At 67.1% G+C, this 57,671-nt stretch carries 42 protein-coding genes (2 of these 42 running past the window's edge); 24 read left to right on the top strand and 18 right to left on the bottom strand.

Annotation, left to right across the window (positions count from 1 at the left end; translation table 11 throughout):
• Window positions 1-576: the end of an acyl-CoA synthetase gene (locus tag FBZ88_RS09190; RefSeq protein WP_211102584.1), read on the top strand. The gene continues 1,332 nt to the left of window position 1, outside the view; only the last 576 of its 1,908 coding nucleotides appear in the window; the start codon falls outside the window, past its left edge; the stop codon is at window positions 574-576.
• Window positions 577-801: 225 nt separating this feature from the next.
• Here the strand turns inward: FBZ88_RS09190 and FBZ88_RS09195 are convergent, their stop codons facing one another.
• A complete protein-coding gene (locus FBZ88_RS09195) occupies window positions 802-2,451 on the bottom strand; it encodes a lactate permease LctP family transporter (protein ID WP_145616535.1) in 1,650 nt (549 codons plus the stop codon).
• 494 nt (window positions 2,452-2,945) lie between these two features.
• On the opposite strand from FBZ88_RS09195, the gene FBZ88_RS09200 reads away from it, so the two are divergent.
• The 5 genes from FBZ88_RS09200 to FBZ88_RS09220 all read left to right on the top strand — a co-directional run bounded on the left by FBZ88_RS09200 (window position 2,946) and on the right by FBZ88_RS09220 (window position 11,117).
• Window positions 2,946-3,737, top strand: a complete 792-nt coding sequence (locus FBZ88_RS09200; protein ID WP_281290120.1) for a (Fe-S)-binding protein — start codon at window positions 2,946-2,948, stop codon at window positions 3,735-3,737.
• On the top strand, window positions 3,727-5,202 hold the full coding sequence (locus tag FBZ88_RS09205) for a LutB/LldF family L-lactate oxidation iron-sulfur protein (RefSeq protein WP_246138583.1): 1,476 nt from the start codon (window positions 3,727-3,729) through the stop codon (window positions 5,200-5,202). The genes FBZ88_RS09200 and FBZ88_RS09205 overlap by 11 nt, the downstream gene beginning before the upstream one ends.
• Window positions 5,199-5,867 carry a LutC/YkgG family protein gene (locus tag FBZ88_RS09210; protein WP_145616536.1) on the top strand — a complete coding sequence of 223 codons (669 nt, stop codon included), beginning with the start codon at window positions 5,199-5,201 and terminating at the stop codon, window positions 5,865-5,867. The genes FBZ88_RS09205 and FBZ88_RS09210 overlap by 4 nt, the downstream gene beginning before the upstream one ends.
• 5 nt (window positions 5,868-5,872) lie before the next feature.
• The gene (locus FBZ88_RS09215) at window positions 5,873-8,740 is read left to right on the top strand and encodes an FAD-binding and (Fe-S)-binding domain-containing protein (RefSeq protein ID WP_145616537.1); all 2,868 of its coding nucleotides are present in this window, start codon (window positions 5,873-5,875) and stop codon (window positions 8,738-8,740) included.
• Between the two features lie 181 nt (window positions 8,741-8,921).
• Window positions 8,922-11,117: a malate synthase G gene (locus FBZ88_RS09220; protein ID WP_145616538.1), complete on the top strand. Its 2,196-nt coding sequence runs from the start codon at window positions 8,922-8,924 to the stop codon at window positions 11,115-11,117.
• Between the two features lie 96 nt (window positions 11,118-11,213).
• On the opposite strand, the gene FBZ88_RS09225 is transcribed toward FBZ88_RS09220, so the two are convergent.
• Complete coding sequence (locus FBZ88_RS09225) at window positions 11,214-12,698, bottom strand: ATP-dependent nuclease (protein WP_186464295.1); 1,485 nt, start codon at window positions 12,696-12,698, stop codon at window positions 11,214-11,216.
• Window positions 12,699-12,994: 296 nt separating this feature from the next.
• Here FBZ88_RS09225 and FBZ88_RS09230 point away from each other — a divergent pair, with 296 nt between their 5' ends.
• The 6 genes from FBZ88_RS09230 (at window position 12,995) to FBZ88_RS09255 (ending at window position 22,655) form a co-directional block, all read left to right on the top strand.
• A complete protein-coding gene (locus tag FBZ88_RS09230) occupies window positions 12,995-13,636 on the top strand; it encodes a GNAT family N-acetyltransferase (protein ID WP_246138584.1) in 642 nt (213 codons plus the stop codon).
• Between the two features lie 329 nt (window positions 13,637-13,965).
• Window positions 13,966-16,206: a TonB-dependent receptor gene (locus FBZ88_RS09235; RefSeq protein WP_246138585.1), complete on the top strand. Its 2,241-nt coding sequence runs from the start codon at window positions 13,966-13,968 to the stop codon at window positions 16,204-16,206.
• 29 nt (window positions 16,207-16,235) lie between these two features.
• Window positions 16,236-17,633: a tetratricopeptide repeat protein gene (locus FBZ88_RS09240; RefSeq protein WP_145616541.1), complete on the top strand. Its 1,398-nt coding sequence runs from the start codon at window positions 16,236-16,238 to the stop codon at window positions 17,631-17,633.
• A gap of 4 nt (window positions 17,634-17,637) precedes the next feature.
• Complete coding sequence (locus tag FBZ88_RS09245) at window positions 17,638-20,205, top strand: ABC transporter substrate-binding protein (RefSeq protein WP_145616542.1); 2,568 nt, start codon at window positions 17,638-17,640, stop codon at window positions 20,203-20,205.
• A complete protein-coding gene (locus FBZ88_RS09250; protein ID WP_246138586.1) occupies window positions 20,202-21,050 on the top strand; it encodes an ABC transporter permease in 849 nt (282 codons plus the stop codon). The genes FBZ88_RS09245 and FBZ88_RS09250 overlap by 4 nt, the downstream gene beginning before the upstream one ends.
• Window positions 21,051-21,053: 3 nt before the next feature.
• On the top strand, window positions 21,054-22,655 hold the full coding sequence (locus FBZ88_RS09255; protein ID WP_145616543.1) for an ABC transporter ATP-binding protein: 1,602 nt from the start codon (window positions 21,054-21,056) through the stop codon (window positions 22,653-22,655).
• Here the strand turns inward: FBZ88_RS09255 and FBZ88_RS09260 are convergent.
• Complete coding sequence (locus FBZ88_RS09260) at window positions 22,643-23,683, bottom strand: P1 family peptidase (RefSeq protein WP_145616544.1); 1,041 nt, start codon at window positions 23,681-23,683, stop codon at window positions 22,643-22,645. The genes FBZ88_RS09255 and FBZ88_RS09260 overlap by 13 nt on opposite strands.
• A gap of 112 nt (window positions 23,684-23,795) precedes the next feature.
• Here FBZ88_RS09260 and FBZ88_RS09265 point away from each other — a divergent pair, with 112 nt between their 5' ends.
• The gene (locus FBZ88_RS09265) at window positions 23,796-24,662 is read left to right on the top strand and encodes an alpha/beta fold hydrolase (RefSeq protein ID WP_145616545.1); all 867 of its coding nucleotides are present in this window, start codon (window positions 23,796-23,798) and stop codon (window positions 24,660-24,662) included.
• Here the strand turns inward: FBZ88_RS09265 and FBZ88_RS09270 are convergent.
• The 7 genes from FBZ88_RS09270 to FBZ88_RS09305 form a co-directional block, all read right to left on the bottom strand.
• Window positions 24,659-24,841 carry a winged helix-turn-helix domain-containing protein gene (locus FBZ88_RS09270; RefSeq protein WP_145616546.1) on the bottom strand — a complete coding sequence of 61 codons (183 nt, stop codon included), beginning with the start codon at window positions 24,839-24,841 and terminating at the stop codon, window positions 24,659-24,661. The two genes, FBZ88_RS09265 and FBZ88_RS09270, sit on opposite strands and share 4 nt — an antisense overlap.
• Window positions 24,838-25,248: a type II toxin-antitoxin system VapC family toxin gene (locus FBZ88_RS09275; protein ID WP_145616547.1), complete on the bottom strand. Its 411-nt coding sequence runs from the start codon at window positions 25,246-25,248 to the stop codon at window positions 24,838-24,840. Before FBZ88_RS09275 ends, FBZ88_RS09270 begins: the two co-directional genes overlap by 4 nt.
• Window positions 25,241-25,489: an AbrB/MazE/SpoVT family DNA-binding domain-containing protein gene (locus tag FBZ88_RS09280; RefSeq protein WP_145616548.1), complete on the bottom strand. Its 249-nt coding sequence runs from the start codon at window positions 25,487-25,489 to the stop codon at window positions 25,241-25,243. The genes FBZ88_RS09275 and FBZ88_RS09280 overlap by 8 nt, the downstream gene beginning before the upstream one ends.
• A 59-nt stretch (window positions 25,490-25,548) precedes the next feature.
• On the bottom strand, window positions 25,549-27,963 hold the full coding sequence (locus FBZ88_RS09285) for an ABC transporter permease (protein ID WP_145616549.1): 2,415 nt from the start codon (window positions 27,961-27,963) through the stop codon (window positions 25,549-25,551).
• 14 nt (window positions 27,964-27,977) lie between these two features.
• Window positions 27,978-30,377, bottom strand: coding sequence for an ABC transporter permease (locus FBZ88_RS09290; RefSeq protein WP_145616550.1), 2,400 nt, complete (start codon window positions 30,375-30,377; stop codon window positions 27,978-27,980).
• Window positions 30,378-30,850: 473 nt separating this feature from the next.
• Complete coding sequence (locus FBZ88_RS09300) at window positions 30,851-31,324, bottom strand: DUF1203 domain-containing protein (RefSeq protein ID WP_145616552.1); 474 nt, start codon at window positions 31,322-31,324, stop codon at window positions 30,851-30,853.
• 85 nt (window positions 31,325-31,409) lie between these two features.
• Window positions 31,410-31,646 (bottom strand): hypothetical protein, encoded by a 237-nt coding sequence (locus FBZ88_RS09305; RefSeq protein WP_145616553.1) that lies wholly within the window; start codon window positions 31,644-31,646, stop codon window positions 31,410-31,412.
• 181 nt (window positions 31,647-31,827) lie between these two features.
• Between FBZ88_RS09305 and FBZ88_RS09310 the strand changes: the two genes are divergently transcribed.
• From FBZ88_RS09310 to FBZ88_RS09325, 4 genes are all read left to right on the top strand, one after another.
• Window positions 31,828-32,766, top strand: coding sequence for a LysR family transcriptional regulator (locus FBZ88_RS09310; RefSeq protein ID WP_145616554.1), 939 nt, complete (start codon window positions 31,828-31,830; stop codon window positions 32,764-32,766).
• A gap of 83 nt (window positions 32,767-32,849) precedes the next feature.
• Window positions 32,850-33,695 carry a class I SAM-dependent methyltransferase gene (locus FBZ88_RS09315; RefSeq protein ID WP_145616555.1) on the top strand — a complete coding sequence of 282 codons (846 nt, stop codon included), beginning with the start codon at window positions 32,850-32,852 and terminating at the stop codon, window positions 33,693-33,695.
• 351 nt (window positions 33,696-34,046) lie between these two features.
• Window positions 34,047-37,079 carry a TonB-dependent receptor domain-containing protein gene (locus tag FBZ88_RS09320; protein WP_186464296.1) on the top strand — a complete coding sequence of 1,011 codons (3,033 nt, stop codon included), beginning with the start codon at window positions 34,047-34,049 and terminating at the stop codon, window positions 37,077-37,079.
• 122 nt (window positions 37,080-37,201) lie between these two features.
• Window positions 37,202-37,711, top strand: coding sequence for a hypothetical protein (locus FBZ88_RS09325; protein ID WP_145616557.1), 510 nt, complete (start codon window positions 37,202-37,204; stop codon window positions 37,709-37,711).
• Window positions 37,712-37,852: 141 nt separating this feature from the next.
• On the opposite strand, the gene FBZ88_RS09330 is transcribed toward FBZ88_RS09325, so the two are convergent.
• Complete coding sequence (locus tag FBZ88_RS09330; protein WP_145616558.1) at window positions 37,853-39,442, bottom strand: S10 family peptidase; 1,590 nt, start codon at window positions 39,440-39,442, stop codon at window positions 37,853-37,855.
• Window positions 39,443-39,792: 350 nt separating this feature from the next.
• Here FBZ88_RS09330 and FBZ88_RS09335 point away from each other — a divergent pair, with 350 nt between their 5' ends.
• Both FBZ88_RS09335 and FBZ88_RS09340 read left to right on the top strand, forming a co-directional pair.
• Window positions 39,793-40,668, top strand: coding sequence for a MipA/OmpV family protein (locus tag FBZ88_RS09335; protein WP_211102585.1), 876 nt, complete (start codon window positions 39,793-39,795; stop codon window positions 40,666-40,668).
• A gap of 133 nt (window positions 40,669-40,801) precedes the next feature.
• A complete protein-coding gene (locus tag FBZ88_RS09340; protein ID WP_145616559.1) occupies window positions 40,802-43,132 on the top strand; it encodes a S8 family serine peptidase in 2,331 nt (776 codons plus the stop codon).
• Between the two features lie 129 nt (window positions 43,133-43,261).
• On the opposite strand, the gene FBZ88_RS09345 is transcribed toward FBZ88_RS09340, so the two are convergent.
• Entirely contained in the window at window positions 43,262-43,600 is a 339-nt protein-coding gene (locus FBZ88_RS09345) for a P-II family nitrogen regulator (protein WP_004271938.1), read from the bottom strand.
• 152 nt (window positions 43,601-43,752) lie between these two features.
• On the bottom strand, window positions 43,753-45,168 hold the full coding sequence (locus FBZ88_RS09350) for an ammonium transporter (RefSeq protein ID WP_145616560.1): 1,416 nt from the start codon (window positions 45,166-45,168) through the stop codon (window positions 43,753-43,755).
• Window positions 45,169-45,841: 673 nt separating this feature from the next.
• Here FBZ88_RS09350 and FBZ88_RS09355 point away from each other — a divergent pair.
• Window positions 45,842-47,194 (top strand): porin, encoded by a 1,353-nt coding sequence (locus tag FBZ88_RS09355; protein ID WP_145616561.1) that lies wholly within the window; start codon window positions 45,842-45,844, stop codon window positions 47,192-47,194.
• Window positions 47,195-47,513: 319 nt separating this feature from the next.
• Window positions 47,514-48,725 (top strand): PAS domain-containing sensor histidine kinase, encoded by a 1,212-nt coding sequence (locus FBZ88_RS09360; protein WP_145616562.1) that lies wholly within the window; start codon window positions 47,514-47,516, stop codon window positions 48,723-48,725.
• Here the strand turns inward: FBZ88_RS09360 and FBZ88_RS09365 are convergent.
• The 3 genes from FBZ88_RS09365 to FBZ88_RS09375 all read right to left on the bottom strand — a co-directional run bounded on the left by FBZ88_RS09365 (window position 48,722) and on the right by FBZ88_RS09375 (window position 52,819).
• The gene (locus FBZ88_RS09365; protein WP_145616563.1) at window positions 48,722-51,568 is read right to left on the bottom strand and encodes an ATP-binding protein; all 2,847 of its coding nucleotides are present in this window, start codon (window positions 51,566-51,568) and stop codon (window positions 48,722-48,724) included. The two genes, FBZ88_RS09360 and FBZ88_RS09365, sit on opposite strands and share 4 nt — an antisense overlap.
• Window positions 51,552-51,944, bottom strand: a complete 393-nt coding sequence (locus tag FBZ88_RS09370) for a response regulator (protein WP_186464297.1) — start codon at window positions 51,942-51,944, stop codon at window positions 51,552-51,554. Before FBZ88_RS09370 ends, FBZ88_RS09365 begins: the two co-directional genes overlap by 17 nt.
• 215 nt (window positions 51,945-52,159) lie before the next feature.
• Window positions 52,160-52,819 (bottom strand): response regulator transcription factor, encoded by a 660-nt coding sequence (locus FBZ88_RS09375; RefSeq protein WP_145616565.1) that lies wholly within the window; start codon window positions 52,817-52,819, stop codon window positions 52,160-52,162.
• 402 nt (window positions 52,820-53,221) lie between these two features.
• Here FBZ88_RS09375 and FBZ88_RS09380 point away from each other — a divergent pair, with 402 nt between their 5' ends.
• Window positions 53,222-55,480, top strand: coding sequence for a S9 family peptidase (locus FBZ88_RS09380; protein WP_186464298.1), 2,259 nt, complete (start codon window positions 53,222-53,224; stop codon window positions 55,478-55,480).
• Window positions 55,481-55,587: 107 nt separating this feature from the next.
• Here the strand turns inward: FBZ88_RS09380 and FBZ88_RS09385 are convergent, their stop codons facing one another.
• Entirely contained in the window at window positions 55,588-55,788 is a 201-nt protein-coding gene (locus FBZ88_RS09385) for a (2Fe-2S)-binding protein (protein ID WP_145616567.1), read from the bottom strand.
• 269 nt (window positions 55,789-56,057) lie between these two features.
• Between FBZ88_RS09385 and FBZ88_RS09390 the strand changes: the two genes are divergently transcribed.
• Both FBZ88_RS09390 and FBZ88_RS09395 read left to right on the top strand, forming a co-directional pair.
• Window positions 56,058-56,828 (top strand): FRG domain-containing protein, encoded by a 771-nt coding sequence (locus FBZ88_RS09390; protein WP_145616568.1) that lies wholly within the window; start codon window positions 56,058-56,060, stop codon window positions 56,826-56,828.
• A 146-nt stretch (window positions 56,829-56,974) separates the two neighbouring features.
• Window positions 56,975-57,484, top strand: coding sequence for a hypothetical protein (locus FBZ88_RS09395; protein WP_145616569.1), 510 nt, complete (start codon window positions 56,975-56,977; stop codon window positions 57,482-57,484).
• Between the two features lie 61 nt (window positions 57,485-57,545).
• Here FBZ88_RS09395 and FBZ88_RS09400 read toward each other — a convergent pair whose 3' ends face one another.
• On the bottom strand, window positions 57,546-57,671 hold the final stretch of the coding sequence (locus FBZ88_RS09400; protein WP_145616570.1) for a DNA-3-methyladenine glycosylase I. 483 nt of this gene lie beyond the right edge of the window; the window shows 126 of its 609 coding nt (coding positions 484-609); its start codon lies beyond the right edge, outside the window; it ends in the stop codon at window positions 57,546-57,548.

Raw genomic sequence — 57,671 nt, forward strand, 5'->3', positions numbered from 1 at the left:
GGCGGCACCTGGCTGGCCATCGCCGGTGAGCGCTGGCTGAACACCGGGGATCTGGGCCGGCAGGATGCCGACGGCTATTTCTGGCTGACCGGCCGCCGCAAGGAACTGATCATCCGGGGCGGCCACAACATCGACCCCGGCGTGATCCAGGAGGCCCTGGCCGCGCATCCGGCGGTGGCGATGACGGCGGCGGTGGGCCGGCCCGACGCGCACGCCGGTGAGCTGCCCGTGGCCTATGTCCAGCTGCGCACCACCGCGACCGCCACCAGCGAGGAACTGCTGGCCCACGCCTGCGCCCTCATTCCGGAACGGGCCGCCTGGCCCAAGGCGGTGCGCGTCCTGGACGCCCTGCCACTGACCAGCGTCGGCAAGGTCTTCAAGCCGACCCTGGTGGGGTACGAGATCGCCGACGTCGTCCGGCAGGAGGGCAAGACCGCGGGCCTGGACCATATCGAGGTCGACGTCGTGCTGGATCCGGATCGCGGCCTGCTGGCCCGGATCCGGGCCCAGGGTGATAGGCAGGCGCTCGGCCGGCTTCTGGGTCGTTATACCTTTGCCCATGAAATCACGGACTGATTCAAAGAAAAACCCCGGCGGTCGCCCGCCGGGGCCAGGAGGGTACGGGGATAATACGGACTTATACGCGCGGCATTTGAACGTGACCGTTCAAATGCACCCTCACGCGCCGGGCGGCGGACATCCGTCCGCCTAGGCTTGTCCTCGCTGCGCCCTGCGGTGCTCGCTCCGGCGGCCCCGGTCGGGGCCTACAGCGGCGCGAGTCACCATCTCGTGCCGCTGGTATTACTGCGGAATCATGCCGGTGAAGACGTAGGCCTGCAGCAGGGTGATCACACCCACGATGCAGACGAAGAAGAGGCTGTGCTTCAGCGTGAAGCGCAGCAGGTTGGACTCGCTGCCCACCAGGCCCACAGCGGCGCAGGCCACCGCGATGCTTTGCGGGGAGATCATCTTGCCCGTGACGCCGCCGGAACTGTTCGCGGCCACCAGCAGCAGGTCGGACACGCCCAGCTGCTGCGCCGTCGTGGCCTGCAGTGCACCAAACAGGGCGTTGCTTGATGTGTCCGACCCGGTCAGGAACACGCCCAGCCAGCCCAGGATGGGGGAGAAGAAGGGGAAGCCCTTACCCGCCTCCGCCAAGGTCAGCGCGAGCGTGGAGGACAGGCCGGAATAGTTGGCGATGTAGGCGAAGGCCAGCACGGCGCCGATGGTGTACATGGGCCATTTCAGCTCCGCCAGCGTCTCCCCGAACGTGGCCAGCGCCTTGCCCGGGGCATAGCGCAGCACGATCATGCTGAGGATGGCGGAGATGAGGATGGCGGTGCCGGTGGCGGCCAGCAGGTCCAGCTTGTACTGCGCAGCGTAGGGGGTGGCGGCCTTGACGATGGGGGCCACCTTGGTCACGGCGTTGTGCAGGCTGGGCACGTCGAACAGGAACACGGTGTCCACCAGGGTGCCGCCCTTGGCGAACAGGGCCTTGAAGGGCTTCAGGCTCCAGATCGTCACGATGACGGTGAGGATGAGGAAGGGCGACCACGCCTTCAGGATCTGGCCGCCGGTATAGGCGTGCGCGCCGCGCTCCTCCGCCGTCTCCTGATCCTTGAAGCGGAAGATGGTCTTGGGCTTCCAGAACTTCAGGAACACCGTCAGGCACAGCAGGCTGATGAGGGCGGAGATGATGTCCGGCAGCTCGGCCCCGATGTAGTTGGAGGTGAAGTACTGGCTGATGGCGAAGCTGAGCCCCGTCACCAGGATGGCGGGCCAGGTTTCCTTCACGCCCTTGGCCCCGTCCATGATGAAGACCAGCCAGAAGGGCACGAACACCGACAGGGCCGGCAGCTGCCGCCCGGTCATGCCCGCCACCTTGTAGACGTCCAGGCCCGACACCTGGGCGCCGACGATGATGGGCGTGCCCATGGCGCCGAAGGCGACGGGTGCCGTGTTGGCGATGAGGCAGAGGCCGGCGGCGTAGAGCGGGTTGAAGCCCAGGCCGGCCAGGATGGCGGCGGTGATGGCCACCGGCGCGCCGAAGCCGGCCGCCCCCTCCAGGAAGGCGCCGAAGGCGAAGCCCACCATCAGCATCTGCAGCCGCTGGTCCTCGGTGATGGAGATGACGCTGGCGCGGATGATGTCGAACTGCCCCGTCTTCACCGTGATCTTGTACAGGAAAACGGCCGCCACGATGATCCAGGCGATGGGCCACAGGCCGTAGAAGAAGCCGTAGACCACGGCGGCGATGGCCGAGGACGCCGGCATGCCATAGGCCGCGATGGCGATGATCAGGGCCAGCAGCACGGTCAGCGTGCCGGCGACGTAGCCCTTCAGCCGCAGCACGGCCAGCGCCACGAAAAAGAAGACGATGGGCAGCACCGCGACCAGCGCGGACACCACCATGTTCCCAAACGGGTCATAGACCTGGACCCAAGGCTGCATGGCCTTCCCCCCTATTTGTTGTCGTGTCGAAACCAGGCGGAACGCGTAAGGCGGCGCGGGTTGGGGATGCCGCCGGTGCCCGCCGGCGTTCTGTCGTCCTCCCCACGCGGCTGGTATCGGTCAGGCGCGCTATTCAGGCGCCCCGGGTATCGCCCGGGTTGATGTCTCCTTGGTCAATTTACTGTACCATGGACATAATGATGGATAACCCGCGCGCAGGGCGGGCGCAAACGGAAAAGATGGCCCTAATCCAAGGTCTTGGTTAACCCGGCTACGTGTCGGCCAATCCGCCTAGGGGACAAGGCCGGCCAGGGCCGCCGGGATTAAGCCGCTGAATGATTTGGCCTTCCCTTGCACCGGAGGGGCGGCCACCGCCGGCCCCTTTGGTAAAATGATTTGACCAAAACAGGCCGCTGGTAAAATATGGCGCCGGCAATTTCCCCAGGGCGAAGGCAAGCCGCGTCCAGGGGCAGCATCCTGGGAGGAACGGGCTTTTGACCACCACAAACCTGGCCGCCACAAATACGGCCGCCGCCGCGACCCCGGCGGCCCGGCCAGACACGGTCTATTTCTTCGGCACCTGTCTGGTGGACATGCTGTACCCCGAGGCCGGGTTGGCCGGCATGGACCTGCTGCGCCACGCCGGCGTGACCGTGGTGTTTCCGGAGGGGCAGAGCTGCTGCGGCCAGCCGGCGCGCAACTCCGGCTATGTCGAGGAAGCGCGCGAGGTGGCGCGGGCGCAGTTGGACGCCTTCCCCGGCGACATCCCCATCGTCGTGCCCTCCGGCTCATGCGCCGGCATGATGAAGACCCACTACGCCCACCTGTTCGAGGGCGACCCCGACCAGCCGCGCGCCATCGCCTTCGCCGCCCGCATCCATGAGCTGACGGCCTTCCTGGTCAACGTGCTGGGCGTCAAACTGGCCGACAAGGGCGCACCCGTCACCGTCACCTGGCACCCGTCCTGCCATTCCCTGCGCGAGATGGGCGTGCGCGAGGAACCCAAGGCCCTGCTGCGCCAGCTGGCCAATGTCACCCTGGTGGAAAACAAGCGGGAGCGGGAGTGCTGCGGCTTCGGCGGCACCTTCGCCGTGCGCCAGACGGCCGTGTCCACCGCCATGGTGTCGGACAAGCTGGCCAGCGTCCGGGAGACCGGCGCCGGCACCCTGCTGTCAAGCGATTGCGGCTGCCTGATGAACATCGGCGGCCATGCCGAGAAGGTGGGCGACGGCACCCGCTGCCGCCACATCGCCGAATTCCTGATGGAGCGCTGTCATGGCGGCTGACGGCGGCATGCATGCCGAACACGTCCCCCGGTTCGCAGAAAGGGCGCCCGACGCGCTGAACAACCCGCAGCTGCGCCGCAACTTCCGCCGGGCCATGGACGGCCTGATGGCCAAGCGCGCCGCCCAGTTCCCCGACCCGGCCTATTGGGCGGAGCTGCGGGAACGGGGCGCCGCCGTGAAGGCCCGCGCCCTGGCCAAGCTGCCGGACCTGCTGGAGCGCCTTGAAGCCAACCTGACAGCCAACGGCGTCCAGGTGCATTGGGCCGAGACGACGGAGGAGGCCAACGCCATCGTCCTGAGCATCCTGCAACAGGCCGGCGCCCGCACCGTCATCAAGGGCAAGTCCATGGTGTCGGAGGAGATGCACCTGAACGCCCACCTGGAGCGGCACGGCATCGAGGCGGTGGAGTCCGACCTGGGCGAGTACATCATCCAGCTGGCGGGGGAGACGCCGTCCCACATCGTCATGCCCTGCATCCACAAGAACAAGGATGAGATTTCGGACCTGTTCGCGGAGAAAATACCGGGCCTGGAACGCACCGGCGACGTGGATGAGCTGACCGCCGCCGCCCGCCGGGTGCTGCGGGAGCGCTTCGCCAACGCCGACGCCGGCATTTCCGGCGTCAATTTCGCGGTGGCGGAGACGGGCACCCTGGTGCTGATCGAGAATGAGGGCAACGGCCGCCTGTCCACCACCCTGCCGCCGCTGCACATCGCCGTGACCGGCATCGAGAAGGTGGTGGAGTTCCTGGACGACGTCCCGCCGCTGCTGGCCCTGCTGACCCGGTCCGCCACCGGCCAGCCCATCACCACCTACGTCAACATGATCAGCGGCCCCCGGAAAGCCGGGGAGAAGGATGGCCCTACGGCCGTGCACCTGGTGCTGCTGGATGGCGGCCGCAGCCGCGTCTATCAGGATGTGGAACTGGCGGACACGCTGCGCTGCATCCGCTGCGCCGCCTGCATGAACCATTGTCCGGTCTACACCCGCGTGGGCGGCCACACCTACAACGCCATCTACCCCGGCCCCATCGGCAAGATCCTGACGCCGCAGTTGCAGGGCCTGGACGCCGCCGGCGACCAGCCCCACGCCTCCACCCTGTGCAACGCCTGCGCGGAGGTCTGCCCGGTCAAGATACCCATCCCCGACCTGCTGGTGCGCCTGCGCCGCGAGGCTGTGCGGCCAACGGAGACGCCGGCCACGCACCTACCCGTGGTGAAGGACGGCGGGGCGGAGCGGTCGTGGACGGAGAGCCTAGTCTGGGCCGGCTGGCGCCTGGTCTATACCCGGCCGCTGCTGTACCGCATGGTCACCCGCGCCCTGGCCTGGGGCGGCAACTGGGTGCCGGCCGGCGCCCCGCTGATGCGCGACTGGACCACGGCGCGGGCCAAGCCCCGCTTCAAGCCGCGCACCCTGCACGACCTGGCGCGCGAGCGCGGTTACCTGAACGAGGTGCCGAAATGAGCGCCGCCTCAAACACGGCAAGGGCCAATATCCTGGGCCGCCTGAAGGCCGCCCCCGGCCGGCTGGGTCCCGACCTGCCGCCCTGGACGCCGCCCACCTACGCCGACAAGCTGGCCCGCTTCCGCCAGATGGCGGAGGCCAACCACGCCGAGATCCACGACGTGACGTCCGCCAATTGGCCGGAGCGGCTGGCCACCATCCTGAACAACCGGGGCGTCGGCCGCCTGATGGTCGCCCCCGGCACGCCGCGCGGCGACACCCTGCTGCGGGCGGCGGCCCAGGGCGTGCCCCTGCCCACCCTGGTGCCCTATGACCAGTCCGTGGAGGCGCTGAAGGACACGCTGGTGCACCAGGTGGATGCCGGCCTGACCGGCACGCGCGGCGCCATCGCCGAGACAGGCACCCTGATCCTGTGGCCCACGGCGGAGGAGCCGCGCCTGCTGTCGCTGCTGCCACCCCTGCACATCGCCGTGCTGGAGGAGGACACGCTGCACGACACGCTGGCGGCGGTGGTGCGGGACCAGGGCTGGGCGGCGGGCATGCCCACCAATGCCCTGTTGATTTCCGGCCCGTCCAAGACATCCGATATCGAGCAGACCTTGGCCTATGGCGTCCATGGCCCCAAGGAGCTGATCATCCTGCTGGTGCGAAAAGAAGGGGAGTGAGGGTCATGCCGGACAGCATCGTGAACCCCGCCGCGGACCCTGTCCTCACCCGTGATTACGACGCCCTGCGCGCCGAGCTGGCGGGCGTGGTGCCGGCGGACCGGCTGATCACCGACCCGCTGCGCCGCCTGGCCTATGGCACGGACGCCAGCTTCTACCGCCTGGTGCCTAAGCTGGTGGTGCGGGTGGATAGCGAGGCGGAGGTGAGCGCCGTGCTCGCCGCCTGCCGCCGCCACAACACCCCCGTCACCTTCCGCGCCGCCGGCACCTCCCTCTCCGGCCAGGCCATCACCGACAGCCTGCTGATGGTGCTGGGCGACGGCTGGCACCGCTCCGTCATCAATGACGACGGCAGCGTCATCAAGGTGCAGCCCGGCATCATCGGGGCGGAGGTCAACCGCCGCCTGGCGCCCTATGGCCGCAAGATCGGGCCGGACCCGGCATCCATCGAGAGCTGCAAGATCGGCGGCATCGCGGCCAACAACTCCTCGGGCATGTGCTGCGGCACGCATGAGAACACCTACAAGACCATGCTGTCGCTGCGCTTCATGCTGGCGGACGGCACCCTGGTCGACACCGGCGACGCCGCCAGCGTGGCGTCCTTCCGCGTCAGCCATGCCGACCTGCTGGCCAGGCTGGATGCCATGGGCCGGCGGGTGCGGGAGGACGAGGCGCTGGCCAACCGCATCCGGCGCAAGTTCGCCATCAAGAACACCACCGGCTACAGCCTGAACGCCCTGGTGGACTATCAGGACCCGGTGGACATCCTGGCCCACCTGCTGATCGGGTCGGAGGGGACGCTGGGCTTCATCGCGGAGGTCACCTACCGCACCGTGCCGGAACTGGCGGACAAGGCCAGCGCCCTGCTGCTGTTCCCCGATATCGTCGAAGCCGGGCGCGCCGCCTGCCTGCTGAACGGCGGGCCGGTGGCGGCGGTGGAGCTGATGGACCGCGCCAGCCTGCGCAGCGCCAAGGGCCAGCCGGGATTGCCGCCCGAGATCGACAGCATGGGCGAGGACGTCGCCTCCCTGCTGGTGGAAACTCGCGCCGTCAGCCCGGAGGCCTTGCGCCAGAACATCGCCGCCATCGAGGGACTGCTGGCCGGGGTCACCCTGCTGCGGCCCCCGGCCTTCACCACCGACGCCGCCGAATACACCAAGCTGTGGAAGATCCGGAAGGGCCTGATCCCCACCATCGGCGCCATGCGCCAGACCGGCACCAGCGTCATCATCGAGGACGTGGCCTTCCGCATCGAGGATCTGGCCGACGCCTGCCACGACATGCGGGCGCTGTTCGACAAGCACGGCTACCCCGACGCCATCCTGATGGGCCATGCCCTGGCCGGCAATCTGCACTTCGTCTTCGCCCAGGACTTCAGCACCGAGGCGGAGATCGAGCGCCACGCCCGCTTCATGGACGAGATGGTCCACATCGTGGTGGAGAAATACGACGGATCGCTGAAGGCGGAGCACGGCACCGGCCGCAACATGGCGCCCTTCGTCGAGCTGGAATGGGGCAAGGCCGCGACATCCCTGATGTGGGAGATCAAGCGCCTGCTGGACCCGGCCAACCTGCTGAACCCCGGCGTGCTGCTGAACACCAACCCGCGCCTGCACCTGGAGAACCTGAAGCCCCTGCCGCCGGCCCACGCCATCGTCGACACCTGCATGGAGTGCGGCTTCTGCGAGAAGATGTGCCCCTCGCACGGCATGACCCTGAGCCCCCGCCAGCGCATCACCGGTCTGAGGGAGATCGCGCGCCTGACGGCCTTGGGAGACCCGGCGACGGAGCTGCGGGACCTCTACGACCACCACGCCATCGACACCTGTGCCGCCTGCGGCCTGTGCGCCACCGCTTGCCCCGTGGGCATCGAGACCGGGCAGTTGACCAAGGCCCTGCGCGGCAAGCGCCATGGGCCAAGGGCCCGCACCGTGGCCGGCCTGATGGCCCGCCACTATGGCGCCGTGCTGGCCGCCACGCGCGGCGCCCTGAACCTGGCCGCCTTCGCCGCCCAGGCCGTTGGGCCGAAGAAGGTGGCCAGCCTGGCGGCCTATGCCCGCACACTGTCCGGTGACCGCCTGCCCCACGCCGGCCCCAACCTGCCGGAGGGGGCCAGCATGGCCTGGCTGAAGGACCTGCCATCCCCCACCGCGGCGGGCGAGCCGGTGGTGTACCTGGCCGCCTGCGCCGGGCGCACCTTCGGCCCCGCGGTGGAGGATGGGGAGAGCGATCCCCTGCCCGCCGTCACCCTGCGCGTGCTGGAGCGCGCGGGCTTCCGCGCCATCGTGCCGGAGGGCCTGCCCAACCTGTGCTGCGGCCTGGCCTTCGAGTCCGAAGGCATGAAGGAGGCGGCGGACGCCAAGGCGGCGGAGATGGAGGCGGCGCTGAAGGCCGCCAGCGACAATGGCCGCATTCCCATCGTCATGGACGCCAGCGCCTGCACCCAGCGCATGAAGACCTACCTTTCCGGCCGGTTGCCCCACAAGGAACTGCTAGTGAAGGATCTGGTGGAGTTCTTGGCGCAGGACGCCCTGCCCCGCCTGACGCCCACCCCGCAGGCGGAACCCGTGCTGCTGCACCTGAACTGTGCGGCCCGCAAGATGGGCATCGATCCGCAGGCCGCCACCGTGGCCAAGGCCTGCGCCGCCACGGTGGTGGTGCCGGACCGCGTGGGCTGCTGCGGGTTCGCCGGCGACAAGGGCTTTGTCGAGCCGGAACTGAACGACCACGCCCTGCGCTTCCTGGCCCCCCAGGTGCCGGCCGGCTGCGAGGCGGGATACTCCAGCAACCGAACGTGCGAGATCGGCCTGGCCGACCATGCCGGCGTGCCCTATCGCCATCTGGTCTATCTGGTCGACCGGGCCACGCGCTGACGGATCGCCGATGGGCCGCCGGTGGGCCCCCGATGGACCTATGCCGGCCCCGGCACTTCCGCACCGTTGACGGCGACCCCGGCGACCCCTACCCATATCGGGCGTCGAAAAACAGTGCGTCATAAACCCGCGATGGCCGGCCAAGGCCACGCATGAGCGAGAGAAATCAGGGGAGAGGACCATGACGGCACGGGTTACGGCCGGGCATCTTCAGGTGGCGCAGGAACTGTTCGACTTTGTCGAGAACGAGGTCCTGCCCGGCACCGGATTGTCGGTGGAGGCCTTCTGGCAGGGCGTGGATGTGCTGGCGCACGAGCTGACGCCGCTGAACCGCGACCTGCTGGCCAAGCGCGACGCCCTGCAGCAGCAGATCGACGACTGGCACCGCGGCCAGAAGGGCCGGCCCTTCGACGGCGCCGCCTACCGCGCCTTCCTGTCGGCCATCGGCTACATCCAGCCCGAGGGGCCGGATTTCAGCGTCAGCACCGCCAATGTGGATGCGGAGATCGCCACCATCGCCGGCCCGCAGCTGGTGGTGCCGGTGATGAACGCCCGCTATGCCCTGAACGCCGCCAACGCCCGCTGGGGCAGCCTGTACGACGCCCTGTACGGCACCGACGCCCTGCCGGAGGATGACGGGGCGGAGCGCGGCCGGGGCTACAACCCCATCCGCGGCGCCAAGGTCATCGCCTTCGGCCGCACCTTCCTGGACCAGTCCTTCCCCCTGGCCGAGGGCTCGCACCGCGACGCCACCGGCTATGCCATCGTGGACGGCGCCCTGGCGGTGACGCTGCAGGGCGGGGCCACGACGGGCCTGGCCGACCCCAGCCGCCTGGGCGGCTGGCAGGGCGACGCCGCCGCCCCCACCGTCATCCTGCTGTGCCGCCACGGCCTGCACGCCGAGATCCATATCGACGCCGATCACCGCATCGGGCGCGAGGACAAGGCCCATGTGGCCGACATCGTGCTGGAATCCGCCATCACCGCCATCATGGATTGCGAGGATTCGGTGGCCGCCGTGGATGCCGCCGACAAGGTGCTGGCCTACCGCAACTGGCTGGGCCTGATGAACGGCACCCTGACCGCCCAGTTCGAGAAGGGCGGCCAGACGGTGGACCGCCACCTGAACCCGGACCGCGTCTACACCGCCCCGGCGGGCAAGACCCTGACGCTGCCGGGCCGCAGCCTGATGCTGGTGCGCAACGTCGGCCACCTGATGACCTCCGACGCCGTGCTGCTGGCCGATGGCAGCAACATCCCCGAGGGCATCCTGGATGCCATCATGACCAGCACCATCGCCCTGCACGACCTGCGGCGCGAGGGCGTGGGCGACACCCCGGCCGTGCGCAACAGCCGCGCCGGCAGCGTCTATATCGTGAAGCCCAAGATGCATGGACCGGAGGAGGTGGCGTTCGCCAACCGCCTGTTCGGGGCGGTGGAACAGCTGCTAGGCCTGCCCGCCAACACCCTGAAGATGGGCATCATGGATGAGGAGCGGCGCACCACCGTCAACCTCAAGGAATGCATCCGCGCCGCCCAGCACCGCGTGGTGTTCATCAACACCGGTTTCCTGGACCGCACCGGCGACGAGATCCACACCTCGATGGAAGCCGGCCCCATGGTGCGCAAGAACGACATCAAGGGCACGGCCTGGATCAAGGCCTATGAGGACTGGAACGTCGACACCGGCCTGGCCTGCGGCCTGAAGGGCCGGGCGCAGATCGGCAAGGGCATGTGGGCCATGCCTGACCGGATGGCGGACATGCTGGCCACCAAGATCGCCCACCCCCAGGCCGGCGCCAACACCGCGTGGGTGCCCTCCCCCACCGCCGCCACGCTGCACGCCCTGCACTATCACACCGTGGACGTGGCCGCCCGCCAGGCGGTGCTGGCCGGCCACCGCCGCGCCAAGCTGGAGGACATCCTCACCCCCCCGCTGGCCAATGGCGCCAACTGGTCGGAGGAGGAAATCCAGCAGGAACTGGACAACAACGCCCAGGGCATCCTGGGCTACGTCGTCCGCTGGGTGGACCAGGGGGTCGGCTGTTCCAAGGTACCGGACATCAACAACATCGGCCTGATGGAAGACCGCGCCACCCTGCGCATCAGCAGCCAGCACATCGCCAACTGGCTGCACCACGGCATCTGCACCAAGGAACAGGTGCGTGAGACCCTGGAGCGCATGGCCGCCGTGGTCGACAAGCAGAACGCCGGCGACCCCGCCTACACCCCCATGGCCCCTAACGTCAGCCACAGCATCGCTTTCCAGGCCGCCTGCGACCTGGTGTTCGACGGGGTGCGCCAGCCCAACGGCTACACCGAACCGGTGCTGCACCGCCGCCGGGCGGAGGCAAAGGCGCGGCAGGCGGGGGCGTAGGCGCGGGGGTTGAGTTTGGAGTGAGGGGTGAGAAGGGGCGGGACCGTGGGGGGGCGCCCCTTCTCCTATTTTATTCAGGGCGCGAGCAAACAGAAATTACGTAACAGAAGGCGCCTCAATTCCCAAACGCACCCGAATTGCGTTCACTTTTGGACGAAGTATGTCCGAGTTTTTTTCAACATAAATCGATATTAATCCCCTTCTCATAATAATCTCGGAAATGAATCCAAGTTTTTCGCCAAGCTTAGAAAAATATAAATGAGGATCAGTTGTGTCAATTTTGACAGATCTAATTGTTGAGATAATTATATCTTGCTTCACCGAGGGGCATTGGCATCGCTGCTGCACAAGCGCAGACATTTCTTCCGCATTGTCATGGACAAATCCAAATACAATCGAATCTGGTGTTCCATCGGGCAATTCAATTACGCCGTCATTTGGCTCCGCAAGAGGCGGATTGTCGCCGTCAATGACAGCAACCGCTGGCGCTTTAACGGTGGGATTTGCTTTATGATGCTTGAGTACTTCAATAACAAACGGATATCCACCCGCCTTATGCACCTGTACTTGGTCAAAAATGTCGCGTGCATACTGCCTTAACATTTCCTCTACGAGGTCTTTAGCGAAATCATCCTCTACAAAGATAACCGCATTTTTTGATACCGTGCCCGTAAGGGCACGAAGGCTTTCAATGGTCAACTTACCCTGATAAGCAGTCCCATCGATACATGCCCAGATAGCCTTTTGCGGCAGAACCTCTAACGCATATTCCGAGTGAGTCGTAAAAACAATTTGAGCCCTTTTACGCTTCGCAACATCTAATAAATATTCTACCATTTTGTGTGTTGCCAGGGGATGCAATCCATTTTCAATTTCCTCAACTAGTATGAGAGAATTATCGATTGCGTCTTCAATACGTGACACCATCTCTATAATAGACGCCTCACCTGCACCAAAATGAAATTGAGAGTAATCATTTTTCTGATGCATGCCTACGAGAATACTCTTAGATGGATCAGATTTAAGAGATACACGCTCATAATGCTTTGCGTCTTTCCCTAAAATTCGACTAACACATTGAATTATTGCCGCAGGAATGGGCGTCTTAACAATTTCTTTGTTTTGATTAATTCCGATGAACTGCTTGAATTTTGTCTGTTCGTTAGCTGGAACCGTGCGTTGAATCGGAATCACAACCACATTGCGCTCGGCAACCGTGTCCCGTCTCCACTTCGCCGCAACGAAACGCGCATTCCGCTGTATCGGCCCAGTTTTACTAACTTTTCGATCGACAATTTCATATTCGATGCGCCAGTTCGCCATACTGGTGTCACCGATATTCGACTTTGGGAAGAAGTCGCCAGGCCTTACGTCTTTGTAAGCGAGAGCAACCGCACCAAGTATAGTGGATTTTCCACCACCATTAGTACCTATTATTGCCGTTACTGGAAAATCAAAATTAATCTTTTGGTTCGTAAAGCTCCTAACGTTTACAAGCCTCAAGCTATGTAAATATTTATCATAAGAAAGCTTCTTTACTTTCTCTTCCAAGCTCTCAATATCACTATGCCGCACGTCCATTTTACGATTAACCTTCATCAGGAGGAAAATTGGCAAATTTTCAACAACTTGTTGCGCAATTCGGACATTTGATAGTTAAATTATTTCATGGTTATGATCCAAGAGAGTTTGATCACTGCAGTTTGAATTATCGACCGTCGATAAATGTGACCTAGATTCGCGCTTAATTCAACTCCTGATAAAATCTATCAAAAGCACACAACTTCCCCCAACCTTGTCCCCCAGACAATCCCACACTTGCCCCGACCGCCTGCCGCCCGTATCGAACCAGGAGCCCCCTTCTACGGAGAGCCCCCATGGCCGAGATCGACACCCGCCCCATGACCGTCAGCCCCGTCACCCTGACGGGGGCCGTGGTGCGGCTGGAGCCGTTGAGCCAGGACCATCTGCCGGGGCTGATCGACGTGGGGTTGGACCCGGTGCTGTGGCGCTGGGTGCCGACGCAGGTGACCACGCCCGATGAGATGCGGGCCTATGTCCACACGGCGCTGGAGGAGCGGGACCGGCATGTCAGCCTGCCCTTCGCCATCGTGCACAAGGCCTCGGCCCAAGTCATCGGCAGCACACGCTATGGCAACATCGACCGCGCCAACCGGCGGGTGGAGATCGGCTGGACGTGGGTGGCGCGGTCGCACCAGCGCACCGGCGCCAACACCGATGCCAAGCGCCTGCTGCTGACCCACGCCTTCGAGGTCTTGGGCGCCCACCGGGTGGAGTTAAAGACCGACGCGCTGAACCAGCAGTCCCGCGCCGCCATCGCCCGCATCGGCGCCACACAGGAAGGCATTTTCCGGTCCCATGTCGTGGTGCCGGCCCGCGTGGGGCCGGAGGGTGAGGCCATCCCCGCCCGGCTGCGCGACAGCGTCTATTTCTCCATCATCGCCGCCGAGTGGCCGCAGGTGAAGGAGCGGCTGGCCGCCCTGGCGCGGCCGGACTGAGCGGGACCAACCGTCCTATCGCAGCCGCGAACGCCCCCGCCCTGCAACCGATGCCATACTTGCGCGACCCGCCCGTCCACCTTAAGGCTGTGACGGCGCTCATTGCGTGAGCAGGCGCAGCATGACAGATATGCGCTGCCTATCCTGGTAATCACCACCCGCCGGCCATTTACGCGATTGACCGGAGCGTTATTCCCCGTGCTAACTGTCGTTAGTGTGCTATTAATATTTTGCACATCCATTGAACAGTACAATTCGGCGGCCGGCGTGATCCGGTGAACGAGCCCAACCAAGGGCCACGCCGGGGAACGATGGGGGAGTGGCTGAGGATGAAGGGACCACGCGTGTACGCGGCCGCAGGTCGGCTGTTACGGGGCCAAGCGGTATGGGGCCGGGCGCTTTCCGGTATCCTGCTGATGGGCGGCGGCGCCGTGGCGCAGGAGCAGGACGGCGGCGGCATTCCCGACATCATCGTCACCGCCCAGCGGCGCGCGCAGTCGGTGCAGGACGTGGGCCTGTCCGTCTCCGTCCTCTCCGCCGGGGACCTGGCCACGCACCATGTCACCTCGGTCAACGATCTGCAGAACATGACGCCGGGGCTGGAGGTCACCAACGCCTTCGGCGGCGGGCAGCCACAGTTCCGCATCCGGGGCGTGGGCTTCAACGACTATGCCTCCAACAACACGCCCACCGTGGGCGTGTATGTCGATGAGGTCGCCTACCCCCTGCCCATCATGACCCAGGACCTGGTCTATGACGTGGACCGGGTGGAGGTGCTGCGCGGGCCGCAGGGCGTGCTGTACGGCCGCAACACCACCGGCGGCGCCATCAACATCCTGACCGCCAACCCCACGGACAGCGCCAGCGCCGGCATCACCGCCGACTATGGCAGCTATGACGCCGCCAAGATCGAGGCCTATGTCTCCGGCCCCGTCAGCGACACGGTGAAGGTGCGGCTGTCGGCCATGACGCAGCAGGGCGGCGCCTGGCAGACCAACCGCCTGACCGGTCAGGATTTGGGCAACGCCAACCGCACCGCCGTGCGCGCCAAGATCGACTGGGCGGCCACGCCGGACACGGACGTGAGGCTGAACCTGCATTACGGCCGCGACCTGTCGGACGGCACCGGCGGCTATCTCTTCAACCCCGCCGTCCAGCCGGGCGTGGGCACCCTGCCGGCCGACACCGACCCGTCCAAGACGGGGTGGGGCCTGTCGCCCGCCTTCGCCAAGGTCATCGGCGCCGACCCCAATGCCAAGCCCTTCCGCAACAACACCAGCGGCGGCGCCGACCTGACGGTGCTGCACCGCTTCGAGGATGTGACGCTGACCAGCATCACGGCGTGGGAGGCGTTGAACCGCAAGGAGTTCAACGACTGGGACGCCACCGCCTACCGCGACGCGGACGAATATTTCAACAGCCGCGCCCAGGACGTGTCGCAGGAGGTGCGCCTGGCCTCCAGCGGGGTGGGCCGGCTGCAATGGGTGGGTGGCCTCTATTACTCGCACGAGACGTTGCGTGAGGCCTTCCTGTCCGACTTCACCGACATCTACGGCTTCATCGCCAACACCCGCTATGCCCAGACGGCGGAATCCATCAGCGGCTTCGGCCAGGCCGACTACGCTGTCACCGACCGGCTGAAGCTGGTCCTGGGCCTGCGGGAGGAGCATGAGGACCGCACGCTGCGCACCTTCAGCACCATCACCATCCCGGACACCGGCATCGGCGTTTCGGCGGACAGGGTGCCCACCGGCTTCACCCAGACCACGGGCAAGGCGGGGGTGGAGTTCAAGGTGACGGACGAGGCGCTGCTGTACGCCAACCTCAGCCGGGGGGTGAAGTCCGGCGGCTTCACCGCCTACAACACCCTCGCACTGGGCGGCCTGGCCCCCTTCCGGCCGGAGGTGCTGTGGGCCTATGAGGCGGGGGTCAAGTCCGACCTGGCCAACCACACCCTGCGCCTGAACGCCTCGGCCTATTACTACGACTACCATAACCAGCAGGTGCAATCGGTCATCATCGACCCGACCTTCGCCGCCATCGGCAAGATCGTGAACGCCCCCCGGTCGGAGATTTACGGCGCGGAGCTGCAGGCCGACTGGGCGCCCCGCCCCGGCCTGCTGATCACCCAGGCGCTGGGCCTGTCGCATGGCGAGTTCAAGGAATTCAACGCCGTGGACACGGCGGCCTCGCTGGCCACCTGCTATCCCTGCCGCCCCGTCTACACCAACCAGGCGGGGGAGGATCTGGGCTTCCCCCGCATCACCTACAACGGCGGCGTCAGCTATGACTGGGCCCTGCCCGGCCACACGCTGAAGACGGAGGCCGACTACAGCTATCGCAGCAGCGAACGCTCGCTGCTGGGCAGCCGCTACAACGTCGCCGGCTATTGGCTGGTCAACGCCGCCGTCACCCTGACGCCGGACCAGGGGCCGTGGACGGCCACGGTTTACGGCCAGAACATCCTGGACAGGCGCTACGACCTGCTGCGCAACTTCTTCACCAACGCCGACATCGCCATCCCCGGCCGGCCGGCGACCTGGGGCATCCGCCTGGGGTACCAGTACTAAACGCCCGCAACAGCCTGGCCGAGAGCGTCATGGACGAAGACTTCCTGGGCAACCCCATCACCACGGACGGCGCGCACAGCGCCGGGCTGATCGACGATTTCGTCGGCGGCCTGCTGTCCTATGAGACGCGGGCCGTGAACCTGCTGGCGGTGGCGGACGAGGCAGTGGACCTGCCCCTGGTGCAGACCTACGCCGGCATGCTGTGGATGTTCCTGGAATCCACAGACGGCCCCGGCCGCGCCGCCCCCTATGTGGCGCGCGCGCTGACGGCCGCCCGCCACGGCACGCGGCGGGAACAGCTGAACGCCGCGATGCTGCAGGCCTGGTGGCGGGACGACATTCCGGCCGCCCTGGCCCTGGGCGACCAGATCGCGGAGGAATTCCCCCGCGACCTGGCGGCGGTGAAGGTCCACCAGTACCTGAACTTCAACCGGGGCCAGTCGCCGGACATGGTGCGCGTCGCGCTGAAGGTGCTGCCCCGGGCCGGCGACGTCGCCTATCTGCACGGCATGCTGGCCTTCGGTTATGAGCAATGCCACCTGCTGGATGAGGCGGAGGCGGCGGCCCGCCGCGCCATCACCCTGAAGCGCAAGGAGCCCTGGGCCCATCACGCCTTGGCCCATGTGATGCTGACGCGGGGCGAGATCGACCAGGGGGCGGCCTTCCTGCGCGGCGTGCACGACAGCTGGACCGACCTCAACTCCTTCATGTCCACGCACCTGTGGTGGCACTACGCCTTGTTCCTGCTGAGCCAGGGGCGGGCGGCGGAGGCGCTGGCCACCTATGACGCCCGGGTCTGGGGCGTGGACAAGGGCTATTCCCAGGACCAGGCGGGGGCCGTGCAGCTGCTGAGCCGGCTGGAGCTGGCCGGCGTGGAGGTGGGCGACCGCTGGGCCGACCTGGCCGGCCACCTGGCCGCCCGCGCCACGGATACGGCCCAGCCCTTCCTGGCGCTGCTGTACCTCAAGGGCCTGGCGCGCGCCGGCCGGGCGGAGGCCGACACCCTGCTGGACGCCATCCGCGCCCAGGCAGGCCGCGCGCAGGACCACAGCCGGGAAACGTGGGCGGATGTGGCGCTGCCGGCGGCCGAGGGGCTGGTGGCCTATCACCGGGGCGACTGGCGCGCGGCGGTGCGCCGCCTGGGGCCGGTGCTGCCCCGCCTGGTGGAAATCGGCGGCAGCCACGCCCAGCGCGACCTGTTCGAACAGGTGGTGCTGGACGCCTATCTCAAGGACCGCCGCTGGGCCCCGGCGCAACAGATGCTGGAGCTGCGCCGGGCCCACGACCCGGAGGGCGTGCCCCTGAACCGCGCCCTGGCCCAGGTCTATGACGCGCTGGGCCTGCCCAGCCTGGCGCGCCAGGCGGCGGCACGGGCCCAGGCCACGGCGGAGGCGCACCGCCATGACACCAGCCTCTTGGTGAACTGACTCAATGGCCTGGACGATCTTCCTCACGCGCCTGGTTAAATCAGCGGTGGTGCTGGCGACCATGGCGGCGGCGCCCGCCGCCTGGGCACGCGATACCATCACCCTGGGCCTGCAGCTGGAGCCGCCAGGCCTGGACCCCACGGCGGAGGCCTCGGCCGCCATCCCCGCCGTGGTCTTCCCCACGGTGTTCGAGGGGCTGGTGCACCTGGGCGTGGGCGGCACGGTGCGGCCCCTGCTGGCCACCGGCTGGACGGTCGCGCCGGACGGCCTGACCTACACCTTCCACCTGCGGCCAGGGGTGCGCTTCCAGGACGGAATTGGTTTCGATGCCGAAACGGTCAAGTTCTCGCTTGAGCGCGCCATCGCCCCCGGCAGCACCAACCCGCAGAAGGTGGCGCTGTCGCACATCGACCATGTCGACGTCCTCGACCCGCTGACGGCGGCCATCCACCTGAAGGCGCCCTATGGCAGCCTGTTGCAGGTGCTGGGCTGGCCGGCGGCCGTCATGGTGTCCCCCGCCAGCGCCGCCGGCAACGTCACCCATCCGGTGGGCACCGGCCCCTACACCGTGGCCGACTGGCAGCGGGGCAACGCCGTCACCCTGGCGCGCAACCCCGCCTATTGGGGCCCGGCGCCGCATCTGGCCAGCGTCACCTACCGTTTCATCGCCGACCCGGCGGCGGCCACGGCGGCGCTGAAAGCCGGCGACATCCAGGGCTTCCCCGCCTTCCCCGCCCCCGAGGCCATCGCCGCCCTGAAGGCCGATCCCCGTTACACCGTCGACGTCGCCCCGTCGGAGGGGGAGACGCTGCTGGCGCTGAACAACCGGCGCCCGCCCTTCGACAATGTGCTGGTGCGCCGCGCCCTGTCGCATGCCATCGACCGCCAGGCCATCATCCAGGGCGCCATGTTCGGCTATGGCGACCCCATCGGCAGCCATTACCCGCCGCAGAACGCGGGCTATGTCGACCTGACGGGCCTGTATCCACACGACGTGGCCAAGGCCAAGGCCCTGCTGGCCCAAGCCGGATACCCGCACGGCTTCACCGCCACCCTGCGCGTCCTGCCCCTGCCCTACGCCAAGCGCGCCGCCGAGATCATCGCCGCCCAGCTGGCAGAGGCCGGGGTGACAGTAGTGTTGCAGGACGTGGAATGGGCCACCTGGATTTCCCAGGTCTACGGCGGCCACGACTACGACATGACCATCGTCGCCCATGTCGAGCCCATGGATTACGACATCTACGGCCGCGACGATTACTACTTCGGCTACCGCAACCCGGCCTACAAGGCGCTGCTGGCCCAGCTGGACGCCACGGTGGACCAGGCCCAGCGCTTGGCCGTGCTGGGCGACATCCAGCGCACCCTGGCCGACGACGCCGTCAACGTCTTCCTGTTCGAATACCCCTATTTCGGCGTGTGGGATGCCGGATTGCGCGACATCTGGCTGCCCACCCCGGTGCAGCTGGTGGATCTGGCCACGGCGCGCTTTGACGAGGCGGGCGCGGATGCCGCTGCCGCTGGCGGGCTGTCCGGCGCCGGGGCGCTGGCGTGGCTGCTGGGCCTGGCCGTGCTGGGCGCCGTGGTCCTGGCCGCCGCCAAGGCCGGCCCGCGCTATGTCGCCGGGCGCCTGGCCGTGCTGCTGCTGACCCTGCTGGCCGCCAGCCTGGCCATTTTCCTGGTGCTGCAGGTCATCCCCGGCGACCCCGCCCGGGTGATGATGGGCCTGAGCGCCGACCCGGCCGCCCTGGCCGTCCTGCGCCACCAGATGGGCCTGGATGTGCCAGCCCCCCAGCGCTACCTGGCCTGGCTGGCTGGCCTGGCGCGGGGTGATTTCGGCCTCAGCTATACCTACCGCGTCGATGTCGGCCGCTTGATGGCGGAGCGGCTGGCCGTGACCCTGCCCCTGACCCTGTACGCCGTGCTGCTGTCCACCCTGCTGGCCCTCGCCCTGGGCACCCTGGCGGCGCTGGGCGCCGTGCGCGGGCGCCAGGGCAATGTGGTGGATGCCCTGCTGAACGGTGTGGCGCAGCTGTTGATCGCCGTGCCCAACTTCTGGGCCGGCACCGTGCTGGCCCTGGTCTTCGCCGCCGGCCTGCACTGGTTCGCCGCCGGCGGCTTCCCCGGCTGGGGTGGCGGGCTCCTGCCGGCGCTGAAAGCCCTGACCCTGCCGGCCATCGCCCTGGCCGCCCCGCAGGCCGGCATCCTGGCGCGGGTGCTGCGCGGTGAGCTGGTGGAGCAGATGGGCCAGGATTACATCCGCACCGCGCGGGCCAAGGGCCTGAGCCTGTCCCAGGCCCTGCTGCGCCACGCCCTGCCCAACGCCTTCGTGCCGGCGCTGACCATACTGGGCATGCAGTTCTCCTTCCTGCTGGCGGGCGGCATCATCATCGAGAACGTGTTCTTCCTGCCCGGACTGGGCCGGCTGGTGTTCCAGGCCGTGGCCCAGCGCGACCTGATCGTGGTGCAGGGCGTCACCGTCGGCCTGGTGTTCGCCGTGGTGGTCGTCACCTTCCTGGTCGATCTGGCCAACGCCGCGGTGGATCCGCGCCTGACACAGGGGCGGCGCCCATGACCGTCATGATCACGCTGGAGGCGGCGACCGACGGCGGCCGCCATTCCAAGGCCCTGGCCGCCGGCCTGTGCCTGACCGGCCTGGTGGTGGCCGCCGCCCTGCTGTCGTTGGTGTGGACGCCCTATGACCCCACCGCCATCAATGTCGCCGGACGGCTGGCCGCACCCTCCGCCACCCACTGGTTCGGCACCGACGCCTATGGCCGCGACGTCTTCTCCCACGTGCTGGCGGGCGCGCGCAGCGCCCTGGGCGTGGCCCTGGCCGCGGTGGGCTTGGGCGCGGGAGCCGGCGTGCCCCTGGGCCTGCTGGCGGCGGGGCGGCGCGGCTGGGTGGAGGAGATGGCGATGCGCGGCAGCGACGTGGTGTTCGCCTTCCCCGCCTTGATCACCGCCGTGCTGATCGCCGCCTTGTGCGGCCCGGGTGCGGTGGACGCCATCGCCGCCATCGGCCTGTTCAACATCCCCGTCTTCGCCAAGGTGACGCGGGCGGCGGCCCTGGGCGTCTGGGCGCGGGATTACACCCTGGCCGCCCGGCTGGCCGGCAAGGGCGGCGGCCGCATCTCACTGGAGCATGTGCTGCCCAACATCGCCGGCCTGTTGCTGGTACAGGCCACCATCCAACTGTCGCTGGGCATCATCGCCGATGCCGGCCTGTCCTTCGTCGGCCTGGGCACGCAGGCGCCCCGGCCTAGCTGGGGCCGCATGCTGGCGGACAGCCAGACCCTGGCGGGCCAGGCGCCCTGGCTGGTGCTGTTCCCCGGCTTGGCCGTGGTGGCCGCCGTGCTGGGCTTCAACCTGTTGGGCGAGGGCCTGCGCGGTCGCCTGGCCCCGAAGCGGAAGGCGTGAGCCATGGCGCTGCTGGACATCCGCGACTTCAGCCTGGCCATCGACGGCCGCGCCATCCTGAGCGCCGTATCGCTGACGGTGGAACCGGGCCAGATCGTGGCCCTGGTGGGGACGTCCGGCTCCGGCAAGTCCATGACCGCCCTGTCGGTGCTGGGCCTGACCCCCGCCGGCGCCAGAACCCAGGGCAGCATCCGCCTGGACGGGCGGGAGCTGACCACCCTGACCGATCGGCAGATGAACGCCGTGCGCGGCCGCGACGTGGGCCTGGTGTTCCAGGAGCCCATGACGGCGCTGAACCCCGTCCTGTCCGTCGGCGCGCAGGTGGCGGAGACGATACGGGTGCACGGCATGGCCAGCCGGGCACAGGCCACGCGCATCGCCGACGCCATACTGACCCGTGTGGGCCTGCCCGCCGACCGCTTCCCCCGCAGCCGGCGTCCGCATGAACTGTCGGGCGGCCAGCGCCAGCGGGTGGCCATCGCGGCGGCCCTGGCGCTGAAACCCAAGCTGCTGATCGCGGATGAGCCCACCACCGCCCTGGACGTGACCACCCAGGCCCGCATCCTGGGCCTGCTGGTCGATCTTGTCCGTCAGGACGGCCTGGGCCTGCTGCTGATCAGCCACGACCTGGCCCTGGTGTCGCGCGTGGCCGACCGCGTGGTGGTCCTGCATGAAGGCGCGGTGGTGGAGGCGGGCGAGCCCGCGACCGCCTTCGCCGCCCCGCAGCATCCCTATACCCGCCGCCTGCTGGCGGCCACCGAACCGGCGCGGCAGCGGCCGGACGTTCTACCCGCCCCCGTACAGCCGCCCCTTTTGGTCGCCGAGGGCATCGTACGCGACTATCCCCTGCCCCGTGCCGGCTGGTGGTCCAAGCCGGCGCACCTGCGCGCCGTGGATCAGGCCAGCCTGGCCGTGCACCGGGGGGAGAGCGTGGGCATCGTCGGCGAGTCAGGATCCGGCAAGTCCACCCTGCTGCGCACGCTGCTGGCGGCGGACGCACCGCAGGCGGGCGCGGTGCGCCTGTTGGACCGGCCCTGGTCGGCGGCGCCCGAGGCCGCCCGCCGCCCCTTGCGCCGCCATGTACAGATGGTGTTCCAGGATCCGGTGGGCAGCTTCGACCCCCGCTGGCGGGTGGAGCGCCTGGTGGCCGAGCCCCTGACGCTGCTGGACGCCCCGCTGACGCCCGCCTTGCGCCGGGCGCGGGTGGAGGAACTGCTGACCCAGGTGGGCCTGGCGCCGGCGGACGCCGACCGCCATCCGCACGAATTCTCCGGCGGCCAGCGCCAGCGCATCGCCATTGCCCGCGCCCTGGCGGTGCAGCCCGACCTGATCGCCCTGGATGAGGCGACCTCGGCCCTCGACGTGCTGACCCGCGCCCAGATCCTGGACCTGCTGGCCGACCTGTCGCGGCGCCTGGGCCTGGCCTATCTGGTGGTGTCACACGACCTGGCGGTGATGCGGGCCCTGACCGACCGGCTGTTGGTCATGCAAGGCGGCTGCATCGTGGAGGAAGGACCGACCCTGCAGGTGCTGAGCCGGCCCCAGCATCCCTACACCGCCAGCCTGCTGGCGGCCACGCCCACCCTGGCCGCTCACGTCGCCTGAGGGCTGCCATCGCCGCCTTGACCGTCCCCGGCATGGAACACCGCGCGGGCGATGGCGCGGGCCAGGCAGTCGGCGGCGGCGGATCCGATACGCGCCACCTGGGCCCAGCGGCCGCCGGCGTCCGTCGACAAGGCCGGTCCCCGCGCCACGGCAAACACGGTGTCGCCGTCGAACGGCGTGTGGGCCGGGCGCGCGGCGCGGGCGATGCCGTCCTGCGCCATCATCGCTACCCGCTTGCACTCCGCCGTGCTGAGGTCGGCGGAGGCGGCCACCACGGCGATGGTGGTGTTGGCGCCCGCCGTCGGCTGGCGGTGCACGCCCAGGCGCGACAGCTCGGGCACTGGGTCGCTGGCATCCACGGGGCCTTGGGGCGTCCGGCCGCCGAACTCACCATCGATCTCGAAAGGCCAGGCCCAGTAGGTGCGGCCATCGGGCATGAAGACCGAGCCCAGGGGGTTGGCCGCCACCAGGGCGCCCACCACCAGGCCATCGCCCAGGTCGATGGAGGCGGTGCCGACACCGCCGGGGATCAGCCCGGCCATGGCGCCGCGCCCGGCGCCCACGGTGCCCTGGGGCACGTCCAGGCCGGCGGCCTCCACCGCGCGCATCCCCAGGTCACGGTAGGGCGGCGTCAAGCCCCAGTCCTTGTCGCCGCCATTGGCCAAGTCATAAAGCACGGCGGCCGGCACCAGGGGCACGGCGGGTGTGCCGGGCCGCAGGGTCAGACCCATCCCGCGCCGCGACAGCACGGCCGCCACCCCGTCCGCCGCCGCCAGCCCGAAGACGGAACCGCCGGTCAGGACCACGGCATGGGCCCGGCCCACCAGGTTCTCCGCCGCCAGCATCTCGGTCTCGCGGGTGCCGGGACCGCCGCCGCGCACGTCCACGCCGCCGGCCCAGCCGGCGGCCCCCTTGGCCCCTCCGCACAGGAGAACGGTGACGCCGCTGCGCACCCGCTCATCCGTAGCGTGGCCCACCGTCAGGCCGGGGACATCGGTGATGGCGTTGCGCGGTCCGGGGGCAGGCATGATACGGTTTTCCAACGGCTTGTTTCACGGTCCGGGCACGGCCGATCGACGATCCCGGCCGAGACAGCGCGGATAGTCCCCCTTCGCCCTCGTACCTTCAACGGGAAACACCATGCCGGATACCGCTGAGACCCAGCCGATCGCCACCACCCGGCTGGTGGTCACGCCCGACACGGTGATGGTGCGCGACGGCCGCCCACCCTTGAGCCTGCTGGTGCATGAGGGCGGCGCGCGCGCCGACACCACCGTCTTCCTCTGCCACGGCAGTGGCGGCAACAAGAACCAGTGGCGCCATCAATGGGCCGCCCTGGTGGAGGCGGGCGTGCGCATCGTCGCCTGGGATTTCGTCGGTCATGGGCAAAGCCCCCAGCCGCGCGACTGGGCGGCGTATCAGGGAAGTCACCTGGTGGCGGACTACCGCCAGATCCTTGAGACCTATGGTCAAGGCCGCATCATCCTGGCCGGCCATTCCTACGGCTGCCGCCTGACCTTGAGCCTGCTGCATGGCTTGGCGGCGGAGGGGCGGCTGGACCGTGTGGCGGCGGCCCTGCTGCTTGGCCCGCCCAGCCCCGTCGCCCAGCTGGGCGCCAACCCGCTGAGCTGGCTGCCGCCCTTCATCCTGGAATGGATCCGCCCGATCATCTCCGCCAAGTTCCGTTCCCTGGCCTGGCATCCGGACACCGACGCCGCCCTGCTCGCGTTCGAGGAGCAGGCGACCAAGGGCAACAGCCTGTTCATGATGAAGGCGCTGATGAGCCAAGCGGCCCATCCCGACCCTGCGGCGCTGTCCGCCCTGACCCTGCCCATCACCGTGGTGGCCGGCGCCAACGATGGCCTGACACCCCCGGCCGGCGCCCGCGACCTGGCCGGGCGCCTGCCCAACGCCACCTATGTGGAACTGGAACGCTGCGGCCATCAGATCATGCTGGAGAAGCCGGCCGAGACCAACGCCCTGCTGCTGGGCCTGGTGAACGGCTAGGCCCGGCCCTGCCAGACCTCGGCCAGCAGGGCGTCACGGCTGACCACCTCATCGCGTCGCACGCACAATGCCGCCAGCGTCCACGCGGCGCGGCCCTCCAGCCGCCTCTCCGTCCCGTCGGCATGGCGCAGCACCGCCCCGTCAAAGGTCCAACCGCCGATGCGGTACGTACCGGTCATGGCTTTGCCACTGGCCGGATCAGAGTGATTTCCAAGTCGGTAATCCCGGCCCGCGCCACCTTGGCCCAGGCCTGGTCGGCGGTGATCGCCGGTAAACGGCGGCTGCAGGCCAGGGCCAAGCAGGCCCTGTCGCCCATCGGCAGGCCAGCGGCACGGGTGGCTGGACGCAGGTCGGCCGTCTGCAACGCGTCTTCCAACCGGTAGTCGACGATCTCGACCCCCGTCGCCTCAACCGCCTCTCGCGCCTCGTCGACGGGCATGCCCCGTTCCCGAAGCTTGGTGATGATTTCGGCCAGGTTCACGGTGGAAAGCAGGGCGCCTGGCAGGGTGGCCATCACCTGCTCCGCCCCGGGCTCCGCCAGCAGCACGGCCAACAAGGCCGAACTGTCGAGGACCGCCTCACTCATGCTCCGCCGCCGCCCGTCGCTCCGCCGCCAGTTCCCCGATCAGGTCGGCGCCTTCCGGAACGTAACGTCGCACCAGGGCCTGGGCCCGGCGAATGGCGGCCTCTATGGGCTCCAACACCACAACGCCATCGACCAGCCGTGCCACCACCTTCCCGCCATCGGCCAGGCCCAAAGCGGACCGCATCTGAGCCGGAATGACAACACGGCCATTCGATGCCATCGTCAGATTGGCACGCAACATGTCATGAACTCCAAAGATGACACCTTTGGCTATAATGACATATTGGACACGCCTTGTCCTCACTCGTACCGCAGCGCCGCCACCGGCGGGGCGCTGGCGACACGGATGACGTGGACGGCCACCGTGGCCAGGGCCACGGCCAAGGCGACGGCGCCAGCGGCCAGGAAGGTCAGGGGCGCTTGGTCCACCCGCACGGTGAATTGCAGCAGCCACTGGTGCAGGGCCCACCAGGCGACAGGCCACGCCACCAGGTTGGCCAGCAGCACCGGCCGCGTGAATTGCCAGGCCATCAGCCCCATGATGTCCGGCACCTTGGCCCCCACCACCCGGCGGACGCCAATCTCCTTGGTGCGCCGGGCCGCCGTCAGGGCCGTCAGGCCGAACAGGCCCATATTGGCCAGCGCCACGGCCAGGCCGCCGAAGGCGGCGAAGACGCGGGCCTGACGCCGTTCCGATTGGTAGAGGCTCTCGATCCGCTCATCCGCGAAGGCGCGGCGCAGGTATTCGGCGTCGGGGTACAGCTTATCGACCACGGCATTCACGGCTGCCATCGTGGCCCGCTGGTCACCTGCGGCCAGGCGCACGGTCAGGTGCTCACCGCTGGCCTTGATCAGGAACATCAGTGGCATGTCGGCCCGGCGGGCGGACTGGAACCGCATGTCCGCCACCACGCCGGCGACCTCGGTAGGGGCTTCGCTGTTGATGGAGAGGCGCTCACCCACCGCGTCCTCCGGCTTGGTGTATCCCATGCGCCGCGCCGCGGTTTCCGTCAGGATGAGGTAACGCGGCTTCTCCTCGTCCACCTCCGTCGGCTTCCAGCCGGAGGGCAGGCCCTTGCCCGCCACCAGGCGCGCGCCATAGGTGGTGAAGAAATCCTGGTCCGCGGTGAAGCTGGCGATGCCCCGCGCCTGGCGCAGGGTGCTGCGGGTGTCCGCCGGGAGGTCGAAGCTGGACAGGCTTTCCGATTGGGCGGCCGGCACGAGGCTGGACAGGCTGGCGGCACGCACCCCGGGCAGGCGTGACACCTCCGCCTTCAAGGTGGCGGCCCGCGCAAGATCGGCGGGCAGGTTGCTCACCAGGTACAGGCTGTCCGGCTGATAGCCCAGGCCGGCCGCCTGCACATGGGCCACCTGGCGCTGCACCGTTAAGGTCGCCACCATCAGGGCGATGGACACCGCGAACTGCGCCACCACCAGCACGGCCCGCACGCGGCCGGCACCCGGCGCCTGGGCGCGGCCCTTCAGCACCTCCCCGGGCCGATAGCCCGACAACACCAGGGCGGGATAGAAGCCGCCCAGCACGCCCACCAGGACGGGCGTGGACAGCAGCAGGGGCAGCAGCCAGCCCCGGGTCAGGGGCGCCAGCGAGACATCCCGGCCCACCAGTCCCTGGAACGCCGGCCGGGCCAGTTCCATGAGCGCCAGGGCGGCCACGGTGCCGAGGGTGGCCAGCAGCACCGCCTCGCCGGTGAACAGGGCGACCAGCTGCCGGCGCCGGGCACCCACCAGCTTGCGGATGCCCACCTCGCGGGCGCGGGTGATGGCCTGGGCCGTGGCCATGTTGGTGTAGTTCGCGATGGCGATGCCCAGGATCAGCAGGGCGACGCCGCCCAGAACCTGCAAGGTGCCGACGTCCCCCTCGGCGAGGGTGCCCAGCACCTTGACCCGCAGATAGATGTCGGGGACGGGATCCAGCCGCAGGCTGACCATGTTGTCCAACCCGCCGCCCGCTTTGTCGGGGTTGGGCGGGTTGTGCCGGTTGACGAACGCGGGCAGTGCCGCGCCCACGGCCGCCGCCGATGCCCCCGGCGCCAAGCGGACGTAGGTTGTGACGCCCGAGATGTCGGACCAGGCGCGCGGTTTCGCATGCGCCCAGGACTTGTCCCCCCGCGCGGCCTCGGCGGCGATCGCGGTGAAGACCAGATGGCTTTGCCGCAGCGGCGCCAGGACACCGGTGACGGTCAAGGCCGGCCCGTGCCGCACCTCGATCGTGCGGCCCATGGGGTCGGCGTCCCCGAACAGCGTTCGCGCCAGTTCCCGGGTCACCACCACGCCGTCGGGCCGGGCCAGAGCCAGGGCGGGATCGCCCCGCTCCAGTGGATAATCCAACAGCCGCAGGAAATCCGGATCGGCCCACAGCACCCGCTGTTCGAAGTAGCGGGTGGCGGCGCCCAGCATCACCCGATCCGGCTCGATACGGGTGACGGCCTCCACCTCCGGCACCTCCTGCTTCAGGGACCCGGCCAAATCATCGGGGGAGAAGGTCAGCTTGATGGACTGGCCGCCCACGTTCAGCTGGCTGCCCACGCGGTAGAGACGGTCGGCGTGGGTGAAACCTCGGTCCACCGTCCCCTCGTCCGCCACGTAGAGGCTGACCAGCAGGAAGGCGGCGATACCGACGGCCAGACCCGCCAGGTTCAGGAGGGTGAACAGGACATGCCGGCGGAAGAAGATGGGCAGCGTGAACATTGGCATCGGACACCCCTCCCTTACTCATACCGCAGGGCGTTGGCCGCCGGCGCCCGGGTCACGCGGAGGACGTGGATGGCCACGGTGGCCAGCGCCACGGCCAGGGCGGCGGCGCCAGCGGCCAGATAGGTGCCCGGCCCCTGGTCCACCCGCACGGTGAATTGCCCCAGCCAGCGGTGTAGTCCCCACCAGGCTAAGGGCCATGCCACCAGGTTGGCCAGCAGCACCGGCCGCGCGAACTGCCACACCATCAGCCAGGCGATGTCGCGCGCCCGGGCCCCCACGACCCGGCGGATGCCGATCTCCTTGGTCCGGCGCGCCGCTGCCAGCGCCGTCAGGCCGAACAGGCCCAGATTGGCCAACACGATGGCCAGCGCGCTGAAGATGGCGAAGACCTTGGCCTGGCGCTCCTCCGTCCGGTACTGGGCTTCCAGCCGGTCGTCGGCGAAGCCGCGCGGCGCGCGGCGCGCCTCGGGGTACAACCGATCCACCAGGGCGTTGATGGCGGCCAGGGCCGGACGGGGGTCGCCGGCGGCCAGGCGGACGGTCAGGAAGCCGCCGGTGGCGCCGATGGAGAACATCAGCGCCTCATCCGCGTCGCGGGCGGTGCGGAAACGGACATTGCCCAGCACGCCCGCGACCTCGACCGCATGGTCCTCCTCATCAGTGTAGCGATCGCCCACGGCGTCTATGGGATGGGCATAACCCAGGCGCCTGGCCGCCGCCTCGGTCAGCCAGACATAGCGCCGCTCCCCGCCCGCCGCCGGGCGCCAGCCGGGCGGCAGGGCAACCCCCGCCTTGAGGTCCAGGCCATAGGTCGCGATAAAGTCCGGATCCGCCGAGAATTCCGGCATGAAGGCCTTGCCCGGCGTGGCGCCATGGGTGTCGCCAGGCACCGTGAGCTGGGTCATGAACTGGCTGATGTCGGCGGGGACGAGGCTGCTGAAGGCCGCGACCTGGATGCCAGGCACCTTCGCCAACTCCGTCTTCATGGTGGCCGCGCGCTGGGCGTCGTGGGGCAGCTGGCTGACGACGTACAGGTTTTCCGGCAGGAAGCCCAAGGCGGCCGTGCGGGCGTGCGCCACCTGGCGCAGCACCGTCACCGTGGCGATGATCAGGGTGATGGAGATGGCGAACTGCGCCACCACCAGCACCGCGCGCAGGCGGCCGGCGGCCGGCGCCGCGCCACCCTTCAACACCTCCGCCGGGCGGTAACCGGAGAGCACCAGGGCGGGGTAAAGGCCACCCAGCACCCCCACCACCAGGGGCGTGGCCAGGACCAGGGCAAGGAAACCGCCGTCGCGCAGCAAGGAAAAGCCGAGCGGCCGGCCCACCAGCGCCTGGAAGGGGGGCAGCAGCACCTCCACCACCGCCAGGGCGGCCAGGGTGCCGGCGATGGCCAGCGCCACGGACTCACCGGTGAACAGGGCCACCAGCTGCCAGCGCCGGGCGCCGGCCAATTTGCGGATGCCGACCTCGCGCGCCCGGTGGATGGCCTGGGCCGTGGCCAGGTTGGTGTAGTTGGCGATGGCCACACCCAGGATCAGCAGGGCGGCGGCCGACAGGAGGCCCACGGTGCCGACGTCGCCGCCCGGCTTGGACTGGTTGAAGGTCTTGATGTGCAGATGGATGGACGGCACCGGGTCCAGACGCAGGGTCATGAAGCCCTGGCGCACATCGTCCGGCAACTGGGTCAGGACGGCGCGGCGCCGCACGAAATCCGGCAGCCGCGCGGCCACCGCCCCGGCGGAGGCGCCCGGGCGCAGCCGGACGTAGACGGCGGTTTCCCCAATGTGGCTCCACTGCTCCGCGGCCATGTGGGCCCAGTTCTTGTCGCCCCGGCCACTGTCGGCGGCGATGCCGGTGAATTTCAGATGGGTTTCGGCCAGCGGCTTCAACACGCCGGTGACGGTCAGCATCTGGCCGCCCGCCACCCGGACGGTGCGGCCCATCGGATCAGCATCCCCGAACAGGGTGCGGGCCAGATCCGGCGTCACCACCAGCCCGTCGGGCCGGGCCAGCGCCGTGCCGATGTCGCCCCGCGCCAGGGGGTAGTCCAGCACCCGCAGCAGGTTGGCGTCCGCCCACAGCAGCGGCGTGGTCAGGACGCGATCCCCATCCTGAAGGTCGACATCCTCCTCCGAGGCGCGGGTGACCGCCTCCACCTCCGGGAAATCCTGCGCCAGCGGCTCCGCCAGCAGGGGCGTGGTGGCGCCCAGGACGATGTCGTTGCCGCCCACGGACAACCGTGTCCCCACCCGGTACAGCCGGTCCACGCCGGTGAACCCCCGGTCCACGGTCAATTCCCCCGCCACATACAGGCTAACCATCAGGAAGCCGGCGATGCCCGCCGTGAGCCCGAACAGGTTCAGCAGGGTGATCAGCGCGTGGCGGCGAAAAATGGACGGCAAGACGATCATTCAGCGGTTTCCCCCGGCTGCGGAATGAGGCCATTCCCTTAAGCAAAAGGTGGGCCGCGCTTAAGTCCTTGCTTTTATTGAAGGCGACGGGGGGAATCCCTGTCCGTTGCCGCACAGTGTCCGATAACGGACATCGGCGTACGCGCCCGCCCATCAAAGGGCGCCAACGACACCACGCCTCTTTGCATTGGTCGCACGGAGCCGCGTTCCACCAGGATGACGACGTTGGACACGGTCACCGCGGACACGCCGTCAAGCTGGGTCATGTCCTGGATGGTCACCCTGTCCCGCTGCTGCCGCGACCGCCGCATCCGTCCACTGATCCGTCATCCTGGTCGCCGACGAAGCGACGGCGCCCCGCCGGGCCGGCAGGACGCCAATATTCCCTTGCCCGGGCAGGACGGCGCAAGCGCCTTCCCCCGGCAAACGGTGTCCCCGACATTCACCTCAAGGCCATGTCGGCGCTGTTCACGTCACGCCCTGTCGATCCGCGCGGCATAGCAGCCGTATTTGGCGTAATGGGCGTGGATGTAGGCCACGTCCGTCCGGTCCAGCAGGCGATGGATGACGGGGATGGCGTCCGCGCCGTCCACCAGGTCGGCCGTCACGATCATATGGCCCGCGTCGAAGCATCGCAGCGACAGGATGCGCCGTTCCAAGGCCGGCGGCAGGACGTCCACCGTCCGGCACGCTTCACCTGCACCTTCACGCACGTAGATCGCATGGGCTGAACGAAAGGGGGTGAAGGCAGGTTGATGCTGATGGTTCACCAGCACCACGCGCTCCCCCGGGCGGGCATCATCCAGGCTGACGCGGCAGGGGAAGGTGCCGGGGGCGTCCACCACCTGGCGGCGGGCGCCGGCGGCCAGCAGGCCGGCCTCATCCAGGGCGAACAAGGGGGCGAAGGGGGCCGGATCCAGGCCGGTGACGGTGAAGGACAGGGTCATGATGGCAACCGATTGTCAGGTGTCGATGTCCCACCCTGCCCCGCGCCGACGCGGCAGCCATCCCGTTTCCTGCGGTCGAAAAGACTCAGTCGCCGTAGGCATCCGGGCCGAAAGAGGGCGGGCCGGGCTTCGCCACCTGCGTCGGTGGCATCTCATCCGCATCCGGCACCACCCGCACCAAGGTGCAGGGGTAGTCCTGGCTGTCGAGCGCCACCGGCATCGCGGGGCGCTGCATGAGCAACAGGATGAAGGCAAGCAGGAGCAGCCCCAGCAGCGCGCGCGACAGCGCGCCACCGGCGCCACCGGAAAGGCGGCCGGTCATGATGGTGTCCTTTATGGTTTCAAGGTGCCGCCCGCGGTGCGGAGCCCGGGCGGAGGAGCGTCCGTTCAGGCATTCGCTCCGTCACTGGCGAAGTATCGGTCACCGAACCCTTGGCAACAATGTGTATTGCGCGCAGTGTGCCTTCGCCGATGGCGAAGGGTGATCCGCGGAGGGAACCTGCATGCAATTCGATTTGACCGACCTGGCCCTGTTCCGCGACGTGGTGGAGGCGGGCAGCATCACCTGGGGGGCCGAACGGGCGCACCTGGCGCTGGCAGCGGCCAGCACGCGCATCCGCAACATGGAGGTATCGCTGGGGGCCACCCTGCTGGACCGGGGACGGCACGGGGTGACACCCACCCCCGCCGGCCGCGCCCTGCTGGCCCATGCCCGTGCCATTCTGGAGCAGACGGAACGCCTGCGTGAGGATTTGAGCGTCTACGCCGGCGGGGCGGCCGGCAACGTCCGTATCCTGTCCAACACCAACGCGCTGACGGAATTCCTGCCCGAGCTGCTGAGCAGCTTCCTGAACGCCCACCCCCTGGTGTCGGTGGATGTGGAGGAGCGGCTGAGCGATGAGATCGTGGCCGCCATCGCCGACGGCACCGGCGACATCGGCATCGTCGCCGGCACGGTGGAGACGGGCGAGCTGGAAACCTACCCTTTCCGCCAGGACCGCTTCGTCCTGGTGGCCGCCCCCGCCCACCCGCTGGGCGGGCGTGAGACGGTGACCTTCGCCGAGGTGATGGACCATGACCTGGTGGGGCTGGATCGCGCGGCGGCGCTGCAACGCTTCCTGTCCGACCGGGCGGCCCGCGCCGGCCGACGCCTGCGCCTGCGCGTGCAGCTGCGCAGCTTCGACGGCATCTGCCGCCTGGTTGAGGGCAACGTCGGCATCGGCATCGTGCCGGAGACGACGGCGCGGCGCGCCGCCCAGACCATGGACATCCGCTGCATCGCCCTGACCGACAGCTGGGCGGTACGCGACCTGAAGGTCTGCACCCGCGGCCGGGCCCGCCTGCCCCGCTTCGCCAAATTGCTGGCCGACCATCTGCTGAGCACACCTTCCGTAGGGCCGCTTCACGATGGGGGCATGGAACCACCGGCGGCGGCCCCATAGCGCCGATGGGCGCTTTTCCCGTACACTTCCCGCTCACGACGACGGGCCGGCATAACGGCCCCCAAGCCCCGAGGAAGTCCCCCATGCGTCTGCGGCCCTTGCTTCAGTTGGCCGTCCTGGCCGGCGCCACCGCCCTGAGCCTGCCCACTGTGAGCCTGCCCGCCCTGGGCGCCGAAGAGGCCAAGCCCGACCCCGTCCTGGCACAGATGGTGGCCTCACCCGCGCGATCACCCCAGTTCCAGGCGCGTGACGCCGCCCGCCATCCTTTACAGGAACTGGCCTTCTTTGGCCTGGCGCCCAACCAGACGGTGGTCGAGATCTCGCCCAGCGGCGGCTATTGGACGGAGATCCTGGCGCCCTACCTGCATGACCGGGGCACCTACTACGCCGCCGCCAACCCCCGGGGCACGGACAGCGCCTACGCCAACCGCGAGAACGCCGCCTTCGACGCCAAGCTGGCCGCCGACCCGGCGCGCTACGGCAAGGTCAAGGTGACGGAGTTCGGCCGGGGACACTTCGATATCGCCCCCGCCGGCAGCGCCGACCTGATCGTCACCTTCCGCAACCTGCACAACTGGATGGGCGGCGGTTACGCGGACGAGGCCATGGCCGCCTTCTACCGGGCGCTGAAGCCCGGCGGCATCCTGGGCATCGAGGATCACCGCGCCAGCGATGCCCAGCCGCAAGATCCGAAAGCAACCAGCGGTTACGTAAGGCAGGATTACGCCATCGCGCTGGCCAGAAAGGCCGGCTTCGAACTGGTGGCCAGCTCGGAGATCAACGCCAACCCCAGGGACAGCAAGGATTGGCCGGAAGGCGTATGGACCTTGCCCCCGACCTTAGCGCTTAAGGATAGGGACCGGGACCGCTATCTGGCCGTGGGCGAAGCCGATAACTTCGTGCTGAAATTCCGGAAGCCGCAGCAATAAGCTGATTAGTTTATACAATATTCAGATAACAAACGAGTCTCACGCCGCGCCGCCCCCGGTTGCGGCGTGTTTTCGTTTCCACGAGGCGGAGGATGCGGCGATCCGCCACGGCATAGGCCTTAGGTAATATCGTTTCCATTTTTGATACCTTTGCATTTCTGCTGTTATCAAAAATGTGGCAAAATTCGCACACTTATCGGTTGATACCGACTGTTACAAAATCCGCCGTTTACTCAATCGCACTTCTGCAAAAGAAATTGGTCGCAATCCTGCCCCGATATGGGCGCGGGGCTGGCTGGGCGCCGTCGGCGCCGGCCAACGATCAAGACAGAAGAGAGATTGAGGAGAGGCATGAGGGAGATTTCCGTCGCCGCCCGCCGTAAGGTGTGGCGCCATGGCATCGCTGCGGGCGCCCTGATGGCGCTGGCCGCGACCACCGCCCAGGCCCAGCAGAAGCAGCAGGCCGCCGCCGATGATTCCCTTGAGGAAATCGTCGTCACCGGTTCGCGCATCGCGCGCCCCAACCTGACGCAGCCGACCCCCGTCCAGGTCATCAACTCCGAGGCCATCCAGGCCACCGGTCTGACCTCGACCGTCGACGTGCTGAGCCAGCTGCCGCAGACCCAGAACGACATGGGTCCGTCGACCAACGCCCGCTTCATCAACGGCGCCGGCGTGAACTTCGCCAACCTACGCGGCCTGGGTGAATACCGCACCCTGACCCTGGTGGACGGCAAGCGTCACGTCGGTTCGCTGTCCGGCCGCAACGGTTCCGGCGGCACGTCGCTGGTCGACCTGAACAGCATCCCGCCGGCCCTGGTCGAGCGCATCGAAGTGGTGACGGGCGGTACCTCGGCCGTGTACGGCGCCGACGCCGTGGCCGGCGTGGTCAACGTCATCACCAAGAAGAACTACGAAGGCGCTGAAGCCACCATCCAGTACAACTGGTCGGACGGGGACGGCTACCAGTCCACCGACGTCAGCGCCATCGTCGGCCACAACTTCGACGGCGGCCGCGGCAACATCACCTTCGCGGTCGATTACAACCATGACCTGGGCCTGCACGGCAGCGACCGGCCCGAGGCGCTATACAACTATTCCCTGGTGGCCAACCCGGCCAGCAAGGGCGCCAGCGACGGCATCCCCGACCGCATCACCATTTCCCCGACCTTATCGTCGGTGTTCGCGGCCAGCGGCGCGCCCGTCATCCGCACCTGGCTGGACGCGGCGCATCCGCAGTACAGCTACACTTTCAAGCCCGACGGCTCGGGCCTGATCCCGTTCAACCGCGGCACGCTGATCAACGGCATCCCGGCCGGCAACAAGACCAGCGCCGGTGACACGGTGTCGATCGGTGGCGACGGCGCCAATACCTCCAAGTACCTGACCCTGCGCACCCCCAACATCCGCGAAGTGGCCGACACCCTGGTCAACTACCGCCTGGCGCAGGACCTGGGTCCCATCGACACGCTGAACTTCTTCAGCGACCTGAAGTATTCCGACAGCCGCGGCACCAGCCGGTCCACGCCGTTCACCAACGGCACCGGCACCCCGGCCACGGGCACCAATGGCCAGCTGGGTTCCGGCGCCATCACCATCCAGGCGGACAATGCCTACATTCCGTCCGACCTGAAGGCGCTGCTGACCACCGACAAGGTCTCCAGCTTCACCATGACCCGTCTTAACGAAGACTGGTATGGCCCGCGCGAATACGCCTACGAGTATGAGGTGATGCGCGGCGTGTTCGGCCTGAACGGTGACCTCACCAACGGCTGGCACTACGAGGCCTATTACGACTACGGCCGCAACCGTACCAGCTTCGTGAACACCGACAAGGTCGTCAGCCTGTTCAACCAGCAGTTGGACGCCGTGAACGTGGGCGGCAAGATCGTCTGCCGCGATGCCACCGCCCAGGCCAACGGTTGCGTCCCGATCAACCCGTTCGTCGTCGGCCCGCTGACCGCCGCGCAGAAGAACTACGCCTTCACCTACACGAAGGAAATGGCGACGCTGCAGCAGCACGACGCCGCCTTCAACCTGAACGGCGACCTGTTCAAGTTCCCGGCGCTGTTCAGCGGTACCGTGGCGCCGATCAGTTTCGCCGCCGGTGTCGAGTACCGCAAGGAAGAGTCGGTGGACAAGACCGACTTCCTGCAGAACCAGCCCACCGGCACCATCTACGGCAACCAGAACGGTTCCGTGTCCGGCAGCTACGACACCACCGAAGTCTACGGTGAGTTGAGCGTCCCCGTCCTGCGCGACCTGCCGTTCGCCAAGGCCGTGGACCTGGACCTGGCCTACCGTTACTCCGACTACTCGCTGGCCGGTCCCGCCAGCACCTGGAACGTCCAGGCCGGCTGGGCCGTCAACGACGACGTGAAGCTGCGCGGCGGCATCGCCCGTGCGGTGCGCGCGCCGAACATCGACGACCTGTTCACCCCGGCCGGCGATAACTTCCTGGGCGTCAGCGACCCTTGCTCGGTCGAAAACATCAACGCCAACGCCACCCGCGCCGCCAACTGCGCCAAGGTGGTCCCGGCCGGCTACAAGTCCAGCGACTTCGGCAACCCGTCCACCCGTACGGGCGGCAACCTCAACCTGAAGCCGGAAATCGGCCGCACCCTGACGGCCGGCGCCGTGTTCACGCCGACCTTCGTCCCCGGCTTGAACGTCACCGCCGACTACTGGCTGGTGAAGATCACCCAGGGCCAGGCGGCGCTGACCTCCAACTCCATCCTGACCAACTGCTATGATCTGAGCGCCGCCTCGCAGTGCGGCCTGATCACCCGCCGTGCGGACGGTTCCATCGCCACCATCTATGGCAACACCGTCAACATCGGTAAGGAAGTGGTGCGCGGTCTGGACTTCCAGGTCGACTACGCCTTCGAGCTGGACAAGGTGGGCCTGCAGAACATGGGCGGCCTGAACCTGGGCTTCACCGGTTCCTGGGTCCCGGAAAACATCATCATCCAGGATCCGGCCCACGCCGAGAACAAGCTGTACCGCGCCGGCACCGTCGGTTATCCGCACCTGAAGGGCCGCTTCACCGGCACCTGGGATTGGAACAACCTGACGGTCACCTGGTCCAGCCGCTTCATCGGCGAGTCCGAGACCTTCCCGAACGCCACTGCTGAAATCGCTGATTTCAACAAGATCCCGACCTACTGGTACCACGACGTTTCCGCCCGCTACCGCTGGAAGAACATCACGGTGTTCGGCGGTATCAACAACCTGGCGGACAAGATGCCCCCGGCCGTGCCCTTCCTGTACCAGGGCTCGTACCAGGGCGGTTCGTACGCCACGTTCCCGGTCACCACGGGTGGCGGCGGCTCGTACGACATCGTCGGCCGTACCTTCTTCGTCGGCACGACGGTGAAGTTCTGATGAGTGCGGGGGCCGGGCTGCGACGCCGGGCCCCCATCCTTTGGGAAGTCGGGGCCGCGATCGGGAAACCGGTCCGGCCCCTTTCCGCGTTCGGCCCCATTGGTGGCTGGGTATGGGAGAAGATGATGAGGCACGCCCACATTGCGGCCCCCGTTGCAGTGATCCTGCTGACCTTGGCCGGACCGGCGCACGCCGCCGCACCAAGTGCCGCCGGCGAGGTGGTGGCCTGCAAGAAGATCGCCGACCGGGACCAGCGCCTGGCCTGCTTCGACAAGAGCAGCGATGGCTTGGAAGCGGAAATGAAAAAGGCGGTGGAGGCCACCTTCGGCGGCCCGCCCAGCGTCAAGGCCGATCAGACCGAGGCCACGTTCGGCAAGCACGAGCCGCCCCCGCCCCCCGTGGCGGCGGAACTGGACAACATCCAATCCCGCATCGTCTCCATGCGCCCCGACCCCGCCGGCCGGCCCATCTTCACCCTGGAGAACGGCCAGGTCTGGCGCTCGCAGGAAAACGCCCGCATTCACCTGAAGGGCGGGGAGGTCGCCACCGTGTCCCGTTCCATGCTGGGCATGGGCTATCAGCTGCAGGTGGGCGACATGTCCTACAGCCTGAGCGTCGTGCGCGACCGCTGACGCTCGTTTTCATTGTTCCTCAAGCGCCGGCGTCAGCATCCGCTGACTTGGCTTCCTCGTTCCGTCCTTCGGTACTCACTCCGGGGCCGGCGGTCGCCGGCCACCAAGGGGGCTCAAGCCCCCTTGGGTCCTGTTCAGCGGTCAGTTCTGCGCCGGGCTGCCGGCGACGATGAACTTGCGGATGTCCTGGGTCAGCTTCTCGATGGCCTGGGGCTGCACGTACATCATGTGGCCGCCGGGGTAGTAGTTGAACGACACCCGGTTGGTGGGCACGCCCGCGTCGTTGAAGCTGTTCTCGGTATGGAAGAACGGCGTCGCCAGGTCGTAATAGCCCATGGCGACGAAGGCCCGCATGCCCTTGTTCTGGCGCATGGCGTCGCCCACGAAGGGGCCGACATCGGTGCCGCGATAGGGCTCGCTGCCGCCGCCGTCCACCTGGGCGTAGTTCCAGCGGCGATAGAGGGACCCCAGCACCTTATACTCCCGCCCGCCCATGTCCAGGCCTAGGTCATTACGGAAATAGGTGTTCACCACGGCGCTGAACGCCCCGCTCATGCCGTTCAGCGAGGGGTCGTTGTCCGGCCGGTCGCCCGAGCTGTCGTAGTCCTCACCCAGGTAGCGGCCGTCGATGCGGCCGATGCTCTTGCCCTGGTCGCGCAGCAGTTCCTTCATGAAGCGATGGTCCTGGATCTTCAGGTGCGACTGCTCGATGAAGGCCGGGGACAATCCTGTGAAATGGGCCAGCTTGGCCACCACCGCCTTGTGCTGCTCCGGCGGCAGCCGGTTGCCCAGGATGAGGGCGGAGGCGTACTCGGTTGCCGCGAACTGGCGGGCATCGGCCAGGAACTTGTCGAAGCCCATGGAGGTGTCGGCCACCTTCTTGTGATACCAGGCCGTGGCGGCGTAGCTGGGCAGGAAGGACCAGTAGGGTACCAGGTTGCCCCGCGCGAAGGTCAGCGAGGTGTAGTCCATGGCCGGGGAGATCAGGATGATGCCGTTCAGCGACACGGTGGAGGTGGTGCCGCTCAGTTCCGGCAGCATGGCGCCGGTGCGGATGCCGCCATAGCTTTCACCACCCAGGAACTTGGGGCTGTTCCAGCGCTTGTTGTCGCCCAGCCAGACGCGCACGAACTGCGCGACCGACTTCGCATCCTCCTTCACGCCCAGGAAGTCCTTCTCCTCCCCCTTGCCGATGGCGTGGCTGTAACCGGTGGCAACCGGATCGATAAACACCAGATCGGTCACGTCCAGGATGGAAAAGGCGTTGTCCACCAGCGGGAAAGGCGGGGGGCCGGGATTTTCGGCGTCCGCCGGGATCTGCACGCGCTTGGGGCCAAAAACACCCATGTGCAGCCACAGGCTGGCCGAGCCGGGGCCGCCGTTGTAGAGGAAGGTCACCGGTCGCGTGGCGGGGTTGGCGCCCTTCTTGGTGTAGGCGACGGAGAAGATGCTGGCGACGGGTTCGCCCTTCTCATCGCGCAGATAGGTCTCCCCCGCCGAAACGGTGTAATCGACGCGCTTGCCATTGAAGGTGCCGGAGCGATCGACGGTGACGCGCTTGGGCGCGTCCGCCTTTGAGGCGTCCGGGCCGGCCTTCGGCGCGCCATCCTTATGATCCTGCTTCTCGTCCTTTTTCTCCTGCGCGACGCCCATCACGGCAGGAGCCATGACCGCCGGTAGCGTCACGGCCAACACGGCCGCCACCAGCAGCCCCCAACGCCTGTTCTTCACTGGAACCCCCATTCTTTTTCAACGCTCTACGCCGGGCCGTCCCTGTCGAAACGGCCTAGCAGGCACAGCGTAACAAAAGCATCCGAAATAGGACGCCCGGATAAAAGTTTTAAGCAGGGGCATAGCTGGCGCCATGCCGGCCTGCGGCCAGCCGGTCGAAGCGGATGGCCCGATTGCTGAGGCAAGGTCGCCGTCTGGCTGAATCGAAAAAGTCGCACCAACCAGGCACCGTGCCATCCATGATCCATCCCATGGCACGGGGAACCTTTGAAATCCTTGGGTGTTCTCACGTCACCCGTTTTTCTTCGGCCCCGGAAGCCTATCCTCTCCTCAGGAGGCAAAAACAAATCATGGACGTTTCCGGCCCCCCATCCCGGCGGCAGACCATCCGTCGCCCCGCGCTGATCAGCCTGATGCTAGGCCTGGCGCTTTGTCTGTTCTGCCTGATGCCCGGCAAGGCCCAGGCGCAGACACCCTCCCCCCTCAGCGAATGGCAATATTCGGCCGGGGTGCTGCTGCGATCGAAGTTCGAGAATCCGCTGCCCACCTGGGATGTCAGCGTCGGGGCCGCGACGTCGTTGCAGCCGCGCTACGTCGGCTCGTCCGAATATCATGTGCAACCCGGCATCAACCTGGACGTGCGCTACAAGGATATCGCCTTCTTCTCCATGGGCGAGGGCCTGGGCGTCAATCTGCTGCGCGGGGAAAACTTCCGCGCCGGCGTCGCCGTGGGCTTTGATGTCGGCCGCGACCAGGACGACAGTTCCCAATTGCACGGCCTGGGTGACATCTCGCCCGCGCCGGAGGCCAAGGTGTTCGCGGAGTACACCATCTTCCCCGTCGTGCTGCGGACCGCCGCGCGGCGCGGCTTCGGCGGCAACCACGGCTGGGTGGGGGACATCAGCGCCTATCTGCCCGTCGCCGGGTCGGAGCGCTTCTTCGTCTTCGTCGGCCCGACCGCGACCTATGCCGACTCCTCCTACATGCGGCGCTACTTCGGCATCAACCCCAATCAATCCATTCGCAGCGGGTACCGGCAATTCACGCCGGGCAGCGGTTTCAGCAGCGCCGGCTTTGGCTCCAGCGCCGTGTGGTTCTGGACGGAACACTGGTTCATGACGGCGGACGGCGCCTACCAGAGGCTGCTGGGCGACGCGGCCGACAGCCCCATTACCCGCGCCCATTCGCAGCTAACCATGAACCTGAGCGTCGCCTACCGGTTCTGACCGCATAATGTTCACGCCAATGCGGTTGGCGGCGCGCCCCCAACCACCCTAAGATGGTGGCGCTACAGGAAATACAGCCCTGGCGGAGCTTGGCGTAAGCCGGGCTCCGTCATGGCCTTGGGGGAACCGCACAATGCCACGCGTGATCAAGGTTTTCGATGCGTCGGCGCAGGCCCTGGCGGCCCTGCCCGGCGTCCGCCTGGTGCGGAGCTATCCCGCCTTCCGCATCGTTGAGGTGGATGGCGATGATGCCGCCGCCGCGGTGCTGGCCACCGGCCTGACGGAAGACATCAGCGCCCTCTACACGCTGAGCATGGCCAACACGGGCGCTTCCCCCATCGACACCGGCATACCCCGCGTGGCCGCCGATGGCAGCCACGAGGCCCACCCGGCCTATGATGACCAGGCCGCCCTGCCACCGGGCGCCCACCACTATATCGTCCAGTTCGTGGGGCCCATCCAGGATGGCTGGCTGGCCGCCGTGGCGGCAACGGGGGCGGAGGTAGTGGAGCCCTATCAGCACTTCGCCATCATCGTCCGCGCCACCGCCGACGAGGCGGGCGTGCTGAGCCAGTTGGACATCATCCGATGGGTGGGCCACCTGCCCTATTCCGCCCGCCTGATCCATGAGATTGACGTGCTGGCGGCCCCGCCGGTGCCAGGCGCGCAGCACGGCCACGCCCTGCCGGACGCCTACACGGTGGAGTTCTTCGGCGCCGCCCAGGCCCGGCACCACCAGGCCGATGTCGCCGCCGCCGGCTTCACCATTCTTGAGGAAGCGCCGGGCAGTTCGCTGCTGGTGGTGGAAACGACGGCGCCGGGCGAAGGGAGCCTGCGCGACAAGCTGTTGGCCCTGGCCCGGGTGCATGGGGTGAAGCGCATCGGCCGCCATGTGCTGCCCATGCCGTCCACCGACCAGGCCACCCGCATCATTGGTTCGGCCAACGTGCTGACTGACGCCACCGGCCTGGGACTGACCGGTGCGGGCGAGGTGGTGGCGATGTGCGACACCGGCCTGGATTCAGGCGATCCCGCCACCATCCATCCGGACTTCGCCGGCCGTGTCCTGGCCCTGGAAAGTTATCCCATCAGCCCCAGTTACGCCTCACGCATCAACAATCCCGGGGCCGACGACGGCCCCGCCGACGTCAACCGCGGTCACGGCACCCATACCGCCGGGGCCCTGCTGGGGGATGGCACCGCCAGCGCCGAGCTGGCCAACCTGGCCGGCCCGGTGCGCGGCCTGGCCTATAAGGCGCAGGTGGTCATGCAGGCGGTGGAACAGTTCCTGGACTGGAAACCCGTCGACGGACAAACCCCGCCACCGCCCTATTCCCTGGCTGGCCTACCCAGCGACCTGAAGGTGCTGTACAGCGCGGCCTACGGCAAGGGCGCCCGCATCCATTCCAATTCCTGGGGCGGCGGCACCAAGCAGGCCTACAATTCCTATTGCACGGACATCGACACCTTCATCTGGAACAATCCGGACTTCTGCATCGTCTTTTCCGCCGGCAATGACGGCGCTGACAATGACGGCGACGGCCGGATCGATCCCGGCAGCGTCACCCCGCCCGGCACGGCCAAGAACTGCGTCACCGTGGGCGCCTGCGCCAACAACCGGCAGGACATCGCCCTCACCAATGGCGCCAAATGGGGTGCCAAGGCCGCCCCGGTCGATGCCCTGGTGGCGGGCGGCCCCGACCAGATGGCCCCCTTCAGCAGCCGGGGCCCCACCCAGGACGGGCGCATCAAGCCCGACGTGGTGGCCCCGGGCACCTTCATCCTATCGACCCGGTCGCAGCGGCTGACCAGCTATAATGGCCAGACGCCCTATTACACCCCCACCACGCCCTTCTACATGTATGAGAGCGGCACCAGCACGGCGGCACCGCTGGTTGCCGGGGCCATCGCCCTGATCCGTGAATACCTGCGGACCCGGGCGGGCTTTCCGGCGCCTTCCGCCGCCCTGCTGAAGGCAGCGCTCATCGCCGGCGCGGTGCCCTTGAACGGAACGGATGGTCCGGTGCCCGACATCAACCAGGGCTTCGGCCGCGTCCACCTGGATACCATCCTGGCGCCGGCCGCCCCCTTGCGTGCCACCTTCCTGGACGGCGACAGCGTCGCCACGGGCGACCTTTATCAGCACAGCCTGCAGGTGGTGGTGGACGGCAGCCCCTTGCGGGTGGTGATGGCCTATAGCGACTACCCGGGCGCCAGCCTGGTGAACAACCTGAACCTGGTGCTGCGCGGGCCTGACGGCTCCACCCTCACCGGCAACGCCGGATCCGGTGGCCAGAGCCCCAACAGCCAGACCCCCGACAGCCAGACGATGGACAGCGCCAACAACGTCGAGGTCATCGCCGTGGCCGCGGCGACCGCCGGCACCTGGATCGTGCAGGTGATTGGCGCCAACGTGCCCCAAGGGCCGCAGCCCTTCGCCCTGGCCCTGCTGGCCGCCAGTTGAAAGAAAAAGGGCGGCGCCCCCAAGGCCACCGCCCTTCTCTTTCAACCTGTCCGGACAGCACCGTTCCCAACACCAGCCCGGGGTCTGATCGCCGGGCTGGCCGATGCCGTGCGTCCTTGACCGGCGGCCTTACAGCGCGTCGGTGTCGGTCTCGCCCGTGCGGATACGGACGGCTTGCGCCAGTTCCAGCACGAAGATCTTGCCGTCGCCGATCTTGCCGGTGTTGGCGGCGGCCTGGATTGCCTCCACCGCCTTGTCGGCCAGATCGTCGGGCACGGCCACTTCGATCTTCATCTTGGGCAGGAAGCTGACGGCGTACTCGGCGCCCCGGTAAATCTCGGTCTGGCCCTTTTGACGGCCATAGCCCTTGACTTCGGTGACGGTCAGGCCCTGGACCCCCAGGCCGGTCAGGGCGTCGCGCACCTCATCCAGCTTGAAGGGTTTGATCACCGCGATAATGAACTTCATCAGACCACTCCCTGATTGGATATTCGTGATCGCCGGGGGCGGGTCGGCCGGGTTAGTCTAACATCACGGGCCGACTTCTGTTCCCACGGATCCGCTTGGACTTCAGTCCCTTAGGGATAGCTCGGCCATCCCCAAGGATACGCAACCAAGGCTCAGTGGATGGACTCGCCGTGCAGGGCGATGTCCAGGCCGTCGCGCTCGACTTCCTCATCGACGCGCAGGCCGATCACCAGGTCGATCACCTTCAGCAGGACGAAGGTGATGACGCCGCACCACACGATGGTGAAGGCCACACCTTCCAGCTGGGTAATGACCTGGGCGGCATTGCCCTCGATCAGGCCCAGCTTCGTGTCCGGCGCGTCCTTCAGCGTGGCGGCGAAGGCACCCTCGCTGTTGGCCACCGCCATTTTGGCGAACACGCCGGTCAGGATCGCGCCCACGATGCCGCCGATGCCGTGCACGCCAAAGGCGTCCAGGCTGTCGTCATAGCCCAGGGCCTTCTTCAGCGAGGTGGCGGAGAAGAAGCAGATGATACCGACGGCGATGCCGATGGCGAAGGCACCAACGGTATCGACGAAACCGGCGGCCGGGGTGATGGCGACCAGGCCGGCGACGGCGCCCGAGATGATGCCCAGGACCGAGGGCTTGCCCTTAACCGCCCACTCGACGAACACCCAGGCCAGGGCCGCCGCAGCGGTGGCCACCTGGGTCACGGTCATGGCCATGCCGGCGCGCGGACCGGCCGTCAGGGCCGAACCGGCGTTGAAGCCGAACCAGCCCACCCACAGCAGCGAGGCGCCGATGAGGCTCAGCACCAGGTTGTGCGGGCTGAAGTCGGCGTTGGGATAACCCTTGCGCTTGCCGATCACCAGGCAGGCCACCAGGCCGGCGATGCCAGCGTTGATGTGCACCACCGTGCCGCCGGCGAAGTCCAGCACGCCCAGCTTGGCCAGGTAGCCATTGGGGTGCCACACCGTGTGGGCGATGGGGGCGTAGACGACCAGAGACCACAGCGTGATGAAGATCAGCATGGCCGAGAACTTCATGCGATCGGCGAAGGCGCCGGTGATCAGCGCCGGCGTGATGATCGCGAAGGTCATCTGGTACATCATGAACACCGGCTCCGGGATCGTCGGGGCCAGGGCGTGGGTGCCGGTCGGGTCCATGCCCGCCAGCAGCACGCGGCTGAAGCCACCGATGAATTCCTTGGCGTCGGCGGCGTCACTGGCCGCGGAGAAGGCCAGGCTGTATTCGACCAGCGCCCACAGCACGGTCACCAGGCAGGTGATGGCGAAGCTCTGCATCACCATGGCCAGCACGTTGAACTTCCGGACCATGCCGCCGTAGAACAGCGCCAAGCCGGGAATGGTCATCATCAGCACCAGCGCCGTGGACGTCAGCATCCACGCCGTGTCGCCCCCACTGATGGTGGGCGCGGCGGGCGCCGCAGCGGCGGCCGCGGCCGCGGCGGGTGCCGCGGCGTCCTGAGCGAAGGCCAGCGCCGGCGCCATGCCGGCCAGCGCCATCACCATCAATCCAAGTAAACGGTTCCCAAGCAAACGGTTCATCTGGCTCCCCATTCCCGTTCGTTTAAGCCGGTTCCGATACCCCCAGGTCTGCCCCCGGGAACCGGTCCGGCCATCAGCCAACCGTCCACCCCTTTCAAAGTTCGTGCCGCAGTGCGAACAAGGGCTCGGGATGGCGGGAACGCTGGCCCCCATACCTCCTCAGGCCATCCCCATTTGTTGCCGAAAGGTTAAAAAATCCGCACGCTTTTCGGGCGGACCGCCTGGCACCACCGGCCATTGCCTATATTTAAGGCGTTTCTCACTTTGCCACAGCTTGTGGTTTCAGCTTATTTTTGAAGCTGTTTCAAGCGGCTGGGCCTAATGGTTGCGGCAATGGTTCCCGGGCAAAACGTAGAATTTCGTTCCGCGCCTAAAAATCGTGCACATTTTTTCAAATTTCCATGCGTTGGCACAACTTATGGAAACCAGTTTCACTGCAAACATGGCTTCTTACAACTTCTTAGCGTAAAAATAGCCTCGGCAGGCCGAGGCTTGGCAAATCAACCTTTTGTGGCTGTCTCCATCGGACTGCGGCCAAGCGCCTCAGGTGTCTGCGATTGGGGCACCGCCTCATATTCAGGCAGTGGGGCGCGGTTGGCATCGATCTTGCTGCGACGCAATACGCAGTCATCGCCTACATAAAACAATCAACAAGCCTCACGGAGAATAAACAATGGCCTCAGTTCGGGAGATTGAAGTCGACTGTCCGCTTGCCACCCGCGCGCCGGCCCCGCGTGGACGCACCACCAAGACCATCCTGCTGGCGGCCACCGCCGCCGCGGCCATCAGCCTGATGGTGGGCCTGTCCGCCATCGCCACGCCCGCGCTGGCGCAGGAGGCGGCCCCCGCCGCCGACGCCGCAGCCGCCCCCACCGAACCGCCGGGTATCAAGTGGTCCGCCTATGTCGAGGCGGGCGCCACCTTCAATAGCAACGGCCCCACCGGTGGCACCAACTACGGCCACCTGTTCACGGACAAGACCAACCAGCTGGTCCTGAACCAGCTGTCGGGCACCGTTTCCAAGGATCTGGACCCCAAGGCCGAAGGCTTCGACTGGGGCTTCAAGGTGCAGGGCTTCTACGGCACCGACGCGCGCTATACCCATTTCCTGGGCATCCTGGACACCGGCATCAAGGAACGCACCCAGTTCGACCTGGTGGAAGCCAACGTCCTGCTGCACTTCCCCAGCCCCGGTGCCGGCGGCCTGGACCTGAAGGTGGGCGCGTACTCCACGCCGCTGGGCGCGGAGGTGATCGCCGCCCCGTCCAACCTGCTGTACAGCCACAGCTACATCTTCAACTTCGGCCTGCCGCTGAAGCACACCGGCGCCCTGGCCACCCTGCACCTGACGCCGGACATCGACCTGTACGGCGGCGTCGATAGCGGCGTTAACACGACGCTGAGCGATGGCGACAACAACGGCGCCGCGGCCGGCATCTTCGGTATCGGCCTGAACAACCTGGTGGACGGCAAGCTGACCGTGCTGGCCCTGACCCACGTGGGTCCGGAAAACCCCAGCCTGAAGGCGCCGCTGGGCTATGCCGACGCCAACCACGAGAACCGCTGGATCAGCGACATCACCGCCACCTTCAAGGCGACGGACGAACTGACGCTGATCACCGAGCTGAACTACATCAAGGACGACCTGTTCAACGTCGACGGCGGCGGCATCGCCCAGTACGTCAGCTACACCCTGTCGCCGGAACTGACGGCCACCCTGCGCGCCGAATGGTGGCGGGACGGCCACGGCTTCTTCGTGGCGGCCTTCCCCGGCAACCGCGACTTCGTCTTCCTGGAAAAGGGCGAGCCGCTGGAGAAGGGCGCCATCGGTCCCGGGGTGGGCACCAGCTATGGCGAGCTGACCCTGGGCGTCACCTGGAAGCCGGCGGACCTGGGCCTGCTGGATGGCCTGACCCTGCGGCCGGAGGTACGCTACGACAAGGCCAACCACGCCGCCTACGACAACCTGACCAAGGACGACCAGTTCACGTTCGGTGTTGATTTGATCCTGCCTTTCGGCGGTTGATCCGCTAGTATGGGCGCGGGCGGGCGGTTCCCTGGGGCCGCCCGTCCCTCATGATTAAAAACGAATGGGGTCCGACGCTGGCAAAGCCGGCGTCCGTATTGTTTTCGTATTTTTGATCTGGCTACTTGTGGACGTGGGTACCCTCGTGCGCTCCTACCCTCTGTGCATCCTGCGGGATGCCCAAGGACGCCGGACGGGGACATCAGGTCCGTGATGTCCGTACTTGAATGTCCGTATTGGACCCGATGAGGGGTCGCGCGCGGAGGCGTGTTTGCTGACAGGTTTGCCGGTACCCTTGGCTATCGAGCCCCCACCCGCCATGACGGTTCCCACCCCGGCCGCGCTGGACACGCCCGTCCTCCCCGAAGCTCCCATCCAGATGGTCGCCGCGGTTCAGGAGGCAGCACCCGCGGAAGCCGACGCCGCCAATCCCGAGGACCGCTACCGCCGCCTGTTCGAGCAGGCGCCCTGGGGCCTGTTCCAGACCACCGTCGACGGCCGCTACCTGGATGCCAACCCGGCGCTGGCCCGGTTGTACGGCTATGACAGCCGCGAGGACATGCTGGGTACCTTGACCGACATCGGCGTGCAGCTTTATGTCGACGCCGGCCGTCGCGAGGCCTTCGTGGCGGAGATGCGGGCACGTGGCGTGGTCCAGGGCTTTGAGTCCCGCATCCGCCGCCGCGACGGCACCATCATCTGGATTTCCGAGACCTGCCGCGAGGTGCGCGATGCCAACGGCCAGCCCCTTTACTACGAAGGCACGGTGGAGGAGATCACCACCCGCAAGGAGGCGGAGCAGGCCCTGCGTGCCGCCAATGAAAAGGCCCAGCGCGCCAACGAGGCGAAGGAGCGTTTCCTGGGCCTGGTGACCCATGAGTTGCGCACGCCGCTGCACGCCATCCTCGGCTTTGGCGACCTGATCGGCCAGCTGGACCAGGAAGAAGTGGCGGAGCGCGACGACTATCTGCGTGAGATCACCAGCGCCGGCAACCGGCTGCTGCGCACCATCAACCGCTTGCTGGACTATACCCGCCTGGCGTCGGGGTCCATCGCCAGCGAGCTGCAGCTGATCGAGCTGGAGCCCTTCGTCACCCGTCTGGTCCGTCAGTTCGGCGGTGGGCGGGACAAGCGCGTGCGGGTCCGGCACGACGCGGAAACGACGGCGCCCTGCGTGCTGGAGATCGACGGCAATCTGCTGAACCGCGCCCTGACCGAACTGCTGACCAATGCGCTGACCTACTCCCCGCCCGACCAGGCGGTGGTGGTGGAAATCGGCCAGCGGCGGGAGGGTGTGACCCTGCGGGTCATCGACCAGGGCCGAGGCATGTCGCCGGAGGAGTTGCAGGCCGCCGCCGTGCCTTTCGGCAGCGTCATCCTGCAGGCGCGCGCGCGTCAGCAGGGCCTGGGGCTGGGTCTGCCCATCGCGCAGAGCATCGCCAGCATGTTGGGCGGCCACCTGGATCTGGCCAGTTCCCTGCTGAACGGGACCGTCGCCACCTTGCACTTGCCGACGCCGGCGGCGCGTTAGACTCCCTGCGGCCCCGGCCGGGCGGCGCACAGCGCCTCCACCTTCGCGGCCAGGCGCTCCACCACCACCGGCTTCAGGAAAAAGGCGTCGGCGCCGCCGGCCAGCACCGCCTTCTCGTCCGACCGCTCGCTGTAACCGGTGTAGAGCACGCAGGGCAGATCGGGCCGGCGGGTCTTCAGCAGGGCGATGAGAGCCATGCCGGTCATGCCGGGCATGGTCTGGTCGCTGACGACGGCGTCGAAGGCCAGCGGATTCTCCTCGAACACCTCCAGCGCTTCGGCCGGGGTTTCGCAGATGGCGACCTCATGCCCCCGGCGCGACAGGCCTTCCAGCAGCATGTCGCCCATCTCCGCCGCATCATCCACCACCAGGATGCGCAGGCGACGGTGCGGTGCCGCCTTCACGGCCGCGGGCGCCAGCATAGGGGCCGTCACGGTGCCCGGGCCACCCACCGGCAGCAGGACACGCAGCAACGCCCCCTCCCCCTCCGCCGACATCACCGTCATGCCGCCGCCATGGGCGCGGACGATGCCGTAGACCACGGGCATCCCCAGGCCGGTGCCCCGGCCCTTGCCCTTGGTCGTGAAGAAGGGTTCGAACAGGCGGGTCATGACCTCCATGGTCATGCCGTGGCCCTCGTCCTCCACCTCCAGCACCACATGCGGGCGGGCCTTGTCGAAGGGCAGGGCCTCATGCTCGGTCCATCTCCCTTCCCTTACCCGCGCATCGTCGGGCGCGGGGCCCGGGAACAGGCGGATACGGATGCGCCCGCCCTCACCCCGGCGGGCGTCGTGAGCGTTGATCACCAGGTTCATCAGCACCTGGACCAGCTGGGTGGGATTGGCGCGCACATTGGGCACCGAGCCCGCGATCTGGAAGCTCATCTCCGTCGTGGCCGGCACGGCGGAGCGCAGGATGCCCCGCGCGTCCTCCAGCACCGCCACGGGGGACACGGCCTGCAGTTCCCCCTTGTCCGATCGGGCGAAGGTCAGGATCTGCCCCACCAGCTCCTTGGCGCGCTTGCCCACGGCGTTGATGCGGGCGACATAGCTATGGGCCTTGTCCTGCGGATCCAGGTCGTCCAGCAGGAACTCGACATAGCCCAGCATGGCGCCCAGCAGGTTGTTGAAGTCGTGCGCCACCCCGCCGGCCAGCCGGCCGATGGCCTCCATCTTGTCCTGCTGCAGGACCTGGCGCTGCAATTCCTCGCGCTCGCGCGCCACCCGGCGGGCGGCGGAGACGTCGCGCAGCACCATCACGATGTCGCCGTTGGGCCGCAGGCTCAACGTCGTCTCGTACGCCTCCATGGTGCGGCCCCAGATGCTCTCCCACGTCTCGCTCACCATGTGGGCGTAGCCGGTGGACATGAGGTCGGCGCGGCGGCGCTGGCGCCCTTCTTCCGACAGGGCGGCGGCTTCCGGGGTCAGCAGATCGCGCCAGTACCGGCCCACCACCGCCGCCTCGTCCGGCGCGCCCAGCAGGGATATGGCCGCGGGGTTGGCGTACAGCACGGTGTCGTCCCGGTCGAACAGCACGATGGCGTCCTTGGCGGCGCCCACGCCGGCCAGCATGCGCTCCAGCGCCGTCGTCCGCTCGTCCACCTGGGCGCGCAGGCGGTCACGCTCCGCCAACGTGCCGCGGAAGCGGTCCAGCGCGCGGGCGATGCCGCCGATCTCGTCGTTGCGCCCGGTGTCGGGCACGGCCACCGGCCCACCCCCGTCCAGCAGATCGATGGTCCGCGCCATGCGCGCCAGCGGCACGCCGATAATGGCGCGCACGGCGGCCACCAGCACCAGGCTGATCAGCAGCCCCGCCGCCAGGGCGGCCAGCATGATGGTGGTGCCGATGCCGGCGAAAGGCGCGCTCAAGCCCTGCACCGGCACGTCCAGCAGCAGCAGGCGGCGGCTGTCGCCCGCGAAGAACACCATGGGCACGGCATAGCGGCGGATGCGCAGGCCGTTCTTGTCCAGCCGCTCCACCTCATAGGGCTGGACCTTCAACACCTGGGCTAGTTCATCCGCGCTCAACTGGAACTGCGCCCCCTCACCCACCGTGGCCTTGGTGGCCAACAGGGCGTGGTCGGGATGGTAGGTCCAGTTGGCCTCGCGGTTGATCATGTAGATGTTGCCGCCCAGGGGCCGGCGGCTGTCCAATTCCTGCGCCCGCGCCTCCAGCGACAGGTCGGTGCCGGCCACGCCGATCAGGCGCCCGGCCACGATCACGGGAATGGTGTAGGAAATCATCCAGACGGGGCGGCCCAGCACCGTGTAGAGGTAGGGCGGGATGGCCTGGCGCACCCGGGACTGGGCCGGGCGGGTGTAATATTCGTCATGATAGAAGTCGGGGCGGATTTCGCTGGCCTTCACGCCACCCTGGCCATCAGCCACGTAATAGGTGGCGAAACGCCCGCTTTCCGGCAGGCCCAGGGTGGGGTCGCCACCCTTGAATGCCTGGTCCGGGCCCATGAAGTCCGGCTCCGCCAGGAACCAGAAGCCCACCATGTTGGGGTGGGCCACCGCCGTGCGCTCGATATACTTGGCCACCAGCCGCCGGTCGCTGGTGCCCGTGGCGACCATGCTTTCCACCTGGCGGGCCAAGCCTTCGACGAAGGCGATCTTTTCCCGGGTGATGGCGGCGATCTCGCCCGCCTGCTTGTTGGCCAGGTCCTGGCCGTAATCCACCGCGAACCGTTCCACCACCGCGCGGCTGGTGCGGACGGCCACGAAGGCCGTGCCGGCGGCCGCCAGCAGGACCAGCGGCACCAGGATCAGCAGCAGGCGGGTGGTGATGCTGCCCTGCGCGAGCGGGGCCCGCGCGGAAGGGGCGTCAGGCGGCAGGCTCACACGCCTCCTTCCCCGGCTGGGCCAGGAAGTCGGCCAACATCGTGCCGAGACCGCCACTGCTCTTTTCGGAAACGGCGGCCCCGTAGATCAGCTGCGCCGCGCGCAGACAGGGCGCGGTGATGGCCTCCGGCCCGTCGCTGAGGATCAGCAGGGGCATGCGGGGGTGCCGCGACCGGATCGCCCGGGCTAATTCCAATCCATCCATCTGCGGCATCAGCAGATCCGAAATGACGGCACGCACCGGTTGGGAGGCCAGCACGGACAGGCCCTCGCGGGCCGAGGCGGCCATGATGGGGGCGTATCCCAGGCGCCGAACCGCCTCGCACAGATAGTCGCGGAAATACGGGTTGTCGTCGACGATCAGGATGGCGCTCATTGGGATAGGCTTTCGGGCGATGAACAGGAATTGGGGGTTCAGGTTGTGGATCGCATATGACCGCAACCGTTTCCCACCCGCACCTGCCCCGAAGGCTATCGGTCCGGGGAATAGGGATAGCGAGGGATAGCGCGACGCTATCCCACAACCCTGCATGGTCGCCATGCCCCGCGCCCGGCGCCAACCGCCCCTGCGTTTCCTTCATTGCCAAGGCTTTAAGGCCCACCCAAGAGGCCAAGATCGCGTGCCCGCGTCACCGCCTCCACCCGGTTCTTGGCGCCCAGCTTGCGCAGGATGCGGCGGGTGTGCAGCTTGATCGTCACCTCCTGCAGGTCCAGCACCCGGCCGATCTCCTTGTTGGTGGCGCCGCCGGCCAGATGCTCCAGCACCTGGCACTCCCGCTCCGTCAGCAGGCCGCCGCTGTCGGACGCGGCGCCGGAACCGCCCAGGGCGGCCGGCAGGGCCCCCGCCATGCGCAGGGCCACGTCCGCCGGTACCACGCTGCCGCCCACCGCCACCACCTTCAGCATCTGCACCAGGGCCACGCTGGACAGCGTCTTGGGCAGGAAGGCGCAGGCGCCGCGGGTCAGCGCCTCGCGCGCGATGGCGGCGTCATCATGTCCCGTGACCACCGCCACCGGCGCGTCGATGCCGGCGGCGTCCAGGCGGTCCATCCCGGCGCCGCCCTCGCCCCCCGGCAGTTGCCAATCCATGACCACCAGGTCGAAGTCCTGCCCCTCCGGCTGCTGCGCCAGGGCGTCCAGTTCCTCCAGCGAGCCGACGGCGGTCAGGCTGGCCTGCGGCCAGTCCCGCGTCAGGTAAAGCTCCAGCGCGTCGCGATACATGGGGTGGTCGTCGGCGACCAACACCCGCATCGGCCTATTCGCGGCACGTTCCACGGCATCCCCCTCCGCCCCCACGATCCCCCAACGGTGGCGTCCGTTGCGCGGCGCCGTTCTTGCGGGCCATCATCCGCCCGCGCCCCGCCCAAAACAACAATTTCAAAACAACGCTTTGGCACAGGGTGCCAGCCGCCACCGGCGCCGCCCACAGGCCTCCCGTTTACATTTGTCCGCCGCATCAGATACGGTGCCGGGCAGCTTGGGTCTAAACCAGCGGCGCCGGCCTGCAATGGCGCGCCGCCTTGGGAGGTCGATATGGGAATGGTGGGGCGCGCCGGCCGCGGCGGCGCGGCGATGGGGGCTTGGCGTCACATTCTGGCAGGAAAGGTTTTGCCGGGAAAGGTTCTGGCAGGAACGGTTCTGGCGGGTGCGCTGATGACGACGCCCGTCCTGGCGGCCGATGCCCCGGCGGGGTCCGGGCCCGCCCTGACGGTGGAGCGCATGCTGGGCAGCCCGGCGCTGAACGGCCCCCGGGCGCGCGGCGTGAAATTCTCCCCCGACGGCACCCTGGTCACCTACCTGAAGGCCAAGGCCGACGACGCCAACAAGACCGATCTGTGGGCCTATGACATCAAGGCCGGCACCGACCGCCTGCTGGTCGACAGCAACCAGTTCAGCGCCAAGGAAAGCGAGGAGGAGCGCGGCCGCCGCGAGCGCCAGCGCATCCGCGATACCGGCATCGTCGACTATGGCTGGGATGATGAGGGGCGCACCCTGCTGTTCCCCATGGCGGGCGACGTCTTTGTCATGCCCCTGGGCGGCAGCCCGAAGCGCATCACCGACAGCGCCGCCACCAAGGACGCCGCCATTGACGCCCGCTTCGCCCCCGGCGGCAAGCTGGTGACCTATGTGCGCGGCAACAACCTTTATGTCTATGACCTGGTCCAGGGCCAGGAACGCGCCCTGACTCACGACGGCGCCGGCACCCTGTCCTACGGCACAGCGGAGTTCGTGGCGCAGGAGGAGCTGAAACGCAACACCGGCTATTGGTGGTCGCCCGGCGCCCGCTACATCGCCTATACCCGGGTGGACGAGTCCGACGTGCCGTTGGTCAGTCGCTATGACTACGGCGCCGAGGGCGTGACGGTGGTGCCGCAGCGCTATCCCTTCGCCGGCGGCCCCAACGCCAAGGTGACGCTGCAGGTCATGGACGCCGGCACCGGCAAGGTCGCCAGCGTCAACCTGGGCGACCCCGCCGGCTATTACCTGGCGCGCGTGGACTGGCGCCGCGACGGCTCGGAAGCGCTGGTACAGCGCCTGAGCCGGGACCAGAAGCGCCTGGACCTCTTGGCCGTGAACCCCGCCACCGGCGCCGTGCGCACCCTGCTGACGGAAGAGAGCAAGACCTTCCTGAACCTGCACGAGGATCTGCGGGCGCTGGCCAACGGCAAGATCCTGTGGGCGTCGGAGCGCACGGGCTTCAAGCACCTCTACCTCTGCGACCATGAGGCCGCCAACTGCCGCGCCCTGACCAAGGGCGACTGGATGGTGGACGCCGTGGCCGGGGTGGATGAGGCGGCGGCCCGCGTCTTCTTCACCGGCTTCCGCGAGGGGCCGCTGGACCACCACGTCTATTCCGTGGGCCTGGCCAAGGGCGACGTGAAGGCCCTGACCACCGCGGACGGCTGGCACGGCGCCGTCATGGCGGCCAAGGGGGGCAACTGGCTGCACAGCTATTCCGGCCCGCACCAGCCGCCGCAGTTGTCGGTGGAGGACGCCAAGGGCAACCGCGTGACCTGGCTGATCGAGAACAAGCTGGACGACAGCCATCCCTTCGCGCCCTACCTGGCCGGGGAGATCCAGCCGGAATACGGCGTGCTGAAGGCCGATGACGGCAGCGACCTGCACTACATGATGCTGGTGCCGCCGGGGGCCCGAGAGGCGGCGAAAGCCAGCGGCAGGAAGTATCCCGCCATCGTCAACGCCTATGGCGGCCCGGCGGCGGCCCTGGTGACCCACGCCTGGGGCGACGCCCAGACGGGCTTCACCCAAGTGCTGGCGCGCAACGGCTACGTCGTCATGGTGCTGGACAACCGGGGCACGCCGCACCGGGGCCAGGCCTTCCTGTCGGCGACATACCACCACTTCGGCTCGGTGGAGGTGGCGGACCAGGTGAAGGGCGCCAACTACCTGAAGTCCCTGCCCTTCGTGGACGGCCAGCACCTGGGCTTCTTCGGCCACAGCCACGGCGGCTTCATGACCATCATCATGCTGACCCGCGCCCCGGGCGTCTTCGCCGCCGGCGCCGCCGGCGCGCCGGTGACCGACTGGCGCCTCTACGACACCGCCTATACCGAGCGCTACCTGGGCGATCCCAAGGACGGTACGGCCTATGAGGACTCCAGCGTCTTCAAGGATTTGAAGAACATCAAGGGCCGCCTGATGGTCATCCACGGCATGGCCGACGACAACGTCTTCTTCGACAACACCACCAAGCTGCTGCGCGCCCTGCAGCAGCAGGAGACGCAGTTCGACCTGATGACCTATCCGGGCCAGCGCCACGGCTTCTACGACACCTACGCCAACATCCACCGCTACAACACCATGCTGGACTTCTTCGACCGCACCCTGCGGCCGGCCGGCAGCACCGGTGCCGTAACGGCGGGTGGCGCCCCGCAGGCCGGAACGCCGTAAGGCCGCCCCGGCGCACAGCCCCGGAAACGACAAAGCCACCGATCCAGCCGGGTCGGTGGCTTTTCCTTTGAGGCGTCTTGCTGAAGAGGCGGAAGCGTGAAGCCCGCTTACTCCGCCGCGCGCAGCACAGGTTCGGACACGTTGGCCGGCTGACCTTCCTGGATCATCTCACGCATGGTGTCGAAGCATTTGCCGCAGCGGGGCGAACACCCCTGGGCCTTGAACACCGCCCCCACGCTCTGCGCCCCCGCCCCGATATGGGTGCGGACGGTACGGCAGTTGATGGCGTTACAGACGCAGACGTACATGGCGCAGGCATCCACCCAGAGGCTGATCTGGGGGATAAGATAGTGAGAGGCGTTCGCAGAGGCAAGGATGATTCTGCGAGGCATTCGCGTATGGGTGGGGTGCGTTTTAGGACCGAGTTGGGTGACCTGACTGAAGGGGCGTTCTCGCGCCCTATTTAGTCCACAGCCCCAAAGCAAGACTTGAATAGTTAAGCCATAATAGGCTATATTTAACATAATATTCTATTATGGAGATTATCGTAAATTACGACAAGAAGGGAAATTAGGTAATGAACCAAGATGACTCACAGGGGAAAATTAATAATGTCGAGAAAATTGACTGCGGAAGCTGGAATGACTTCAAATCACGAATCATATCAGATCAGTTCAGTGATGGTAATTTCGAAAAGGGTAAATTTCTTTTCCGGGGGCAAGGCTCTGACTCATGGAAGCTAAGCACTTCTTTCGATAGATGGTATAGAGGAAAAAAAAGTGAAAAGAATATAAGTGCTGACAGTTTGTTTGAAGAATTTAAATCAGAATGCGAATTTGAAGAAATACCAGAAACACTGTGGCAGGATACGATGGCCATGCTTGGCCTTGCTCAACATCACGGCTTGCCAACTCGCTTATTGGACTGGAGCGAAAGCCCATATGTTGCCGCATTCTTCGCTTTCAGTGGCCACGTTCGCCAGGGCATCAATTTAGAAAAGTATGTTGCAGTTTGGGTTTTGGATTCAGAGAGCAAAGTTTGGAATAGAGAGAATGGTTGTGAAATAGTAAAAGTGCGCGCGCTCTGGAATCAAAGAATTAGAAATCAATTTGGTCGATTCACATACCTTCGTACTGCTGACGATACCCTTGAAGAATATGTGAATAAATTTGGCGCTGACGAGGTTCAGCTAAAAAAGTACCATATTCCTGTCCGAGATTTACGTATCGCGATGTCAGAACTGGAAGCGATGGGCCTCACCCATGCAAGGGTTTATCCCGGACTGGAAGGCAATGCGACAGCAGCGGAAGTCCGAGTAACGTTGAGGCGCCTGAGCGGCCAAAGCTAACCATCGCCAATGCCTCCTTCCTCCACCTAACCATTGATCAGCCAAATGACTCGCAGTGGGTAGCGGGCGGAGAGATTTCCGAATCCCGGATCGGAAAGAATATTTTATCGCTTAGTCGCCCTTTGCTCAGATGACGAGGAACCACGATGGAAAAATTCCTTGCACGTAGAATTTCTCACTGCCTTAAAGAAATTAATGAAACCGGTCACGGATTTTCTGGAAATAAAGAATGGACCTCCGCCATCAATCACCACCTGCGCCAAATTGTCCAGGATGAGTTCAAATATACTGTGGCCCACACCGGCCACTATGGATGGATGTTTGATGTCGCTTGGCTTGACTACGACAATTTCGAAGAGATAATACTTTCTAGATTAGTACTGGCCGTGGAGTCAGAATGGCAGACTGACATGCTCAACCTTCGGGTTGACCTTAACAAGTTGCTTGTCTCCAAGGCATTCCTATCCGTACTCATTTTCCAAAGTCGAGCAATGGCTGACGTTTCATATTATCTAGAGTTATTTGAGAGATCTATTAACAGCATCAATCCCCCTTATGAGAATGCTATTCTTTTTGCGGCACATAACTACACGAGCGAAAGTTTTGAGTTTCATTTGTGGGACGGAAGACAGCTCAGTGAACTAAGCCAACAATAGCGCCCCGGACAAGCCACCCGTGCATCGTCAGCGTTAGCCGCGCCCAGCGGTTAGACGCCCCTTACCCAGGCCGCCTGAACCCCGCCCGCGCCCGCTCTGCCTCTTCCCGCACCACACAGCCCTCGGCGTGGTCGTTGATCAGCCCCATGGCCTGCATGAAGGCGAAGACGGTGGTGGGGCCGACGAA

This window comes from Nitrospirillum bahiense (genome assembly GCF_007828025.1).
GTDB lineage: Bacteria > Pseudomonadota > Alphaproteobacteria > Azospirillales > Azospirillaceae > Nitrospirillum > Nitrospirillum amazonense.

Coding starts and splice junctions, on each gene's coding strand:
- FBZ88_RS09345 (WP_004271938.1), bottom strand. CDS start 43,600: ATGAAGTTCATTATCGCGGTGATCAAACCCTTCAAGCTGGATGAGGTG.
- FBZ88_RS09255 (WP_145616543.1), top strand. CDS start 21,054: ATGGCGCTGCTGGACATCCGCGACTTCAGCCTGGCCATCGACGGCCGC.
- FBZ88_RS09380 (WP_186464298.1), top strand. CDS start 53,222: ATGACGACGCCCGTCCTGGCGGCCGATGCCCCGGCGGGGTCCGGGCCC.
- FBZ88_RS09195 (WP_145616535.1), bottom strand. CDS start 2,451: ATGCAGCCTTGGGTCCAGGTCTATGACCCGTTTGGGAACATGGTGGTG.
- FBZ88_RS09315 (WP_145616555.1), top strand. CDS start 32,850: ATGCGTCTGCGGCCCTTGCTTCAGTTGGCCGTCCTGGCCGGCGCCACC.
- FBZ88_RS09395 (WP_145616569.1), top strand. CDS start 56,975: ATGGAAAAATTCCTTGCACGTAGAATTTCTCACTGCCTTAAAGAAATT.
- FBZ88_RS09215 (WP_145616537.1), top strand. CDS start 5,873: ATGCCGGACAGCATCGTGAACCCCGCCGCGGACCCTGTCCTCACCCGT.
- FBZ88_RS09290 (WP_145616550.1), bottom strand. CDS start 30,377: ATGATCGTCTTGCCGTCCATTTTTCGCCGCCACGCGCTGATCACCCTG.
- FBZ88_RS09300 (WP_145616552.1), bottom strand. CDS start 31,324: ATGACCCTGTCCTTCACCGTCACCGGCCTGGATCCGGCCCCCTTCGCC.
- FBZ88_RS09225 (WP_186464295.1), bottom strand. CDS start 12,698: ATGGACGTGCGGCATAGTGATATTGAGAGCTTGGAAGAGAAAGTAAAG.
- FBZ88_RS09390 (WP_145616568.1), top strand. CDS start 56,058: ATGAACCAAGATGACTCACAGGGGAAAATTAATAATGTCGAGAAAATT.
- FBZ88_RS09205 (WP_246138583.1), top strand. CDS start 3,727: ATGGCGGCTGACGGCGGCATGCATGCCGAACACGTCCCCCGGTTCGCA.
- FBZ88_RS09260 (WP_145616544.1), bottom strand. CDS start 23,683: ATGCCTGCCCCCGGACCGCGCAACGCCATCACCGATGTCCCCGGCCTG.
- FBZ88_RS09285 (WP_145616549.1), bottom strand. CDS start 27,963: ATGCCAATGTTCACGCTGCCCATCTTCTTCCGCCGGCATGTCCTGTTC.
- FBZ88_RS09360 (WP_145616562.1), top strand. CDS start 47,514: ATGACGGTTCCCACCCCGGCCGCGCTGGACACGCCCGTCCTCCCCGAA.
- FBZ88_RS09350 (WP_145616560.1), bottom strand. CDS start 45,168: ATGAACCGTTTGCTTGGGAACCGTTTACTTGGATTGATGGTGATGGCG.
- FBZ88_RS09275 (WP_145616547.1), bottom strand. CDS start 25,248: ATGAGTGAGGCGGTCCTCGACAGTTCGGCCTTGTTGGCCGTGCTGCTG.
- FBZ88_RS09220 (WP_145616538.1), top strand. CDS start 8,922: ATGACGGCACGGGTTACGGCCGGGCATCTTCAGGTGGCGCAGGAACTG.
- FBZ88_RS09305 (WP_145616553.1), bottom strand. CDS start 31,646: ATGACCGGCCGCCTTTCCGGTGGCGCCGGTGGCGCGCTGTCGCGCGCG.
- FBZ88_RS09270 (WP_145616546.1), bottom strand. CDS start 24,841: ATGACCGGTACGTACCGCATCGGCGGTTGGACCTTTGACGGGGCGGTG.
- FBZ88_RS09385 (WP_145616567.1), bottom strand. CDS start 55,788: ATGTACGTCTGCGTCTGTAACGCCATCAACTGCCGTACCGTCCGCACC.
- FBZ88_RS09240 (WP_145616541.1), top strand. CDS start 16,236: ATGGACGAAGACTTCCTGGGCAACCCCATCACCACGGACGGCGCGCAC.
- FBZ88_RS09250 (WP_246138586.1), top strand. CDS start 20,202: ATGACCGTCATGATCACGCTGGAGGCGGCGACCGACGGCGGCCGCCAT.
- FBZ88_RS09340 (WP_145616559.1), top strand. CDS start 40,802: ATGCCACGCGTGATCAAGGTTTTCGATGCGTCGGCGCAGGCCCTGGCG.
- FBZ88_RS09265 (WP_145616545.1), top strand. CDS start 23,796: ATGCCGGATACCGCTGAGACCCAGCCGATCGCCACCACCCGGCTGGTG.
- FBZ88_RS09375 (WP_145616565.1), bottom strand. CDS start 52,819: ATGCGGGTGTTGGTCGCCGACGACCACCCCATGTATCGCGACGCGCTG.
- FBZ88_RS09355 (WP_145616561.1), top strand. CDS start 45,842: ATGGCCTCAGTTCGGGAGATTGAAGTCGACTGTCCGCTTGCCACCCGC.
- FBZ88_RS09280 (WP_145616548.1), bottom strand. CDS start 25,489: ATGTTGCGTGCCAATCTGACGATGGCATCGAATGGCCGTGTTGTCATT.
- FBZ88_RS09325 (WP_145616557.1), top strand. CDS start 37,202: ATGATGAGGCACGCCCACATTGCGGCCCCCGTTGCAGTGATCCTGCTG.
- FBZ88_RS09335 (WP_211102585.1), top strand. CDS start 39,793: ATGGACGTTTCCGGCCCCCCATCCCGGCGGCAGACCATCCGTCGCCCC.
- FBZ88_RS09245 (WP_145616542.1), top strand. CDS start 17,638: ATGGCCTGGACGATCTTCCTCACGCGCCTGGTTAAATCAGCGGTGGTG.
- FBZ88_RS09370 (WP_186464297.1), bottom strand. CDS start 51,944: ATGAGCGCCATCCTGATCGTCGACGACAACCCGTATTTCCGCGACTAT.
- FBZ88_RS09210 (WP_145616536.1), top strand. CDS start 5,199: ATGAGCGCCGCCTCAAACACGGCAAGGGCCAATATCCTGGGCCGCCTG.
- FBZ88_RS09235 (WP_246138585.1), top strand. CDS start 13,966: ATGAAGGGACCACGCGTGTACGCGGCCGCAGGTCGGCTGTTACGGGGC.
- FBZ88_RS09230 (WP_246138584.1), top strand. CDS start 12,995: ATGGCCGAGATCGACACCCGCCCCATGACCGTCAGCCCCGTCACCCTG.
- FBZ88_RS09310 (WP_145616554.1), top strand. CDS start 31,828: ATGCAATTCGATTTGACCGACCTGGCCCTGTTCCGCGACGTGGTGGAG.
- FBZ88_RS09320 (WP_186464296.1), top strand. CDS start 34,047: ATGAGGGAGATTTCCGTCGCCGCCCGCCGTAAGGTGTGGCGCCATGGC.